The organism is Rhizobium sp. ERR 942 (assembly GCF_007828395.1).
Taxonomy (GTDB): Bacteria; Pseudomonadota; Alphaproteobacteria; order Rhizobiales; family Rhizobiaceae; genus Rhizobium; species Rhizobium dioscoreae.
The window spans coordinates 1-57671 of record NZ_VIUA01000011.1; the positions used below are offsets into that span (position 1 = coordinate 1).

Consider the following 57671-nt stretch of genomic DNA (forward strand, 5'->3'; position numbering starts at 1 on the left):
TGGAATCGACGATGTTGCAGCCCTGCCCGGCCAGATAGTTCGAGATCGCCGCAACGATCCCACGCGTCGATTGGCACGTCACTGTCAATACATAGGTTTTCATTCGAGATAGCCCAATTCGATGTGTAAATGCTTCACCCGAAGCCTAAGGTGCGATTAAAGAGTTTGCTCGGCGATCATATGCAGGAACGCCTCGAGCTCTTGCCTGTCGACTGCGACCTGATGTCCCTTCTCCGGATAGGCGCCGGAACGAACGTCATCGGCAAATTCGGCAAAGGCGGCAATACGCTCATTCTGCAGCCGATCGAACTCCGCCGCGAAATCGCGGTAGACCTTCGCATGGCGGGGGCGATGGCCGCGATTGCTGCCAAGGACATCATCGGCAAACAGATATTGCGCGTCACATCCTGTTCCCGCACCCATTGAAATCATCAGCATCGATGTCCTTTGGCTGATGGCGGCCGCAACGTCACCAGGCACAACCTCGATTTCGACGGCAAAGGCGCCAGCCTCTTCCAGCGCCTTGGTCTGGCGCCAAATTTCAAAAGCGCTGATCGACGTTTTTCCGACGGCGCGAAAACCGCCCGTCCATGTCGCCTTCGAAGGAATGAGGCCAACGTGGCTGCAGACGGGAATTCCCTCATCCCGCATTCGTCGAATGATCGCGAGGCTTGCAGCGCAATAAACGGCATCGCCTCCGGCTTTCAGTGCCTTGAATGCCTCCCGCATATATTCTTCTGCCGAGACATAGTCGCCATATTCCAGGCCCGGTACTGCAAAGGGGCTTGGCGCGGCTTCACGGAAAGAGGGGCCCAAAAGCGCTGGTGGGACAGAAAGCATATCGATGCCGGCTCTCTCGGCGGCTTCCGCTTCCTCAAGTGACGTGACGCGCAGCATTGTCAATTGTCGCTTTCCTTTGAGCGACAGGAGATCGGCAACCGTCGGACGATTGTGCTTTTGCATTGGATGTTCCTCGATATGGATAGTTACGCCGCAAGCAGCGACTTCAGCTTGACCGTGCTCGCCGCCAAAGCAGCTTGATCCGGATGCGCCCGGGCGGCGATCAGCATCTCAGCAAGGCGGATATCGCGCGCTATGGCATTGCCGCGTCCGATACCGCTGGCGGCGAGCAGTCTTCCGTCCGCGCCGAGATGGAAGAGGATGAACGCCCCGTCATCGAGGTCGCGCCGTACATGGGCGACCGCTTCATCCGCAAGGCCGGCAATCTGCAATGTCAGGTCATACTGATCGGACCAGAACCACGGCACCGCGGATATCTCCGCACCTTCTCCCAGCATGTTGGCGGCTGCGAGATTGGCCTGCTCCTGCGCATTGCGCCAGGATTCGAGGCGAACACGCCTTCCGCCATAGAGCGCCAGCGGAAAGGAGCAGCAATCGCCCGCCGCATGAATATCGGCCATCGAGGTCTCCAATCGCTCGTTGACGGCAATGCCGTTGTCGATCGCAAGGCCCGCGTCGGCGGCAAGCGCGACATTCGGGAGGGCACCGATACCGACAAGCAGCAGATCGGCAGAGATCACGTCCCCGGTCGCCATGCGAACGACCACCTTGTCGGCGTTCTCCTGCACTGCTTCGATGATCTGATCGCAGCGTATATCGACACCTTCCTGACGATGCCGTTCGGTAATTGCCTCGGCGATCTCCTCCGGCACGCCGCGTTTCAACACCCGCGGAAGCCCCTCGATTACAGTGACGTCGGCGCCGCGCTTGCGTGCCGTCGCTGCCAGTTCCAGACCGATAAAGCCGCCGCCAATGATGGCAATGTGCCGTCCGGGATTGAGCACGGCATGCAAAGCCACCGCATCCGCATGGGTCCGCAGCATGCGGATGCGATGAGAGGTGCCATCGGTGCCGGGAAGCTTGCGTGCCGAAGCACCAGTTGCGAGCAGCAGTTTGTCGTAACTTAGCGTTTCCCCACCCGCGAGCCTGATGGTCTTTGTGGAGGGAGCGATCGTTGTCACCGTCGTATCGAGCCTCAGGTCGATCGATTGCTCCTGGTAACGCTCCAATGCTGCGACGAATTTTGGCTCGAGCGCCTCATCCGATCCGCCCTTCGAAAGCGGCGGGCGTTCGTATGGGGCCAGCGGCTCGGCGCCGATGAGGGTGATGTCGCCCTCAAATCCCTTTTCACGAAGTGCGAAGGCAGCGCGTGCGCCGCATTCCCCGGCTCCGACAATGACGAAATGCGCCACGATAGCCCCCTCAGAGCCCGATGAAGACGGTGCCATTCTCGACCTTGACCGGATAGGTCTGCAGATTGACGCAGACCGGAGCGCCCTTGGCTTCGCCGGTGCGGTAGTCGAAGCGGCCATTGTGCTTGGGACATTCGATGATGGTGTCCATGACAAGACCATCGGCGAGATGAATCTTTTCATGCGTGCACAGGCCGTCGGTCGCGAAATAATCATCCTCGGGGCTGCGATAGATAGCGAAAGTCCGCCCGTCATGATCGAAACGGATGACATCCTCCTCGTCGATTGCATCAGCGGCGCAGACTTCGATCCAGTTGGTCATGTTTTCCTCCCTCGCAATGTCGATGTTATTGTGCGGCGGCAGCCGGCAGGTCGCCGTGGAACTCTTCACGATAGGGCCGCGCCGTTGGCGGCAGCTCGCGCTTCAGGAAATAGTCCTCGTTACGCAATTGCCGCAGGAATGCCGGGATCATCTCGCGATAGCCGGACCAGATGGATGGATTGGCGGCCGGCAGATCATGCTTGATCATCGCATGCAGCTTTGGCAGCGCATGATAGGGCACCATCGGAAACATGTGATGTTCGACATGGTAGTTCATGTTCCAGTAGATGAAGCGGCTGACCGGGTTCATCATGACGGTGCGGCTGTTCAGGCGATGATCGATGACATTGTCGGCGAGGCCGCCATGTTGCAGCAGGCCGGTCAAAACGTGATGCCACGCGCCATAGAGCCGGGGAAGGCCGATCAGCATCAATGGCAGGATCGAGCCCATGGCGATCGCTGATGCGATGGTGACGATATAGATCGCAAGCCAGATACGGGCGATGCGGATCGCTTTCGGCTGCTCCATCTCGGGAATGAAGGTCTTTTCCGCGGCGCTGACAAAGCCGGCAGCATTGCGCAGCATGTCGACCATGGCGTACCAGGCATCGAGGATGCCGAAGAAATTCAGGGCGAGGCGCAGGAGATCCGGCGGCCGCATGACGGCAATTTCCGGGTCCCGGCCGACGATGACGGTATCGGTGTGATGGCGCGCGTGGCTCCAGCGCCAGGTCACCGGATTGCGCATGATCATGAAGCAGGCGATCTGATAGACCGCGTCATTCATCCATCGCGTCTTGAACGCCGTACCATGGCCGCATTCATGCCAGCGGCTATCCGAGGCAGAGCCGTAGAGCACACCATAGGCCAGGAAGAAGGGGACACAGATCCATGATCCCCAGAAGTAGACGGCCAGTACAGCGAAAACCGCCATGCTGCCGAGCCAGATGATGGTGTCGCGGATCGCAGGCGCATCCGAGCGCTGCATCAACGCCTTCATATCCTTGCGCGCAACATCCGTGTGATACCATTCGGCGGCAGCCAGCCCCGTTTCCACCGCCAGCTTGCCGCTTGCGCCGAGCAGATCATAGTCACGCTTGATTATCGTCGTCATCCCTGCCTCCCGCGATGCGCGATAGCGCCTCGCTCTCAATGCTGGAAACGATAGATCGACTTTTTGCTTGCCTCAATGGAGGAATGATGGAATCTATCAAAACCTATCATTAAGATAACGCAGGAATGATAAATTCCATCAGGAGCCGCCATGCGTCGCCCCACCATATCGGATCTCGCCAAGGCGTCCGGCGTCAGTGTCGCCACCATCGACCGCGTGCTGAACGGACGCCTTCCGGTTCGCGAACAGACGGCACGGCGCGTCTATGAAGCGGCGCAGGAGATCGGCTATCACGCTGTCGGCCTCCTGCGTCAGCGCGTCTTCGAAGACGTGCCGCGCTATCAACTCGCATTCCTATTGCAGAAGCCCACGCAGTCATTTTATCAAGCCTTTGCCAAAGAGATCGAAGCGGCTGCGGCGGCGATGACGGCAGCGAAGCTGCAGGTTCAAATCGACTATCCGGCTGTCTCGACACCGAGCGTGATCGCGGAGAAAATGCGAGCGCTGGCAGCGCGTAATCAGGCCGTGGCCGTCGTCGCCCCTGATTATCCGGCTGTCGAAGCGATCGTCGACGAACTCAAGGAAAAGGGGATTCCGGTCTTTTCCGTACTTTCCGACTTTGCCGCGGGCGTTCGGGAAGGATATCTCGGCCTCGACAACAGAAAGGTCGGTAGATCTGCTGCCTGGACGATCGCGCGCACGGCTCGCAAGCCGGGCAAAGTGGCGTGTTTTGTAGGCAGCCACCGCTTTCACGGCCACGAGTTGCGAGAGGTGGGTTTTCGCTCCTATTTCCGCGAGAATGCGCCGGAATTCGAAGTGCTGGAAACGCTCATCAATTTCGACGCCGTCGACGTCACGCATGAGGCGACGCTCGATCTTCTGCAGAAGCATCCAGACCTTATCGGTCTTTATGTCGCCGGCGGCGGAATGGAGGGGGCGATCGCCGCACTTCGGGAAGAAAACCGCGCAGGCGATGTTACCCTCATCGTCAACGAGCTTGTCCCCGAGAGTAAGGGCGCACTGATGGATGGAACAGTTGCCATGGCCATTTGCACTCCACTGCCTCTTCTGTGCCGAGAGCTCATCGCGCAAATGGTGAGTTCAGTCGAAGGAAGCGCGCAAATGACCGCGCGCCAGACCTTTTTTCCGTTCGAGATCTATATCTCCGAGAATATTTGAATGAAGGAAGCCGGCGATGGCAGGGTCGCGTTGGCAGCGCCGCTGCTCACGCGAAAGGGCCAAAACAAGGACCTCGATCTTATCGACACGAGATCGGACCGAGCCGGCCGCAGCCAAGCTCGGCAGGCTCCTTCGCATCGCCTGTTCGGCGATCATCCGGCCTTTAGGGCCGATTCGATGAAATCAAACGAGGCTTGGATCGCTTCTCGTGGGTTGGCGAGGTCGTGCACCAGGGGAGAGAAGCATTCGTAGGAAATCGGTCCGACATATCCGGCAGCCTGAAGAGCCTTGATCTGACCGACATTGTCCAGTCGGTCCAATCCGTCGACAAGAACCCGGTGTTCGTCTTCCATCTGGTTCAGCTGCAACGTCGGATCGACGACAGCCGATATGTGGACGATCCCGGTGTGGCTGGCAAAAATCGGTCCGCCATCCGCCAGGGCGTGATGGAATGTGTCATGGACGAGTTTATAGCGGTGTGCTGCCCCAAGCGCGTTGATCGTGTCCACGAGCTCTGCCTTGTAACGCAGTGAGGAACGTTGAAACCCCAATGGCTCGACCAGTGCGACCAGGTCCGCCTCTTCAAGAAGAGGTAAGATGGCGGCAAGGGACGTTTCGAGATTGGCTTTGCGCTCCTGCGCCGCGGTACCGATCCCCTCGTTTCGAGGGATCAGGCTGATGGTTTCAGCGCCGGCTTCCCTGGCGATTGCAATCAGATCCCGAACCTTCCGCTCGATATCATCCGACCAGAAATTGAACGGATAGACCTGGGACAGGCCAACGAGCCGCAAACCTCGCTCCCGAACCATTTGACCTGCCTCGGCCGGCGAAAGGCCGTCAAATAGCTGGCGCTTGAGGTCGTTGCGAACCTCTACGCCCTGGCAGCCGAGAGCAACCGACAGGTCGAGGAAATCGGTGTAGCTAAGATTTGGTGCCGTAATCTGATTGAGTGCCCAGAACATGTTTCCTCCCAATATCCCGATATTGCTGCTCCGGCGGAGCGTCACGCGGCTCTAGGCAATGCCAAAAGGATCCGTCGCGCGCAATCAGGTGGAATTTGGATTAGCGCATCGGTGAGGTTTCTTGCGCCTTCCGCTTGAGGTGTTTCACCTCATTCTCAAATGGAAGGAGGTAAAAAAAGTTGCGGTTCTAGAAAATGCGCATCCGGCATTTGAACGCGACCCTGGAGCACGTTTTGTGCCATCAGTTCGACGGTGTCCCGGCAAAGCTGTGCCAAGGGCGTGCCGATGACCATTGTCGCATAGCCGTCGGAAAGGGCTGCGCGACTGACAGAGGTGAGCTCGTTGACGATGAGGGCGACCTCCCCGGGCGCGCGCATTTCCCGCAGCGCCGCTATTGCACCTTCCATGCCACCGCCTGCGACATAGATGCCTCTCAAGTCCGGATGACGCTCAAGCAAGGCGACGGAGGTTTCATGGGTGAGCTTTCTTGTCTCAAGATTGATGACCGGTTCCAGGATATCGAGATCCGTCCGCAACTGGCTTAGGTATGAACGGAATCCGGCTTCCTTCAATTCGTGTCCCTGCCAGCGATTACTGCCAAGAAAAATCGCGACTTTTCCGGGCTGGCGACTTGCCATGGCGATCATCCATGCCGCCAGGCGTCCGGCCTTGTGATTGTCGAGACCGATATAGGTTTGACGCGCGCCGTGGCCGAAATCATTCAGCAGGGCGAAGACGGGAACTCCGTTCTGCCGCAGGCTCCGGGCGGCTTCATTGACGATGCTATGGTTGACCACAGTGCAAGCTATCGCATCAGTATGCGTGGCAAGTTCCCGCATGATTGCCGCAAAGTCTGCCGGCGACTGAGACGGTGAATATCGAATGGTCACTTCACCGCGAAAATCCTGACGGTCTGCCACCGCCCGGGTCAGCTCTTTGCTGAAAGACTGATAAAACTCCTGTCTTTCTTTTATGAGCAGAAAGCCAAATCTCACTCTTGCAAGCGGTGCGGTCAGTTGCCGATCGATCAGACCACTCGCATAATAGGCCAGTTTATGCGCTGCTTCTGCAACCTTGCGGACCGTTTCCTCGCGGACGAAGCCTCTCTTGTGAATGACACGATCTACAGTCGCTTTGCTTACCTTCGCCTCTTTGGCGATATCCTCAATTCTTGTCCGCTTCATATAAATCCTGATCAGGTCCCCGGGGGGTGACCTCGCCTTATTCGCCAGATCCAACAGGCTTCGCCATTGGCCGGCAATCTAAGTCAAAGTGAAAGGTGCTCCAAGAGGGGGCGGTTGTGCCTCGATCTATCAAAATGTCGATAGTTTGCTTCAGCCGCTGTCGCCTGGCATGGCCGCAATGGTCGAGGTTGCCGCCTTGCGCGGGTTGATTTCGTTTCCCCACCGCCGTCCAATCCGTCATGGGGAAGGGATGTTTTCGAAGCCCTGAAGATCGTTTCGCTTATGCATGCTCAGTATGCGAGAGGCAAATCTGCATCTCGGAATTTATTTACATGGACATCAAATAAGGATATTCTTTATCCTTGATAGATACATGCCAGCCGCGGGCTTTGGAACGATTTTATGATTTTGAAAAGCCAAGTCGAATGGGCTCTCCATTGTTGTGCCATTCTTGCGGGTTTGCCTGAGGGCCGCTATCTCTCCACCAAAGCGCTCGCCGAATTCCATGGGCTTCCCAAGGAATATCTTTCCAAGGCTCTCCAGAGCCTGTCTCAGGCTGGACTTGTCGACACGACACTCGGCCCCTCCGGCGGTTATCGATTGGCGAGACCGCCCGCGGATCTCACTTTTCTGGAGATCGTTGAGGCCGTCGAGGGGCGGCAGCGAACCTTCGTATGCACCAATATTCGCGCCAACAACCCCTGCCGCCCGAAGGACTATTGCGAGAGCAGCCCTTGTGCGGTGGCGCGCATCATGTGGGAGGCCGACGAGGCGTGGCGCGAGAAACTGCGCGGCGTCAAATTGTCAGACCTCGTCGGGATCCTGTCGAAGGAGATCCCGCCGGAACTCTGGAAAAGCTCTTTCGAATGGGTGCTAGAGCGCGCCGGATGATATCGCCCTGAGATTGGCCTGTTCCTTCTGTTCGCCTATCGGGGGGCAGACGAGGCTTTGGGCCGGCATCGCCAATGATATTCCGTTCGCCCTGCAATGTTCGTAGATGAGATCGATGATCTCGTTCTGTGCCGACATGCGGCCTGCCGCGCTCGCGACGCGGAAGAACAGCTCGACCTCGATGGCGATTGCGTCGATCGTCTTGAGCGCGACGACCGGCGGCGGGTTCATGACGATCCTTTCGCAGCCCTGCAGGACGGCAAGCATGACCTCTTCGACGAGCCGCGGCTTGTGTATGGCGGATATTCGTATCGTCAGCGAGATCTGGTGCGACTCATCAGGGCGGCTGCGATTGGTGACGCCCTGTTTCGCCAGAACGCTGTTCGGCAGGACGACGACGTTATATCCGCCCGAAAGCAGGTTGGTGGAGCGCCAGTTGGTTTCAACGACGCGCCCTTCGGTGCCGTCGGCGAGCTGGATCCAGTCGCCGATGACGTAGGCGCGACCGAGAGCCAGCGCGATTCCGGAAAAGACATCGGCAAGCGTGTTCTGCAGCGCAAGGCCGATGATGACGACGACGATGCCTGAGGTGGCGATTAGCGGTCCAACGGGCGCACCGAAGACGAAGCCGATGACGGACAGAGCGACGCCGAGATAGACGATGCCGACGATCAGATCCTGAAGAAGATGCGCCTCCTGCGGCCGGCGGTTGAGGGTGAGATAGATATGAAGGAAGCCGATCATCGTCCAGGCGAGATGCAGCCACCAGAGGATCCTTGCGGATTTGGCAAGCAGGATGCCGCCATCCTGAAGCTCATCGTAGTCAAAGTGATAAGGCGAAATTCCGGCAAGCCAGAGCACAAGGCTCATGCAGCAAAAGAACAGGATCTGCACGACGAGGCGCGCAGTCGGACGACGGCGCCCCTGGATGTGCCAGATGAGAATGCCGGCCAGCCCGAGCAGATTGATCAGGACGAGCGGCAGAAAATGATGTTCGCCAAACATGATAGGGCTCACCGACGATGATTTCCTGAAACCGGGAAGGGACAGGCGCCTCAGGCACCCGTCCAGCCTCCGGTTATTTCTTGATCGGGAAGGTCAGTTCCTTCTGGCTGCTGTCGACAACGAAGACAGCCAACAGCTTCGCCGGCTTGGTCTTGCTGGCATTCTCGCTGACGCCATGGCGATCGCCCGGCATCTCGGAGAAGTTTTCGCCGGCCTTGAAGACTTTGACCGGACCGTCATTGACCTGGCTTCGGATCGCCCCTTCCAGGACCGTTGCATAAATGAACGCCGAGTTCGGATGGGTGTGGGCCGAGGAAAAGCCGCCCGGACCATATTCCACGAGGACGCCCTTGATGCTCTTGCCAGGAACGTTCGGCAGTTCGTGTTGGTAGACAAGTGTGACCTTGGCATCCTTCTCGCCTTCAGCGTGTGCGACGGCGGTGGTGGACAGCAGGGCGGTGAGGGCGAGGCCGAGAATTGACTTGATCATCTCGAATTCCTTTCTGAAGAGTTGGACGGTCATTTGCGGGCGGAGGTTGCGAACCATTGCTCGAAGGTGATGCGGCCGAGGCGCGGATTGCCATCGGACACGAGCGAGCCGTCTTCCAGCCTTGCGCCGAAATAGCGGGCTTCCGGATCCGCCACGACCTTGCGGGCATCGCCCATGGCCTTCAGATAGCGGGCCACGAGCTCATTCAGCCGGACACGTTCCGGACCGGAGATCTCGACGATGCCGTTGATTGCAGCGGAGTTCGCCACGACGGTCATGTTGTCGGCGACGTCGTCGGAAGCGATCGGCTGCACATAGGCCGGCGACAGGCGCACCGTATCGCCGACCGTGCCGGACTGGGCGATGCCGCTTAGGAATTCCATGAACTGCGTCGAATGGACGATGGTATAGGGAATGCCGGATTCGCGGATGATCTTTTCCTGGGCGACCTTGGCGCGCATGTAGCCGCTTTCGGGCAGGCGATCGACGCCGATGATGGAAAGGGCGATATGATGCTTCACGCCGGCCGTCTTTTCCGCCGCCGCCAGATTGCGGCCTGACGTCTCGAAGAATTCGAGCACGGCTTTGTCCTCGAAGGAGGGCGAGTTTGCGAGGTCCATGACGATGGAGGCGCCCGCCAATGCTTCGGCGAGCCCTTCGCCGGTAATCGTATTGACGCCGGTGTTCGGTGCGGCGGCAACGACTTCATGGCCCTGCCTACGAAGGCGGTCGGCCGTCTTCGAACCGATCAGGCCGGTTCCGCCGATGATGACGATTTTCATGAGCTTCTCCATTTGCGGTCGCTTCGCGCACCGCATTGTTCGTTCATTCTGTGTGATTGTGTTGCAAGGACGGGCCGGCTCAGATCATGCCTTGCATCCGCTCAGCCGAGCCAGGTGCTCCCTAACAGCTGCACGCCGGCCCGGCGCTTGCTCACCAGGGAGTTAGTAGTCCCAGAACACCGGTACCCAACGGAAGACATCGCCGTCGGTTGCCACATGGCCGACCGAAGGGAACGGCATATGGGTGGCAACCAGAAGCCCTCCGGTCTCGGCCAGCTCCCGCAAAAGACGGACGCGCACGCGCGCAGCTTCTTCCGGATCGTGTTCGAAGCCGTTGTGCCAATCGGGATGTTCGAACCCGACGGCGAACACGGCATCGCCGGCAAACATCAGCCGGTCCTTGCCGGAGGCGACGCGGACCACGCTATGCCCGGGTGTGTGGCCGCCGGTTCGAGAGACGACCACGCCCGGTGCCACCTGGAATTCATCATCGAACAGTTGCAGCTGGTTTTCATACTCTTTTTTGAACTGTTTCGCGGCCGCCCGAAGCGCATCCGGGAAGCCGGGCGGCATTGACACATGGGAGAAGTCGGGCGCTTCCCAGAATTTGACCTCTGCCGCTGCCACATGGATACTGAGGTCCGGACGCAGCCGCTCCTTCACTCCATCGACGAGCAGCCCGCCAACATGATCCATATGCATGTGGGTCAGCACCACGTCAGTCACGGAACCAAGGTCGATGCCGGCAGCTTCCAGCCGCTTGATCAATTGTCCGGCGCGCGGCAGGTTCAATTCCGGGTCCAGCCCCAGGCCGGCGTCGATGAGGATGGTCTGCTTGCCGCTGCGAACGACGACCGCGTTCAGCGCCCAGTCGAAAGCGTCCTGCGGCAGGAACATATCATTCAGCCAGGCCGCGCGATCGGCAGCGTCGGCATTGTATCCCAGCATCTTGGTCGGCAGCGGCAACACGCCGTCGCTGATCACCAGTACCTCGATATCGCCGATCTGTACCGCATAGCGCGACGGAACCAGCTCGTCGGGGTTTGATTTAACGGGATGAGAAGTGTCCAGGTCCATGTTTGTCTCCTGTTGATCGAGATCTTGGAACCGATCTGGCCGGCTCCACGGTTGAAATGATTGTCATGAGCGTTTTGGTCGCGGCCGCCGGAACGGCCACCCATCGTTTGCCGAAGCCTTTTCTGAGAGGCTCAGTTGAGGCCGGCCCTGTCGAGGCCGTAGGCCTTGTCGGCCGAGCCCGGCACGGTCTTGAAGGCGATGCTGGCGCGGTTCCAGGCATTGATGACCATGATTACGAAGGTGAGATCGGAGATTTCCTTCTCGGAAAGCTGGCCGCGCACGCGCTCGTAGAGCTCGTCGGGAATGCCGCCTTCATGCAGTTTCGTCACCGCTTCCGTCCAGGCGAGCGCGGCGCGCTCCCGGGGAATGAAGAGATTGGATTCCCGCCAGACGGCTATGTGGTGGAGCCGGAGTTCGCTCTCGCCATGGATCTTGGCTTCCTTGACATGCATGTCGAGGCAGAAAGCGCAGCCGTTAATCTGCGATGCGCGGATGTGAACGAGATCCTGGATCTTCTGTTCGATGGCGCTGTCCTTCAGAGCCATGCTGAGTTCCGAAAGTTTCCTGAAGAGTTCCGGTGATTGCTGGGCATAATTCAAACGCTGGGTCATGGTCGCCTCCGTTATTAAGGATATTAAGTATCCTTGTGGATAAAAGATATCCTTAATAGCTGGACAGTAAAGTCCTTCCGGGCTAAGGTTCGAACATAAAGCCTATGCCGAAAAGTATGGGGTGGGGATGGATATCGTATGCGCATTGCAAACATTCATGCGGGTGGTGGAGACTGGCTCCTTTTCCGCCGCAGCGATTGATCTCAGGCTGACGCAGCCTGCTGTTTCACGCCAGGTTTCGGCGCTGGAAGCGCATCTCAACACACGTCTGCTGCATCGCACGACCACCGCGCTGGCGCTGACGGCGGAGGGGGAGCAGATCATCCCGATGGCACTCAAGGTCATCGAAGCGGTCGAGGCGCTTAGTGAAACCACATGTCGTGATGGCGGGCGCATAGCCGGCAAGGTGCGGCTGGCTTTGCCGACACCGCTCGGGCTTTACGTCAGCGACCGGCTCGGGATGCTGCTCGAACGCCATCGGGGACTTTCCGTCGACTTGCTCTTTCGCGAGGAACCGTCCGACCTGGTCGAAGAGGGGATCGATCTTGAGGTACGGCTGGGAACGGTCGCAGACTGCAGTCTGATGTGCCGCAGAATTGGGTGGACGACGGCCTTTCTCGTTGCCGCGCCTTCCTATCTACAAGAGCGGGCAGCACCCAAAACGCCCGACGATGTCAGCGCTCATGATTGCATCTGTTACAATCGCGCCGGAAACGGCCGGGCATGGTCGTTCTCAAATGGCGCCGAGGACGTTACCGTGAGGATCGCGCCGCGCCTCGTCGCCAGCAACGCGGTTGCCGTCCACCGCGCGGTGTTGGCTGGCAATGGGATTGCCGTACTTTCCCACATTCTTGTCGGTTCCGACATCGAGGAAGGCAGGCTGGTGAACGTCATGCCAGACTTTCCGCCGAGCCGAGTCGCTATCAGCGTCGTCTACCCATCGCGTCGGAACCTGCCGTTGCGCATCAGGACGGTCCTCGACTTCCTGATTGAGATAGTCGGCAAGGATCCGCTGATGGCGCCTGCGTCTTCTCATGGATGGCTTGGATGGCGCTCGGGTTGTCGAACGTCACCCGCATAAAAAGTGGGATTCACGCTCGCTTGAGATATCGCCACGCCGCCACGCTGCCGAAGAGCTGAAGACCGCCGCCGCAAAACATAGCCACAATGAACCCGAAAGTGGGCTCCCGGAAGAACGCGTAGACCGATCCGAGTGCGGCCACGCCGATGGTTGCGCCAACCATGCGTGCGACGTTGATCAGTGCGCTCGCAGTTCCAGCGCGCTCACGGACGACGCTCGAAACCGCGACTGCCGTAAGAGGCCCGGTCGCCATGCCCATCCCGATACCGGTCAACAGCAGGCCGAATTCCTCGGCGGTGAACAGGTTACCGTCAAAAGCAATGCCGAGCAGAAGGTTCCCCAGTCCTATCGTCGCCAACCCGATGCCGATGGTGTGCCGTTTTCCCAGATGTTCAGAAAAGAAACCGGAGAAGGGTGAGATTGCCACAAAGCTCAGCGCCATGGGCAATAGTGCCAGCCCGACAGCGATCGGAGGCAGTCGATCGAGGCTGAGGGAGGCGAGGGGAAACAGAAAGAGCGTCCCGTACATGCCGAACGTCATTGCGGCCGTTCCTGCCATTGCCCCGCTGAACCGCTCAGTGGAAAACATCGAAAGCGGCACGAGAGCCCGCTGATCGAGGCGCCGTTCCACCAGGATGAAAAGCGTCAGCAGACCGAAGCCGCAAAGTGCCAGCAGGATCGTCCAGACTATCGGAAAATGCGAGGACTCGATTGCCGCCAGGGTGATGGCGGCGAGCGACAATATGCCCAATAGCTGACCCAGCATGTCGAACGATCGTCCCTTTTTATCCGCACTTTCCAAGATCCAAGGCAATGCTCCGGCAGCCGCCGCCACGCCGATGGGAACCACGACGAGGAAAACAGCCCGCCAACCGAAATTATGGATCAGATAGCCACCAAGGCTTGGCCCAATGGCAAGCGACATGCCGTTGCAGCCGGCCCAGATACCGAGCGCCCGACCGCGAATCTGCTCGTCTGGGTAGATCACTCGAATGAGCGAAAGAGAGGCCGGTATCAGAAGGGCCGATCCGAGGCCGGTTATCGCTCTGGCGCCGATTAGGATCGTGATCGTCGGAGCCAAGGCGCATCCAAGGCTTGCGATTGAGAAGATGACGCAGCCGACGATGAAAATCAGACGACGTCCGTAAAGATCCGCAAGCAGACCGCCACTGATCAGAAGCGCAGCGTAGACGAGATTGTAGGCATCGACGACCCACTGCAACTGGGTTACGGAAGCCTGGAGGCTCTTGCCGATTGGTTGGACAGCCAGATTGACAACCGACGTGTCGACCTGCGCAACGATCACGCCCAGGCAGAGAATGGTCAGAGAAGCAGGATGTAGTTTCGAAGGCCGGTCGTCGCGCTGCTCGATTGAATGCATGACATTTCCTCATGGAAACAAACGTAGAGCAACTTGTTTGGTTTCACTTTGAAGGCATCGAAGTATCGAAAGACAAGGATGGTCATGCGAACCGAAAGGCACCCGTGCCTGGAACAAGCCTGTTCCGCGCAAGTTCGGGAGTTTTCCACGGGAGAACGGACCAATGTCTTCCTACAAAGACCGCCCTGTCATCAGCGATTTTCAACATCCCGGCCAGGCGCCGACTGGTGATCCCTTCATGGGAACGATCAACAACGAACTCGCCGACAAGGGTTTTCTCGTCACGAGCACGGACGAGTTTGTCAGTTGGGCGCGCACCGGATCGCTGATGTGGATGACGTTCGGGCTTGCCTGTTGCGCCATCGAGATGATGCAGATGTCGATGCCGCGCTATGACGTGGAACGCATTGGTGCCGCGCCGAGGGGTAGCCCCCGGCAGTCGGATCTGATGATTGTTGCCGGCACCGTATGCAACAAGATGGCGCCGGCGCTGCGCAAGGTTTATGACCAGATGCCCGAGCCGCGCTACGTGATCTCCATGGGATCATGCGCCAATGGCGGTGGCTATTATCACTATTCCTATTCGGTGGTGCGCGGATGCGATCGGATCATTCCGATCGATATTTATGTGCCTGGTTGCCCGCCGACCGCGGAGGCCTTGCTTTACGGAATTCTGCTTCTCCAGCGCAAGATTCGCCGCAATGGGACGATCGAACGATAACCGACACCCGTCGGCCTCGCTCTCCGTGGCGGCGTCGCGGCGCTTTGACGTTTATTTAGATTCTCATGGAACAAGCTCAAGATGCAGCCGTTCCCCTAGCAGATGCAAGGAACATCGAAGCCTTAAGATCGCAACGAAGCTCCCGAACGCATCGCAAACAGCAAGTCTGCTCAAATCAAGGTCAATGAAGGCATTATCCGAGGTCCACAGGGCACCGGTGCCGGTCTAGCGTATGGACGGCAGCTGAAACCACGCATTGCGCGGCAATGCTGGAACGGTCGTTATGCGCGTTCTTCAAGGAGAAAAATTGTGACCGATAGCCCCAGCACCCCCGATCTGCAAAACGAAATTGTAGAGCTTATTCCGGCCCTTCGTGCATTTGCACGCTCGTTTCATAGAAACGCCAGCGACGCCGACGATCTCGTGCAGGAAACCCTCGCGAAAGCGCTGGCCAATCTCAACCAATTCGATCGAGGAACCCGGCTGAAGTCGTGGCTGTTCACGATCATGCGCAATACGTTTTGCACGAAGTTCCGCATTGCCCGGCGCGAGGCTCCCGGAATCAAGAAATGCGTCTCCGGCACCGGGGTAGCCCCGCCATCGCAAGAATGGGCGATACGGGCCAAGGAAATGGAAGAGGCCTGCAATCTGCTGCCGGAACCTTACCGTGTCGTACTCGAATATGTTGTCATAGAGGGACGCTCCTATGATGCCGCTGCCGAGAAATTCGGATGTGCGATCGGTACCGTGAAAAGCCGGCTCAGTCGCGCCCGGCAGCAACTGGCAGCGCACCTTGACGAAGATAGGCATTAATGATGCCTGCACTTCTCAATGCATGGAGTGGTAATGCGTGGGGTTATGTATCTTTGCCGAACAGTGCCTTGGCAATATGATCGAGGGCGGCAGGCCTCTCGGATCGCACAAAACCCGCAAAGTTCATGTCTGCATCGATTAAGTCTCCGCCAAGAGCAAAGAGATAGGGAATCTTTTGCCTGTCGAGCCGTTCGACCAGGGGAAATACCTGTTCCGCCTCGAGATTCAGGGCGAGTATCGCCGCGTCCAGGTCATTCACCTCTGCTTTCGGTGAGCGTCACATGATTTGAGAGGAAATTCTTACCCTCAATCACGAACAACTGCCGCCGGAAAGGTTTCCGGATTTGATGCGATAGATCAGAGAAAACAGTCGAACAGGCTCGGCCTCGGGAACAAACGGCCACGTATATGGTTCGAGCACAGGGAGGGGCATCCACGACATGGGAGAGTTGGATGCACAATGTGATTGATGTGGAATTCAAGATGCTTTGGACCGCACCAGTCTACCTCGCGACCAGCAGTCGAGACGGCTGTCTGATTCAGGGGCCGGAAGATGCGATCCATTTCTTGTCGCGAAGATGGCCTTGCGAACGAAGCAGTTCCTACGCGCGTGCGACGGAAAAATGCGTTGCGGCGGTTTCGCACAAGATTCCCGTCGAGGCGTCGCGAGCAGCTTTCGTAATTGCCTGCCTTGACGCGCACTTGATGTCGGGAAGCAGGTCGCCATGAAGACTGGCGACGATGATGCGATTTCAGAAAATAACGCCTACGAGTTCGGCCGGAAAGCCTTTGCAAAGGGAGTGAGCAGCGACAACACGCTTTTCCGCAAGTGAGCAACACTGCGACCGAGGCCTATGGATTCATGGATGCGCCAAAGATCCGTAGCGGACAGCATAAGCCGGACTATCGGCTAAACTGATCATCCGTAATTGCCCCCATGCCGGACATAAGCAGATTACCCTTGTCTCGCGAGGCGTCCATCTCCCTCCCACATCAGCAGAAACTTCCGCGTTATCTGCGGCAGATGATCGTCAAGCCATTTGGCCATCGCCTGCTCTTCGGCCAAGCTCTCCCGCAGAGCATGTTTTGCCTCGTCGAAGTTTCCGGCGTCGGCGATCGTCAGTAGTGATTTATATGCCGCGATTTCATAGTTTTCGAATGCGAAATCGGTGAGGGCGTCTTTCAGTACTTCGTCGCTTACGCTTGCATGGCTCATGACAGTCGTCGGGCTGGTGAACGAAAGGATCATATCGTTGAGGTTGAGATAATCCTCGTCTAAATCCTCAAGGATACGTTCGAGCCGCCTGATTTGATCCTCCGTTTCGCCGATGTGCTGTTCAAGTTTTGCCGCCACTTCCGGATAATTTTCCAAGCGTGACGGTTGCGGTCTTGTCATCCCCAAAGCCTGGTTTTCCATCGCAAAGGCGTTTCGAAGGCCGATGACGAACATGTCGTGGATTTCTGTCTCTGCCATGATTGCATCCTCCATTAGCCGCTCGTTCTCAAACTAGGGCCAATTGGCGTTGTTCCCGCCGCTTCTGTTGTCCTGACGAATACCGGCGGATCGGCAGCATGCATTGCGTGCGGAATTTGATGGCATGGATGGTCGGGAACCATGCCCGCCAAAGACCGTTCCCCTTCCTGGTGGAGGAAAACCCATGGCGCCAAGATCATTCTGGAAAGGCTATCTCAAACTGTCGCTCGTGACATGTCCGGTCGCCATGGCTCCGGCGACCACCGTTAACGAGAAAGTTCGCTTCCACACGCTGAACAGAAAGACGGGCAACCGCATCGTCAGCCAATATGTCGATTCCGTCACGGGCAAGGCGGTCGACGAAGACGATGAGGTCAAGGGATATGAGCGCGGCGAGGATGACTATGTCATGCTCGAGGACGAAGAGCTCGATGCCGTGGCGTTGGAAAGTACCAGAACGATCGATATCGAGATGTTCGTACCGCGCGACAGCATCGAATGGATCTGGTTCGATACGCCGCATTATCTGACGCCGAACGATGCTGTCGGTGAGGAGGCTTACTGCGTCATTCGGGATGCGATGGCCGCGAGCCGCATGGTCGGCATATCCCGGCTCGTCATGTATCGCCGTGAGCGTGCCGTCATGCTGGAAGCGCGAGACAAAGGGATCGTCCTGTGGACGTTGCGATTTGGCGATGAGGTCCGGGATGAAGGGGATTACTTCGAAGACATCCCTGCAAAATCGGTCGACACCAAACTGCTGAAGCTCGTGGGAGAGCTGATAGATGAGCGAACGAAATCATGGGACCCAGGTATGGTCTCGGACCCCGTCCAGGACAAGCTTCTCGATATCATCGCTGCCAAGAAGAAGGGTCGCAAGCGCCCCGCAAGGGCAAAGCCCGAAGAGGCACCTGCCACGGGCAATGTCATCAGCATCATGGATGCACTTCGAAAGAGCCTCTCACAGGAAAAGGGTGCAAAGAAAAGATAATCCGCATCAAGGGGTTTCCGCCGGGAAGACGGAGCCTGTCATGAGCCGCGCTTGCGCTTCGCGTCGGGCAGATGCAATGGTTCTGCGGCTTTCCTGAACTCGGCCCAGGGATCCGAGCGAAGCGCGGCAAGCCGTGTCGGCACGTTGAGCACGGTGAAATAGTCGGGGCCGATGGCGGGGCTCAGTTCCTCCCAGGACAAGGGCATCGAGACGGCAGCTCCAGGACGAGCGCGGGTCGAATAGGGCGCAACAGCAGTCGAGCCGCGTTGGTTTCGCAAATAGTCGACCAGGATCTTGCCCCGGCGTTTCGATTTGGTGATGGTCGAAACATAGCGGCCGGGGCTATCAGCGGCCATCGCGTCGGCGATGTCCTTGGTAAAGGCTTTCACGGCAGGCCACTCGGCTTTGGCGACCAGCGGACAGACGATGTGCAGCCCTTTGCCGCCGGATGTCTTGACGAAGGGAACGAGACCCGCCCGTTTCAGCCGTTCGCCGGTCTCTTCCGCGGCGGCGATGACCTCTGTCCATGCGACATTCGGACCAGGATCGAGATCCATGATGATCATGTCAGGCTTTTCCCAATTGCCGACCATCGATCCCCAGGGATGGATCTCCAGGACAGCGGCCTGTACGAGGCCGATCAGGCCGCTCAGGTCGTTTATGCTCACATATGGCTCCTCGCCTTGCGGGTCCTTCGCCAATGCGATGTTCCGGTTCATGCCCTTCCAGGCGTGCTTCTGGAAGAAATGCTGGCCGCCGATCCCGTTCGGGCAGCGCACCAGCGCAAGCGGCCGGCCGACGACAAAGGGTCCCATGTAGCGCCAGACCTCGGTGTAGTAATCTGCAAGTCCGGCTTTTGTGACGCCCTCGTCCGGCCAATAGAGACGATCGCCGTGGGTCAGGGAGATGCTGGCTCGCGACGGCCTTTCAGTCGAGGTCTTGGCGGCTGATTTCGGTGCTTCGCGAACAATGTCGAGTGGGTTCTTGTCTTCTCTTAAGCCACGGAAGGACGCATGACGCAGATGGCCGTCGGCGGTCCACGCACGGAATTCGACTTCCGCGACCAGTTCGGGCCGTATAAAGCGGACACCGCGATGTTCTTCTGCCGTCAGCCTGGAAGCGAAAGGACTTTCCTCTGCCTTCAGGCGGGCAAGCCTTTTGAAGAGCTGCTCGGCGACTGTGTGTGTGTACCCGGTTCCGACGCGGCCGACATGCTGCAGCTTGCCATGCTCGTAGACGCCGAGAACCAGCGAGCCGATCGCGTTTCTCGATGTCGTCGACGGCACCCAGCCGCCGATGACGAATTCCTGTCGTGACGAACATTTCGATTTGACCCAGCTCTTGCCGCGGCCGGAGCGATAGGGATCGCTGGCGATCTTGGAGACGATCCCTTCCAGGCTCAACCGGCAGGCATGGTTCAACAGCAGATCGCCATTCTCGTCGAAATGGCTGCTGAAGCGGAGGATCCCGGTTTCGGACGAAATGATCTTCTGCAGCAAGTCCTTGCGGCTGACCAAGGGGCAGGCAGTTAGATCATAGCCATCGAGGTAGATGAGATCGAATGCGTAGAAGACGAAACGGTCGCTGCGCCCTTCGCTGAGGTCGGCCTGCAGGGCGGAGAAGTCTGAGGCGCCGGCAGCTGGCTCGACGACCAGTTCGCCATCGATGATGGCTGTGCCGACGGGGAGATCCTTGAAGGCGCTGATGATCTCCTTGCCGAATTTCTGAGTCCAGTCGAGGCCGCTGCGCGTCAGCAGCTTGACGCGGCCTGCCTCGATGCGAACCTCGAGCCGATAGCCGTCGAATTTGATCTCGTGAAGCCAGCGCTTGCCCGTGGGAGGCTTGGATACCAGTGTCGCCAGGGCGGGCTCGACAAACGCCGGCAGGGCAGCCTTCCTGGCGTCCTTTAAGGCGGATGGCTCAATGGGCTTCGCATCGGCTTCCCGCTCGGGCGCAGCTTGGCTCGGCTTCTTTTTATTCTTGCCCTTGTCGTTGAAGCTCTCATCCTTGGCTCGGGCTATCCTGCGATCAATCTTGCCCGTTTTGGACGACCAGCCCGGCTTTTCGCCTGCAACCTCATCGATGACCCGTCCCGTCTTTGCCGATTCCGGCTGCTCTTCGAGGATATCGGGCGCACCCTCCGGGCGGGCCGCATCGTCCTCGCCTTTGATCAACAGCCAGTTTTCCCGCTTCTCACGCGGCTTTCCGGCCATGCGGATCAGATGCCACCGGCCACCGAGTTTTTTTCCGTGAAGCTCGAATTCGAGATGTCCTTTTGCCAGTCCCTTGTGGGGGTCGCCAAGCGGCGTCCACGTACCTTTGTCCCAGACGATGACGGTGCCGCCGCCATATTCGCCCTTCGGAATCGTGCCTTCGAAACCGCCATATTCCAGGGGATGATCTTCGGTCTGTACCGCGAGCCGCTTCTCGCCGGCCACCAGACTTGGCCCCCTGGTCACCGCCCAGCTCTTCAGCACGCCGTCCAATTCGAGGCGAAAATCATAGTGGAGCCGGCGCGCATCGTGCTTCTGGATGACGAAGCTGCTGCCGGCTGATGCAGCCTTGTTCCTGCTCGCGCGGCCCTTTGGTTCCGATGTTCTGGTGAAATCGCGTTTGCGGTTATAGATCTCCAACGCCATGATCAGCTCGCCTTGCGTTGTGTCCGCGAGGAGGCGGCGGCACGCGATTTTGCTGCCTTGCCGGATGCCGCACGCGATTTCTTGGCGGGATGTTGGGCGCCTGTCTTGCCTTGGCCAGCCATGCCGGCGCTCTGGCGCAGAGCCTCCATAAGATCGGTAACCTTGGCGACTTTCGCCGGCTTGCGTTGCGGGATCTTTTTGCCTTCGATCTTGGCTTTTACCAATTCAGCGAGCGCGGCCTCATAGCGGTCGTCGAATTCACTGGCATCGAAACTGCCTTTCTTGGTGGCGATGATATGTCTGGCGAGATCGAGCATTTCGCCCTTGATCTTCATATCGGGTACGTCCTCGAAAGCTTCCTGTGCCGAGCGAACCTCATAATCGAAATTCAATGTCGTAGCGATCAGCCCCGCGCCATGGGCGCGGATCATCATTGTCCGAAGGCGGCGAAACAGAACGGTGCGGGCAATGGCGGCAACCTGCTTCTTGCGCATCCCTTCGCGGATCAGCGCGAACGCTTCTGCGCTCGCCGGAGCGGAAGGGGCCAGATAATAGGGCCGGTCGAAATAGACATCATCGATTTCATCGCATGCCAGAAAGGCTTGTACATGCAGGACCTTATCGCTTTCCGGCACCGCCGCGGCGACTTCCTCGGGCTCAAGGATGACGTAATCGTCCTTGTTGAGTTCGTAACCCTTGACCTGATCCTCGCGCGGCACCGGCTTTCCGCTCGCACTATCGATGAATTCGCGCCTGACCCGGTTGCCGGTCGCCCGGTTCAGCGTGTGAAAGGAAATCCGTTCCGAGGTGGAAACTGCCGTATAGAGCGCGACCGGGCAGCTGACCTCCCCGAATTTGAGATATCCTTTCCATTGCGCACGCGGGCTCATGGGGATGCTCCATTTTCACAATGATATTCAACGATGCCGAAACGGCATTGTTCCGCGATTTCGGATTTCGCCGCTGCGCTGACCGGCGTGCTTTTCCGATATTGGATTGACGTCATGCGCGACGTTGCGAGCCTGGCGCCTCGGGACCTATTTTCCCAATTGCTTGGCCATCTGCAGATGATGTTCGAGCGTAGGTGTCGTATTCGCGACCCATGCTTTCAAAGCAGCACCGTCTCCCTTTTCGCCATATCGTTTGAAAAGATCGACGGCTTTGGCGTGAGCTGAACGTTGGTCGGAATCGTAGCGCTGAATGAATTCTCTTCCTTGCAGCTTTTGGAGCCTGGTCAGCATCTTTTTCTGATTGGAGGTCATATCGCTGGGAAGCGCCGCCTTCGCCTTGCCGCTCCTTATCAGATCTTTCAACTGCATCCTCGTCTTCTGATGATCATCGACCATTTGCTGCGCAAAAGCCTTCGTCTGAACATCGCCCCGCTGCAGAGCAAGCTTACTGGCTTCGATTTCGAACATGTCGCAGCTCGCCGCTTCATTGACGAAATCCTGCGCCGCCGGTGCGGCGCATACGAGCGAATTGACTCCTGTCTTTTCGGCAGCCGACTGGGCGAAGGCGCTGGTGGCGTTCCCCTTCCTTCGCTCTTCGAACTTGGAAAGAGGCGAAACGTTCCTGGGCCATTTATCCTCATGGATACAGAGGACCAAAAATACGCGGCGAAGGCAAGCTTCCTGTCAGAGCATAAGACCGGCTTCCTGGCCTCAACGATCGTATCCTCCTTCGCCTTCCTCCTCAGCGTCTCATCACATTCATGATCAGCGACACCACGAAGAAGATGAGGAAGATAAAGAACAGGACCTGTGCGATGGACGCAGATGCGCCTGCTATGCCACCGAAGCCGAGCGCACCTGCAATCAAAGCTACGACGAGAAATATCAGTGCATAATAAAGCATTTCGCTCTCCATTGGTTGCTGCAAAGAGAACGAAATTGTGAGTGGTTTGTTCCTGAGGAGGTTGGAAGCATCACACTGCAGCGGTTGCCTGCCTCGACCAAGCCTGCTCGCCGCCGTTGCCGGGAGGCGGCGGCTCGGCGGCGTCCAGATACATCTTTGCCGGTGCTGTCAACACAAACCAAAGGCTGGCGCCGAGCAGGAATGAGCTTGCGGCCTCATCACCGGCGGAGACGCAGAAGGGGAAGATGACGGCGGTGAACAAAACGGTCAGGCGTACCGCCCATTCCGTTTCACGCTTGCGGGTGGCCGTCGCCGCGAGCGCCCGATAGGACCGCATATCGTAAATCCGTCCCACCCGTCCCAGGGCCAACAACCGCAGTGACGGAAGCGAAAGCATGAAGAGCGTGCCGAGCCCGAAAACATAGATAGGGCCGTTTAAAAACAGGCCGCATGCCGACAGAAGGGCAAGTATGACGATGAGGTTCCACAAAGGGAAGAGCTTCTGCGGAGAATGGCCTGTCTGTGTGTGCCATAGTTGCATGACCGCCGATCCGCCACGCAGCAGCGGTCGATCAATGTAATAATTGAGGAATTCCATGATGCGCCCTTCTAAACCTGGCGCAGACACATCAGAAAAATCCGGCGTCAGCATGGCAGAATCGCAAATCCGATAGGCCAATCGAGCTAACTCGATGTTTTTCTATTGCGGAGGGAGGAACTATCCGCGGTCAACGGGGTTCTCTGGCTGATTTGTCTTTCAGACGAGGCGGCGCCGATTATGTCGTCAATCGCGCGCCATCCAAACGCCTGCAAACATACGATTTCGCGATATATCCGCCAGCAAGCGATATCAACGACCCGGAAAGCTTTTACCGTGAAACATCTTGACCAAGCCATCCATATCGCGCTCGAGGCGCACGAAGGGCAGACGGACAAGACTGGACGGCCTTTCTTTGAGCATTGCCAACGCGTCGCACTGCTGGTTTCCGGTGACGAGGCCCGCACGGTCGCCTATCTTCATGATGTCGTCGAAAAGGGAAGAGGATGGACGCTCGATCGTCTGCAGGAAGAGGGCTTCCCGACAAGGATTCTATCTGCCGTCGATGCCTTGACGCGGCGGCCGGGCGAGCCGGACGAGCAATTCATCCATCGTGCGGCAGCGAATGTGCTGGCTTTGCCCGTCAAGCGGGCCGACCTTGAGGACAATCTTTGGCAAAGCGAGCAGATAGGCAAGGACGCCGCAAAATATCAGCGCGGCTTAGACACCCTGCTCGAAATGGCGAGCCGAAAGTAGGGGATGCCTCCTTCGATGCTTGAGGGGCGTGATCCAATCGAGGGGAGCGATCATGGTTCTGATGACTTTAGCTCTGAACCCAGCTCCTCAGGGATCGCGGCCAAAATCCTTGCGGAGTTCGGTTTTTGCCTTCTCCAGCGTTGCGCGCCGGGATTTCGAAAGCTGATCGCCCGCCCGATTGATATAGAAGTTCAACATCGACATGGCGGATCGAAACGGACTGGATTTGCGGCGGTCGCTGTTTTCGGCGGATTCTTTGAGTGAATCGGCAATTTTCTTGGCGCTGCGCTCGTTGAATACGCCTTTCTTCAGGTCCATGGCATCACTGGTCTCATTGACGCGCTGTGACCATTTCTTCGATTTACCTTTGGGCATTGCTGCATTCCTCGTTGAAATTCGCGGTGCCGCCAGCAGCCCTGAAAGGCTGAGCTTGCCGGCGCTGGAATCCGAACAAGCGAGCTGCCGTCATGTTCCCCGTCATGGGGGCGAACATCGGCATCAGGCTTGTAGATTTCCCCTGGGCAATCTTGAAGAGACAACAGGCAGTATTAGTTTTGTGGCCAGAACCTGTCGCGCCTGACCGAAACAATGGTTGCCGAGGGAGCTGCCGATTGAGCGAAACCGAACGCGAGCTTCGCTATGCGTCCTGGCATAAGGATGCTGTCATCTACCAACTCCATGTGAAGTCGTTCTTCGACGCCAATGGAGATGGATTTGGCGATTTCGCCGGATTGACGCGCAAACTGGATTACCTGGCATCGCTAGGTGTCAACACGATCTGGCTTTTGCCGTTTTATCCATCTCCCCGCCGTGACGACGGCTATGACGTGCTCGATTATGAAAGCATCAGCGCGGAATTCGGGACGCTCGACGATTTCAGAAGGTTCGTGGAGGCGGCCCATGCCCACAACATGCATGTCATTACGGAGCTGGTTCTCAACCATACTTCCGATCAGCATCCCTGGTTTCAGCGTGCCCGAAACGCGCCGGCCGGGTCTCCGGAACGGGATTTCTACGTCTGGTCGGAAACGGACGACAAGTTTGCGGAAACACGCATCATTTTCGTCGATAGCGAGAGATCCAATTGGACCTGGGACCCGCTTGCCAACGCCTATTTCTGGCATCGCTTCTACTCCCATCAGCCGGATCTGAACTATCACAATCCTGCCGTCATCGAAGCGGTTTTGGATATCATGCGCTTCTGGCTCGATCTCGGCGTGGACGGCTTTCGCCTCGATGCTGTTCCGTATCTTGTTGAGCGAGAAAACACCAATAACGAGAATCTTCCTGAAACGCACAGGCTGCTCAAGCACATCAGAAAGACGCTCGAGGCAAGCTATCCCGGCGTCATACTCCTTGCAGAAGCAAATCAATGGCCGGATCAGGCACGGGACTATTTCGGAACAGGGGACGAATGCCACATGGCCTTCCATTTCCCGCTGATGCCGCGAATATTCACCGCGGTTGCAATGGGAAATTCCCAGCCGATCATCACCATGGTGCAGCAGACCGATGGCATCCCTGAGGAATGCCAGTGGGCCATTTTCCTCAGAAACCATGACGAGCTGACTTTGGAAATGGTCACCGAGGCCGAGCGCAATTTTCTTTGGGACACCTATGCTTCCGACGAACGCGCCCGATTGAATCTCGGCATCCGGCGTCGCTTGTCGCCGCTCATGGATCAGGATCGGCGTCGCGTCGAGCTTCTCCACATGTTGTTGTTCTCTTTACCCGGTAGCCCTGTACTTTACTATGGCGATGAGATCGGCATGGGCGACAATGTCGATTTGGGAGATAGAGATGGTGTTCGCACACCGATGCAATGGTCCAGCGGCAAAAATGCCGGATTTTCGGGCGGCGATCCAAAGACCCTCGCACTGCCGCTCATCGATAATCCCCGTTTCGGCTTCCAGGTAATCAATGTCGCCGCACAGGAGAAGGACCCGCATTCGCTTCTGAACTGGGTTCGTCGCATCCTGGCAATCCGATCGGCGCATCAAGCCTTCGCAAGGGGCGCGATTTGCTTTGTGAGCACGGAAAACCCGGCCGTCATCGCATATGTCAGAGAATATAAAGGCGAATGCGTTCTCTGCGTCGCGAATCTGTCAAACATCGCTCAGGCCGCCATGCTCGATTTACATCAATATTCGGGCAGTCGTCCCAGGGAGCTGTTTGGGAAGACGGCATTTCCGGCTGTGGGCAAGCATCGTTATCCGATCATGTTTCAGCCCTACGGTTATTTCTGGTTCCGGCTGAAGCCCTGAGGTGAGCCTTCCAGCCATCAAAACACGGTCGGCTCGCCCTTGTTTTCCTATTTGAGAAGGGCAGCTCTGGTTGCACGACGATCTTCGTGCCATTCGGCGGCAACAGGCTCAAAGCCTTACCGCAAGTTGTTGTGACCATTGGCCGGGTACGGATCAGGCGCGCCTGGCCGAGTTCAACGCGCCGTCTGTAACTACATAGGGCGGGAGCTCCAGATTCGAACGGAAATCGTCTCCGATATAATCGGTGTCGATGATCGACCGCCGCCGCAACTCGGGCAGCAGCCCGTTCACCAGCAGATCCTCCTGGTCCGGATTGCCGAAGCCGTGGAGCGAGAGAACATCGAGAATTCCGGCCCGAAAGCGTTCCTCGATCGCATCGGCAAGCTGCTCCGGCGTGCCGGCGACCGACCAGTGACCGGTTTCCTGCGCCTGAATGATGAGCTGCCGCAAGGTCAGTCCTTCACGCGCATAGCGGCGGAAGATTTCCACGCGGCCGCGCCGTCGGTTGATGCTGGTGACCTCAGGCAGCAGCGCCTCCGGCAAAGGCTTGTCGAGCGGCAGTTCGGAAAGATCGAGATCGCCGCCGAGCATGTCCGCCAGTTTCAGGCGACCTTGTTCGTAGTCGATCCGCTCATGCTTCTCCTTCAGGCGTCTTGCGACATCCGCATCGGAATCGCCGATCACCGAATGGAATGAGTTCATGATGAGGGGGAAGCCGGCTGCGCGCCCGAAGCTTGTCGCGCGACGCCGCAGTTCCGTGGCGAAAGCGATGGCATCCTCGAGCTTGGGCTGCGAGGTATAGACCACCTCGGCATATCGTGCGCCGACGGTGACACCGGCTTCCGACTGGCCCGCCTGGAACTGGACGGGGCGACCCTGCGGCAAAGGCGGCACGTTCAAGGGGCCGTCGACCTGGAAGTGCTTGCCGCGATAGTTGATCGGATGGAATTTTGCCGGATTGATACCGATCGCCCCGGACGCCTTGCGTTCGGCGGCATTGCGTTCATTGGCATCATAAAGCGCATTGACGATTTCGATGAATTCAGCAGCCCGCTCATAGCGCTCCTCCGGGCTTGGCAATGTCTCGCCGAAATTCTCCTCGCCGACAGAGGATGTCACGGCATTCCAGCCGGCGCGCCCGCCGCTTGCATGGTCGAGCGTGCCGATCTGGCGGGCCAGATTGTAGGGATAGTGAAAGGTGGTAGAGACGGTGGCGATCAGGCCAATGTGTGACGTCACCTGGCTCAAGGCGGCAAGCGCGATGATCGGCTCCTGGATGCCGGCGGTTCCGGCAAGTCCCGCCGGGTCGATATGGAGCAGGTCGGCCGTGAACAGCCCGGTGATCTTTTCCGCTTCCGCCTTGCGGGCGAGCTCGATGGCACGCTTGATGCCGGTGACGGGGCTTGTGTCGTTTCCGGCGGAAATGACGCTGCTTGCTCCGGTCAATGTCTTGAGGCGTCGGGGACGATTGTGGGTCATCGCGAATTTCCTTGATATCGTCGGCAATGTCAATTGTTATAATCTATATTTTTAATAGACTATTAGATCGAGCAATGATGTTTTAATCGTCGGCTGCACAATGAAAGATCGTGCCGTGCGACACCCTCCTGAAATTATACGTCCTGAGCCACCGAAGCATTGGGTGATCGAGAGATGGCAGGGTCGATCGGTGGGTTCCCGATGATCGGCAGTCTCTGGATAGGCTTCAGCTATCGGCAGGAGGCATTCCCTTGGCTGATATGTCGGCCATGGGAATTTTCGTCCTTCGGCAAGGACTGGGCATTGGATCTGGGGCTACGGAGGCGAGTGAGATGGATTTGCCTAAACATCTTGGCGATTATCGGAACCAAAAGCGCACGCCCGCGTAGATTTAGACGACGAGCCTTCGTTCGGTTCTGGCGAGGAGCGGAATGTCATGAACCGCTTCAATACCCACGAAGGGTAATTTGCTTTCCCTCCACGGCGACACGCAGCGTAACTTCGAAAGGAGGACCTGATGTCGAATTATACACCTCTGGTCCTGTTTTTCATCTCTGCAGGGCTGCTGATATGCATGATCGGTATCGGCTTGGCGTCTCTTATTCAGTAAAAACATCCCGATGACAGCTCTCGATGAGCAAAAGCCGATGGTCGCGACCGAAGAGGTTCGGGAGCAACTGAACGATTAAAGCCGGAATCCAGGATATGCCGGGCGCCACTTTTCAGGCCCGATCGGCGACATCGGATTTTCGTGGAAGTGTCGAAAGCATGTTATGGATATTTACGTCACTGGTTCTAAGCAGGGTGAGGAAGGCAATCGAATTTTTCCGTCAGATATCGGAGCCGCTTTGGAATCGTTGCTCTTCTATAGTTAGCGAGATGCTCTCCATAGAAGTTACAGACTCGGACGCGAAATATAGGACGACATGGGCATATCACGGCTAGGGAACGGCGGTTCGCGCAAAACCAGTCTCTATGAGGAGCTCTTCGGGCGGCTGAAGGCCGAGATTCTCGATGGGACGGTGCCCGAGGGCGCAGTGTTGACCGAGGCCGCTCTTGCGGGCTTGATAGACAGCAGCCGAGCGCCGGTACGTCGGGCACTCCAGCTCCTCTTCGAGGATGGATTGATCACACGGTTTGATGGCCGCGGTTTTATTGTCGGCAAGACAGGGACTCTTCCGAGGCGGATCAAACTTGCGGACTATCTCGGCAAAATGTTCGACGGGGATGACGACAGGCCGATATTCGCCTGGCAGGCGCTCTATGAAGATGTCGAGAGCATCGTCGTCTATCGCTCCTTTTTCGGCCGCTATCGCATCAATGAAAACGAGCTCGCACGGCATTTCGGCGTTGGGCGTGGGGTAGCACGCGACGTACTGCTGAAGCTCGAAACGCTCGGCATCACCGAAAAGGACGATAATTTCCGCTGGTCGATCGTACCGCTCGACAGCCAGCGCATTCGCGACCTCTACGAGGTGCGCGAGCAAATCGAGCCGGCGACCCTTGCAAGTGCCCTGGGCGGGCTTTCGAACGAACATGTCGACACAATGCTTTCAAGGCTGGCGCTGGCGCTTGCAGATTATCCCGATGTATCGGCCTCGACCATGTATGAGCTTGAGCTGGACCTTCATCTGCGCAGCCTGCAGGCTTGCCCGAACAAGGAGTTCCTGAGCATCCTGAAGCGGACTCACTGCATCCTGACCCTCAGCAAGCACATCGTCGGCAGCCGCATCAAGAGGCCGGAATACGAGCCCTTCCTCTCCGAGCATATCGGTGTCTTCAAGATGGTGCAAAAGCGCGATGAGGAAGGGCTGAAGAAAGCGATGCGTGATCACATCAGCAATTCTCAGCCCAACGTACAGGCGCGTGCCGCTTATATCCGCGAGCACTATCAACCGGACGAATACAGTTTCATCCTCTAATACGGAACGGCATCAGGTGATGGCGCCGACCTGCCAGGGAACGAATTCATTATCGCCATAGTCGAAGATCTCGCTCAGCGTCTTCTTTCCGGAGGCGACAGCGATGATTTCTTCGAAGATCCGTTCGCCGGCCGCCTCGATCGTATCGTCGCCGCTGACGATGTCGCCACAATTGATGTCCATATCCTCGCGCATATGGTTGTACATCTCGGTATTGGTGGCGATCTTGACGCAGGGCGCCGGCTTGAAGCCGGAGACGGAGCCTCGGCCCGTCGTGAAGCAGATTACATTGCAGCCGCCGGCAACCTGGCCGGTGACGGCGACGGGATCATAGCCGGGCGTGTCCATGAAGACGAAACCGGGTTCATCGACGATCTCCGAATATTCGTAGACGGCCTTCAGCGGCATCGAGCCGCCCTTGGCGACGGCTCCGAGCGACTTCTCGAGGATGGTCGTCAACCCGCCGAGCTTGTTTCCATAGGAAGGGTTGTTGTTGAGTTCCGCACCGTTGCGGCGGGTATATTCGCGCCACCAGTCGATCCGGGAGAGTAGCTTTTCTGCGACCGCAGGCGTAACCGCTCTGCGTGTCAGCAGATGTTCCGCACCGTAGATCTCCGGCGTTTCCGCCAGAACCGAGGTGCCGCCATTGCGCACGAGAAGATCGGAGGCATAGCCGAGCGCCGGGTTGGCCGATATTCCGGAATAGCCATCGGAGCCGCCACATTCCAGGGCCAATTTGATCCCCGAAAGCGGCTGGACGGTGCGCTTGGCTGAGTTCACCTCGGGCAACATGTCTTTGATCATTTCGGAAGCGGCCGCGATTGTCTTGCGGGTACCGCCGAGATCCTGGATCGTCATGGTGCGCAGGCGGTTTCCTTCCTCAAGCTTGTAATGCTCCAGGATGGGTGCGATCTGATTGGTTTCGCAGCCAAGGCCGATCATCAGGATGCCGCCGAAATTCGGGTGCCGCGCATAGCCCTGGAGGGTGCGGGCCAGGTAGCGGTAGCCCTCCGATTGGGTGTTGATGGCGCAGCCGCCGCCGTGGGTCAGCGCCACGACACCATCGACATTGTCGAAGCCCTCAAGCCCGCCGGTGCGATTGAAATGTTCGGCGATATATTTCGAGACGGTTGCCGAGCAATTGACCGTCGTGATGATGCCGATGAAATTGCGCGTGCCGACGCCGCCGGCGCCGCGGTCGAAGCCCATGAAGGTCCGACAGTCCTCTTGCGGCAACATGCCCATCTCTTCGATATCGACGCTGAACTGGTAGGGATGGTCGGATTCGATCACGGCCAGGTTCTGTAAATGGACGTGGCCGCCGGCCGGAATGAACTGTGTCGCGACGCCGATCGGCTGACCGAATTTGCGGATCTCCTGGCCGACCTGGATATCGCGGACTGCCACCTTGTGACCGCGCGGGATCTGGTCTGCCGCGATCAAGCCGTCGATGCCGGTCGGGCTGCCGGCGCGGATCATCGCGCGAGCGACCGCGACATCGTCGATGGGGTTGAGCAGGATGACAGGCGAAACGGCGGACATAGGAAGTTCCATATGGTTGGATTAATGTCTATTGCTAGCAATAGACAATTATTCGAGGGAAGACGTCAAGCACGATCGACGTTAGCGCAGGGCTTGCTTTCAGTTGCGTGGTTGGCGCGCCAGCCAGGCGGAAAGATCGACTTCTGCACGTTCGAGCGCGCTGTGGTTGAGAAGTTTTCTTAAGAAGGCGACGGCAACCGCGCGCGCTCTCAGATTGAAACGACCATCATCATCCTGACCGCCAAGCGGCTGATAGACGCCGAGTTTCACATAGAGCTGCTGCAATCGGTTCTGAACGCTGCGGACCGAAAGATTGCGCCGCTGGGCGATCGCGCGATCGGTCAATCCAAGGGCGATATCGATCAGGATCTCGTATTCGGCCTCGGTGAACCCGTTAACATTGCCGAGGCTCTTTTGCTGCATGCCGCGCACCTCACGGTCGATAACGCACTGGCTTTCGATGAAGATGCTGCGAAGCGCCAGCTTCAGGCGGTCGTCCGAGGCGGATTTCAGAACATATCCGTAGACGGCGCCGGCAGGCACGATGCGCGAAACGCCGCGAACATAGGCCTCGTCTGAATAGTTTGACCAGAAAAGGATGCGTGTCTCCGGTCGCTCCTTCCAGATCGTGCGGGCCGCTTCGATGCCGTTGCGCTGGCTCATCTGCAGATCCATGACGATATGAGACGACCTCAAATCCCGCGCCAGCCGTTCGCCCGTATTGCCATTTTCTGCCTCCAGCACGCCATCGCATTCGGGAAGTGCGGCGCGGATCGCTTCATTGAGATAGGAGCGATGGAGCGGATCGTCTTCGATGATCAGAACCTTCATGCGGCGGCTCCTCCGGCCGTCTGCGCCTTGGCAGGCAGGTTGACACTGACGATCGTTCCACCGGAGGCTGCTGCGGCCTTGATCGTGAAGCGTGCCGAAATCAGGCGCGCACGCGTCCGCATATTTTCGATACCGCCGCCCGATAGTCTGCGGGTATTTCCAAGTCCGACACCGTCATCCACGACATCAATGGTGACCGCACCCTCGGGTGCTTTCAGATGAACCGCAATGTTGCCGGCCTGGGCATGGCGAATGGCGTTGTTGATGGCCTCTTGCGCAATGCGGAATAGGGCAATGGACACCGACTGTTCAAGGCAGTCGATCGCGCCGCCGGTCTCGTCGTTCAGTGTCCAGATCAAAGTCGCGCCGCTCTCCTGGATCGACCGTTCGAGATGGTTCTCGATCGCCTGCGCGAAACCGAACAGTTGAAGGACGGAGGGCTTGGCCTCCTCGATGATCTGGCGAAGATCGTGCATGCTGTGTTGCAGCCCGCGAAAGAGCGGCTCAAGCGCTTCGCCGGTGACATCGGGCTGTCGCGCGAGCCGCTCCAGCCGTCTTGAGAGACGGGTCAGGTCGGCCAGAATCTGGTCGTGGAGGTCCATGCCGATGCGCTGCCGCTCGGCTTCCAGGGCCTCAGTCAATTTCAGGGCACCGAGGCGCAGACCCTCTTCGCGGGCACGAGCTTCGGCTTCCACGATTGCCGAGCGTTTCGCTTGGTCGGCGGCGCGGATTGCAAAGAAATGGGGTGCCAGCAGATCGGCAATGACGCGGGCACTTTCGATATCTCGCATGGTGTAGAAGCCGGTCTGGTGGCTCGAGCAGGAAAGCGCACCGATGACATGCCCCTGGACTTTCAGAGGCACGTGCAGACGGCTATGCAGCGATTGATGAAAGATCGGATGTGAAAACGCGCCCTGGAAATGGAATTGGGGATCATTCCAGGCGTCGTCGGTCAAGAGGTAGTCCGTCTCGCCCCATAGAAGCGTGCGGATGGGGCTATTGCTCACGGGGGCGGGAAAACGGCGACCCCAATCCGTTTCCAGTCCGCTTTCATAGGCGGTGTGAAATTGCTCGTCCATCAGGATGATACAGACATCCAGATGGTCATGCGGGATGACGTGGCTGATTTCGGCGGCGACCGCCTGGATGACTGAGTGAAAGTCGAGCTGACCGGCGAGAAGCCTCGATATATTGAGATAATGGTCGAAGACCGATTGCGGCGCCAGATCGCGCAAGATACGCCCTCCCAGGCAATGCGCCGACCTATGCTCCTCCGGTCGCTCGCAGCATGCAAATTTCCGGCACTATTAAGCGCCGATCCGAGAGATCCGTCTTGCGGATTTGCGCATCTTTTCTGCGGGATCCCGCAAGGTCCCGCCCTTTAAGCGCCTGTACAAGCGTCACAATCTCGGACATCCTGTTTCTACTGACAGGGCAACCTTCAGTGCAAATATTATTTTCGATCGTTCGTTGAGGAGCACGCTCGAAAATCTTGGCCTGGAAGATGAAGTACAGGCGCTTTGGGAGGAAAAAATGAATATTGCCAAGATGCTTATGGCGTCCGCCGTCATCGCTTGCGTTGCCGCGCCGGGGGCTGCCTTTGCCGATACGTCATCCAAGAAAATTGCATTATCGAACAATTATGCCGGCAATTCCTGGCGCCAGGCCATGTTGACGAGCTGGCAGAAGGTTACGGGTGAAGCGGTCAAGGCCGGTGTCGTCGCCGCGGCTGATCCGTTCACGACGGCTGAAAACCAGGCAACTGAGCAGGCCGCCCAGATCCAGAACATGATCCTGCAGGGTTATGATGCGATCGTCATCGATGCTGCCTCGCCGACGGCGCTGAACGGCGCGATCAAGGAAGCCTGCGATGCCAAGATCGTCGTCGTTTCCTTCGATGGCATCGTCACCGAACCCTGCGCCTGGCGCATCGCCGTCGACTTCAAGGGCATGGGTGCCAGCCAGATCGAATATCTCGCCAAGAAGATGCCGAAGGGCGGCAATGTGCTCGAAATCCGCGGGCTTGCAGGCGTTTCCGTCGATGATGAGATCTCGGCCGGCATCCATGAAGCTGCCGCCAAATACCCGCAGTTCAAGATCGTCGGTTCGGTTCACGGCGATTGGGCTCAGGATGTCGCCCAGCGTGCTGTTGCCGGCATTCTGCCCAGCCTTCCCGATATCGCCGCGGTCGTGACCCAGGGCGGCGACGGCTACGGTGCCGCTCAGGCCTTTGCCGCCGCCAAGCGTCCGATGCCAACCATCGTCATGGGCAACCGCCAGGACGAGCTTGCCTGGTGGAAGAAGGAGAAGGATGCCAGTGGCTACGAGACCATGTCGGTCTCGATCGCGCCAGGCGTCTCCACGCTGGCCTTCTGGGTTGCCCAGCAGATTCTCGACGGTCAAGAGGTGAAGAAGGATTTGGTCGTACCATTCCTGCGCATCGATCAGGACAATCTCGAAACCAACCTTGCCAACACGCAGGCGGGCGGTGTCGCGAACGTCGAGTATACGCTCGACGACGCCAAGAAAGTCATCGCGGCGGCGAAGTAACCGATATCTGCGAACCGTAGAGACGGGCGCCGCCGATAAAAGGTGGCGCCTGCTGATGCAACGCCCGATCCGGACGATCCATGATTGCAGCGAAAGACAGTGTTTTGAAGAGACAGGATGCCGGCCCGCAGGCCGTCGTCTCTGCCCATGGCATCAAGGTGCATTTCGGTGCTGTGAAGGCGCTCGATGGCGCCGACCTGACGGTTCATGCCGGCGAGTGCATCGGGCTCGTTGGTCATAATGGCGCTGGCAAGTCGACGATCGTCAACGTCATCAACGGCGGTCTCAGCCCACACGAGGGCAGTGTCACCTATGAGGGAGACGACAGCGTACACGGCATCAACGCAGCGCGCGCTCACGGAATACGTTGCGTTTTTCAGGAATTGTCACTTGCGCCCAATCTCACCGTCGTCGAGAACATGCGGGTGGTCCATCGCGGCCTTGCCGGCTGGAACTGGCGGCGGCAGGCGGCGGCAATCGTTCGCGCCAAGCTCGCCGAAATTTTCCCCGGCCACAGGATCGACGTCATGCGGACCGTCGGCGAACTCTCGATCGCCGAGCGGCAGATGGTGGAGATCGCGATCACCTTTTGCGCCGTCGGCGAGAAGCCGAAGCTGGTCATCCTCGATGAGCCGACGTCTTCACTTGATGCCGGACTTGCCGCTCAGCTGATGGCCTATGTGCGCAGTTTTGTGCAGGCCGGCGGAGCCGTCATGCTGATCTCGCATATTCTCGGTGAGATCCTTTCGACCGCAAGCCGAATTCTGGTCATGAAGGACGGTCGCGTCGTTGCCGATCGCATTGCTCAGGATTTCACCGTCCACAGCCTGGTCCAGGCGATGGGCAGTGTCGTCAAGGAACAGGATCGCAGGGGCAGGAGCGGAGGGAACATCGCATCGTCTCCTCTGCTTGCGCTGCCGGCGCGAGGGGGAAGGGGCCTTGGCTTCAACGCCCGCCGGGGCGAAGTGATAGGGCTTGCCGGGCTCGCCGGCCATGGCCAGACCGACATGTTGCTCGATCTCCATCGCTCGCTTTCTCACAACTGGCTGCCGGGCAGGCAAGACAATATCGCTTTTGTTGCCGGCGACCGCAGCTTGAACGGCACGTTTCCGCTTTGGAGCATACTGAAAAACCTCAGCATTGCCTCGCTCAGCGATTTTTCGCGTCTGTCGGTCGTTGATAGCGGCCGCGAGGATCGTCTCGGTGCTGACTGGAAGGGTCGCATCGAAATCCGGACGCCGACGATGGCAAACGGCATTTTGTCCTTGTCGGGCGGCAATCAGCAGAAGGTTCTGTTTGCCCGCGCTCTGGCCACGACCGCGCCGATCGTGCTGATGGACGATCCCATGCGCGGTGTCGATATTGGTACCAAGCAGGAGGTCTACAGGATCTTGAGCGACGAGGCTTCGTCCGGTCGGACGTTTATCTGGTATTCCACCGAGATGGACGAGATTCGCCTCTGCGACCGGGCCTACGTCTTTCGCGACGGCGCCATCGTGTCGGAGCTGATTGGAGAGGACATCACGGAGGAAAATGTGTTGGCGGCTTCCTTTGCCGGGGAGGGCGCATGAGCCGTCCGTCATCCGCTACCCTGCGCCTGCTCATTCCGGCGCTGTCGCTTGCCGTCCTGCTCGCTGCGGTCTTTTATCTGCAGCCACGCGCCATGAGCTATATCGGCCTCAATCTGCTCTTCAATCTCGCCGTGCCGATTGCGCTGGCCACGATCGCGCAGATGATGATCATGGCGGTCAACGATCTCGATTTGTCGATGGGCACCTTCGTCAGCTTCACGGCCTGCGTGGCGGCGACCTATCTGCAATCTGCCCCGCTCATCGGTATCCTCATTCTGGCGGCCGCAATTGCCGTCTATGCCGCGATCGGCGTCGTCATCTATATCAGGGATCTGCCATCGATCGTCGTGACGCTCGGCATGAGCTTCGTCTGGGGTGGCTTAGCGGTTCTGCTGTTGCCGGCACCGGGCGGCACCGCGCCCGATTGGGCGCGCTGGCTGATGACTTCGAAGCCGCCGTTAATCCCCATCGCGATCATAGCCAGCATCGTCATCGCGCTGTTTGCCCATCTGATCGTCATGCGCTCTTCCTTTGGAGTATTGATCCGCGGTGTGGGCGGTAATCAGCGGTCGCTGCAGCGGGCCGGCTGGTCCGTTGTCGGTCTGCGTGCTGCCGCCTATGCGCTGGCGGGCTTCTTCGCCGTATTGGCCGGCATTGCCCTTGTCGGCCTCACCACCTCGGCTGATGCGAATATCGCGTTGCGCTATACCTTGCTGTCGATCGCAGGCGTCATCCTCGGCGGCGGGGAGTTTACCGGCGGCCGCGTCTCGCCTATGGGCGCCGTCATCGGCGCCCTGACATTGACCCTGGCGGGCTCCTTCCTGTCGTTTCTGCGGATCTCGCCCGACTGGCAGATCGGTGCGCAGGGCGCGATCCTGATCATCGTGCTTGCCCTCAGGCTCTTGCTCAATCGCGTCGAAAAGCGGGAGAAACAATCATGATCGCGCTTGCCACGCTCGGCCGTAAACCCTGGATTTGGTCCTTCATCGCCGCAATCGCGGTGTGGATCATCACCGTTCTCTTCACCGGCGGCGCGAGTTCCATCGGCCTGTCGCAGGCGGCACTCACCTTTGCGGCATTCTCTGTCATCGTCGGCATCGGCCAGATGTTCGTCATCACGCTCGGGCCAGGAAACATCGATCTCTCCGTGCCGGCGACCATGACGCTTGCTGGCACCATCGCGCTGAAACTCATGAATGTCGAGGACAGTATGATCGTGCCGGGTTTGCTGGTGTCGGTCGTCATCGGCCTCGGCATCGGTCTCGGCAATTACGCCCTGATCAAGCTCTTGCGCATTCCGCCGATCATCGCGACGCTCTCCATGAGCTTCATCATTCAGTCGACCGCCATCTGGAGCAATCGCGGCCTTCGCATCAAGCCGCCCGAATATCTGGCCGAGTTCACGACGTCGGGGGTGTTCGGCATACCAAATGTCGCCATCGTCGCTTTGTTGCTCTCGGCGCTTGCCTGGATTCTTCTGGAAAAGACGATCTACGGCCGCTGGATCTCGGCGATCGGTCAAAGCATGTTTGCGGCGCGCATGGCAGGCATCCCTGTCGACGGAACGCGGCTTGCGACCTATGTGCTCTGCGCCATCCTCGCCTCGATCTGCGGCTATCTGCTCGCGAGCTTCTCCGGCGGCGCGGCCCTCAACATGGGCGCGGAATATCTGTTGATGTCGATCGCCGTCGTCATCATCGGCGGGACGGCGGTTGCCGGCGGCGATTCCAACGTGCCGGGCATCTGGGGCGCCTCGCTGTTCATGTTTCTGGTCGTCTCGATGCTGAACACCTACGGTTTCGGTGCAGGCCCAAGGCTCGTCCTCACCGGCCTGATCATTATTGCCGTCATTCTCGTGGCCGGCGGCCGTCCGATTGGCGGGCGCTGAACTCTCTCCCAAAAGACCCCAGGAAAACTGTGATGTCCAACGACGCTCCTTCCATTTACGAAATCTACGACACGCGCTTCCGCCATCTGATTGTCCCGAGCGCCGGCCTGGAGGAGCTTTATTCCGATTGCCGCTGGGCGGAGGGTCCGGTCTGGTTTGCCGATGCCGGATGCCTGATCTGGAGCGATATTCCCAACGAACGCATGCTGCGCTGGGTGCCGGGCGGCAATGTCTCGATCTTTCGCTCACCCTCGAATTTCGCCAATGGCAATACGCGCGATCGCCAAGGGCGGTTGATATCCTGCGAACATGGCGGCCGCCGTGTGACGCGCACGGAGATCGACGGCTCGATTACCGTGCTTGCCGACAGCTATAAGGGCAAGCGCCTGAACTCACCCAACGACGTGATCGTCCGCTCGGATGGAACGGTCTGGTTTACCGACCCGACCTACGGCATTCTCTCGAATTACGAGGGTTATAAGGCGGAGCCGGAGCAGCCGACCCGCAATGTCTACCGCCTCGATCCGTCGACAGGGGAGTTGGATGTCGTGGCGGATGATTTCCGCCAGCCGAATGGCTTGGCTTTTTCACCGGACGAGACGAAACTGTATGTTGCCGACTCCGCCGCAAGCCACGACATCAGCGCCCCCCGCCACATTCGTGTCTTCGATGTCGTGGACGGTAAGAGACTCGCAAACGGTCAAGTCTTCTGCAACATCGACACAGGTATTCCGGACGGATTCCGTGCCGACATCGACGGCAACATCTGGACCAGCGCTGGCGACGGCGTTCATTGTTTTGCAGCTGATGGGACTTTGATTGGCAAGATTAAGATACCACAGACAGTCGCTAATCTTACATTTGGTGGTCCGAAGCGGAACCAGCTTTTTGTTGCGGCAACGCGGTCGCTTTATCGGGTCTTTACTACTGCAACTGGGGCGCAGATGCCTTGAAACTCTAACTCCTGGTGCCTTGTGTTACGTCGAGGCCTTGCGCAGGGCGGAGGACTATTGTCATTGTTTGACGCTGCACAATGGATTGAGGGCAGGCAAAGATGTCCAAGGAACCGGCTCTCTCAGTGCACAATCAACGGTTCTTGACCATGTAGTGGGGGCGGCTTTAGATGCCTGGCTTGGCAGAAAGCGGTTGCTACTATTGGATACCAGGGGCGCGTCTTGCCGAAATAACTAAACTTCGGAACAGATCGCGCAGCTTAAGGTTCCGCTCACCTGTTTGCCTGTGCATATTCTGAAGCTTGAACGGTTCTATTAAAATAATTAATGATGGGCTGATTTCCGGCCAAGCAGATGGATAAAAGTATGTGGGCTTCTAAAACGGACTATGCCAAACTTTACTCGCCTGAGTACTTTGGAAAGTCCTCCGGGAGTGCCAGCTACAATGGCAGCGATTTTGAACGCGTTTTTTTCAATCTCTGCAAGGCCAATAATATTGATTCATTGGTCGATGTTGGCTCTGGAAGTGGAAAGCTTAAGCAGTCGGCCGTATCAGCGGGGATGACGGTCTTCTCATGTGATTTTGATCCCGTAGATAAAGATGCTTTTCATTTTGATCTCTCGCTTGAAGATGCAGAAGCCGCAGCCACACTATATGATCAAATAGGCGATCGGGTTGGTTCAGCAGAGTATATTACTACATGTCTCGACGTTTTAGAGCATATTGACATCGAGGATGTCAGTAACGCTCTCTGGAACCTGCACACGATAATAGGAAACCTGGCTGTCGTATCCGTGTCCACACGACCAAGCAGCCGCGGAAATAAGTATCACTCGACAGTTTTGCCTCTATCAACGTGGAAGTATTTGTTCGAGCTTTCAGGGTTTGAGATTGCCGATCCGCATTTTTGTTCCGAAGGTCGCAGAATTCTGCCGCCCACTAGCAATGATCCGCTGCTGGGACTTGTCTCTCATTGGGCCCAGGCTGATATTTTCAAGGATCGGCTTGATGGAGAGCCGACCTATCTTCTATTGCGGAAAGCAAAGCGACCAACCGACAAAGAAAGCCGCCTGATAAAAATAGACGCAGTGCTCGATATTGCCTATAGAAAGGAAAAACGACTTGCTTTTCATGAGCGACGTTTACAAGCTATTGCTTTAAATATCGGTCATTTTCAGGATTTTCTGACTCTTCGTCCTCTGTTAGACATTATTCCAAGGGGGCAGTGCTCCGCGCTAATTTGGCACGACGGGCTTCAATCCGACGAAATGTCAATGATCGTGGGCCACTTCGAGCGCAATGGGATTCCGATAATAATCTATCGGACAGTTGCCGAGATCGATTGGCGAGGACTGTCCGTCCGCACCCTTGTTTCCGGCTCCGAATCAACGGTGGCAGTCAGTCATGCATTAAACGCGCAGGTTATCGAAGCTGCAAAGTTGTGGGGCGTCAAAACGGTGTTGCTGCAGCATGGGATATGGATTGAACCCATGCAACATCGCGAAATCAATTTTGCCTCCGACACTATTTTAGCATGGGGCGCGGAACATGAGCGGTTTAGCAGCGGTAAGCATTCTGCAGCCGGGATTTCCAGATCTTATAGCGCGTTGAACAATGGTCGCTTTAAAGCGGCAGGCTCGCCGAAATTTCATGACTCGTTGCTGCAAACGAACTCGGATGTCCTCCGATGGCGGTTGGGTATCAATATATCGAACTACAGCGAACACGTTCTTCTAGGAATTAATTTGAAATGGCCTCAACATCAGGATGAGAGGTCGCATATTTTAGCGGGCATACGCCGGATGATTCAAAGCAATCCGGAAAAGTTATTCATCGTAAAACCTCATCCGTCTGAACGGCATTCTGAATATGCAGAATTGAGAGCAGATAATACACTTGTACTGGACGACATCCTACTGGGCTGTCTCGATTTATCGGTGTCGAGGCTGTTGGGCGGAATCGCAACAGTTGTGTCTTCTCTTTCGACCTTGTTGCTTGACGGTGCTGTGTTGGGCCGCCGTTGCATCCAGTACAATACCGGAAACAGGCTTCACTATGAATTATGCAAGCCGATTTCCGTTAACGATCTGCATCTTGCGATAAAGAATCCTCTCGCAGCTTCGTTGAGCAGCAAAGATTTTGCATCATACTATAACGATGCGGGCAACGATCATTTTTACGAAGTATTTGCTGAAGCTGCTGGCGACCAATCCTCCAGTAGCCACAGTTGAGGCGACGGCGGGCGCAAGCAGTGCTTGGGCGGGATAAATAATGTCTCTGCTTCCGATAGAGAGTTTACGGAAATACTATCGCATTTCCCTTGGCAAATTTAACACTGGTGCGAGCATCCTTGCTGCAAGATGTGTGGCGGCTTTGCTCGCTGCTGGTACCTCAATACTCTCCCCGCGGCGGATGTAGCGTAAGCTGGAGGTCGCGCAAGCCACGGCTGCCGTCGCGGCTGCCGGTTGCGGCGACTGCGGTGAAGATGCGTTCGGCGTCGTCGTACATTTTCAGATTGAGGTAGCAGTATCCGCGCAGCACCATCAGATCGACGCGCTCCTGCTGCAACTGCGCGCGTTGGTCGAGATAGAGCAATGTCTCGTGATAGCGCTTGCCCTCGAAGGCCGAGAGTGCGCGGTCGGCCAGTATGGCGACCTGCAATTCGGCGGCGCGCTGGTGGTTCATCGGCGCCTTGGTCGCAGCGACGGCGGCATTATTGGCGAGGCCGGCCCGCAGATAGGCAAGGCTCTGTCCGTAGGCTGCTTCTTCGCGCGATTTCGGATCCGTGTTGCTCAAGGCAACATCAAAGGCTTCTACCGCTTCCATTGGCCGATTGAGGTTCATCAGGCACCAGCCGCGAGAAAGAGCACTGGCAGGCGTCAGCAGCCGCGCATTGACGGTGGTATTGCATCCCGCCGCGTGCCGTGTCGAGCGGGTCGCCACCCGGGCACGCGTCTCCGGTTCGGCATAATTCGGGGACGGCGCACGGCGCAGAGGGGCTACTCGTTGCACCGGGGGCTCAGCGTTGACGTAGGGCTGCGTTACAGGAGGCTGGGGCGCGACCTGAGAGGCCATCGGTTGCAGGTTCTGCGGTTCGCCTTGCTGCATCGTTGTCTGGGGCAAGGTTTGTGGGGCAGGCTGCAGTGTCTGATTGGGAGACGGCAGCGGTTCTGACGTCGGCGTGCGCGGCGCCGGCTCGCCGAGTACGGCGATACGTTGGGAGCGACCGGCCCACAGTCTCTGGACTTCGGCGACGCCCACGCGGTCGTTCAACTGGTTGCGCGTAATCGCAAGGCCGTAGGCGGAAGGCTCATCGTCGGGTTTCCAGCGCAAAGCCGTCTCGAACCAGCGAGCAGCAGCCTGCGGCTGGTTCATCGAGCGAGCAAACCACCCGAACTGCTGAGCCGTCGGGACATATTTCTGCTTCACGACCTCCGCGGCGATACGGCCGAGAGCATCTTCGCTAAGGCTGGCCGGCGGTTGGAGCGCCATCAGATTGGCGGTTGCCGCAAGGTAGGTCGCCATCGCGTCCTTGGATTCATTGCGCCATTTATACATGGCGTCTTCGGCTTCCTGCGGTTTGCGGTCGGCAATCAGCACCAGAGCCAGCCCCTGCGAGATTGTGGCCGAATCTTCCTTCTCATGCGCGGCTTTGAACCATTGCTCGGCGTCGGGATAATTGCCGCGGCGCAAATAGTACCAGCCGAGAAGCGCATCATCGGATGCAAGGCCCTGACTGTGCGCGACACGCTCCACTTGAGACAGATAGTCTTGCGATACAGTCAGTTTGGGATCGTCATTGCCCTGGGCAACGAAGCGGCGAGCCAGATCGGTCCTTATGCTGTCGAATTCGCGCCCGCCATTGCCGTCTGGTTTTTCCAGAGACAGGAGATCCTGCATCGGCTGATAGGGCAGCAGGGCCGCCGCCTTCTGGATGGTCGCAAGTCTCTCCTGCGGATTGGTGCAGGTCTTCAGAATATATTTGTAGGCGTCCTGGCCGCGGGCTGCACGATCGGTGCGGATGAAAGCTTCGGCGACGCGCCAGAGAACGTCGATATCGCTGCAGGTCAGCAGGCTCGGCGTTCTGGCGCCGATGTCGATCACGGTCTGATATTGCTTCAGATCGGAGGCGTTGACGAGCCGGGTGCGGGCCTCCGCGATATCCAGACGCTCCAGCAGATCGGCGGGCGGTTGCCATCCAGCTTCGGCAGCCTGGCGATCGGCGACAGCCTTGCGCACCTCGGCATAACGGCCCTCTGAATAGAGCTGCCACATGGCTTCGAGCTGCTTGTCGCTGTTTTGCGGGATAGCCAGCGGATCGGCAGGAGGCTTCCAATTCGGATAGAGCGTCTGCAATCGGGATATTTCTGCCTGGAGCCGCGCCTTGTCGCCACGGCTTGCAAAATAGCGCAACGCGCTTTCGTCGACCTTCGGCTGATTATCCGCAGCTTGTGCAGGGTTGGTTTGCTGAGGCGATTGCTTTGATTGCGGCTGCGCCTGCTGTGGGGCGGCCTGGGCGATCGAATCGGCAGCGGTCGTATTTGCCGACGAGGCATTGTCGGGGAGAACAGCCGACGGCGCAGCCGCCTGTATATGGTCGGCAAGTACCTGCAAGTCGGCGGGTTGTCCGGAGCTGCCGGCCGAGCTGTTGTCGGCAGTAAGCATCGTCTGCGGCTCAAGGCGTGCCGACTTTGCCAGCTTGATCTTGTCTTCCGGCGAATCGTGATCCTTCGTCGCGAGCGTAAATCCCGCCACGGCGACGGCCAGGAAAGCCATGATCAAGGTGGACTTTATAAACACTCCGGATGTCTCTCCGTGACGAAAGCCAGGCTCAACAGCTGCAAGGTGGCTGGATAGTAAAGCGATGGGGTGAACTGCCGAACCGAAGCAGGCAGTTTCGCTCCGCTCACCACACACGCCACAACATCGTTAACAATTCTATAACCCGGATCTGGAAGCAGGTCCTTCGGCTTGCCGGTCGTCAGATCGATCGTTGCAGGTTCGTCCTCCTCGACGGTCATGCCCTGCTGCAGACGCGAAAGCAGCGCCTTGTCGCCGATGCCTGCGCGCGCCAGGTAAAGCGGGATCCTGACGCTATTATAACCGAATTCCGCCTCGAAGCCGTCTGCCGGTTCCGGCTTCGCCTTCAGGCTAACCCAATCGGCGGGAAGCTTGCGCGGACCAAATTGCAGGGCGCGCAGCAGGGCAAGGCCATCATCGCTGAGCTTCTGCCAGCGATCGGAAGGCACCAGAAGTGCCATGACGGGAATTGCCTCGAAGACCCAATAGGATGGGTTGATGACAGGTCCATCCTTGCGCCCGGGTGGCCGATAGCCCTCTACGCCGGGAATGAGCAGTGTCCGCCCTGCGGAACTGATGACGACATGGGACAGGATCGACTTGGCCATGCTCGCAGCCGCCTGCAGATAATCCCTATTATTCCATGCCGATCCTGCCAGTGCCAGAGCGTAGGCAATCAGCAGATCGCCATCGGATGCATTGTTCGTGTCCGTCACATGCGGGGTGACGGCCGGATCCCATTTCCAGACGGCAAGGCCATCGTCACGCAACAACAGTTCCGTGCGGGTAAAATACCAGATCTGTTCGAAATCGGCCGGATTATTGGCGAGGTAGGCAAGCAGCATACCATAGCCTTGCCCCTCGCTGTGGCTGATGCCGCCATTGCCGTTATCGATGATGCGTCCGTTCACATCGAGAAATTTCGCTTTGTAGGCAGTCCAGGTCTGCGGATCGATCGTCGCGCGTTGAGCAGCAGCCGCCTGCGCTGCCGCAAGGATGGCAGCACTGCAGATGGCAAGAACAAGGCGCCGGAGTTTCATTCGCGCCTGCCGATCTTGGAAAGAACGCTTGCCGTGCTCACCCCGAGCAGAAAGGAACCCACCACGAACAGGAAGGCGTAGGACAATATGTTGCTGGAAAGCCAATTTGCAGCGATCAGCCGATAATTCGTCAGCGACCAGGGCTGGGAGACGACAAAGGTGAACCGGCTGACGGGCACGGTATCGATCTTTCCCGTTTTGCCGGAATAGACGGTGATGCGGCCGCTGATCTGCGACCAGGTATGCTGCGCACTCATCGCCTCGGCGCCCGCTCGCAGGTCTCCGGCGCTGGGCGCGGTGACAACGGTCCAGGTCGCGTCATTGCTTGGATTGGCCTCTTGGGCGATCAGGAAGCTGTTGGCATTCGAGGGCGTGAATACCTGTTCGGAACTGGGAATGAAGCGCAGCGAGCTCAATGTGATGTCGAAATTGCGATGCATCCATTGCTGGAAGTTCTGCATCTGCCCCTGCAATATCCCGCCGTTGATGCGCGAGCGCCAATCGGCAATCGTCACGGAGGCTTCCGGGATATTACCCTGGCCAGGGGCGGGTGGACGCCAGGCCACCTGGCTGGCAGCTGAGATATTCATTTGCGAAAGGATTGTCGATGGCAGCTGCGAAACGGAACCTATGAACAGCGCACTACGAGTGCCGACGGCATTCGGCGAGGCGGTCGGTTCGAAAGGGATGGGGTGACCGGCGGTGAGAGCCATCTGGCCTAGGAGCGTTGCGGTCGCGGACAATGTGTCAACATCCGGGCGGTCGATGAAGAGTGCGGCGGGCTCGGTCTCGCGGCTGTAGGGGTAGCCTGTGCCGGCGAGAGCCGCGAGGTTCGGGCGCTGTGCGATCCTAGCGAAATCCGGTACGGTGAACTGGCTCGTGTCGAATAGTGCAAATCGCGGTGTCGTGCTCGATGTCGCGGCGGGCGCGCAGGCGGTATCCTCATCGGCGAGCAATATGGCTTCAAGCGTGATCGTGTTCAGGCCCGGCTTGAAATGGCGCATGGTGATACGGATAGGCAATTGCCGGAAAATGCCACCCCCGGTTGCCGTGATCGGCTTGGTCGTGGCGATGCTGCCATTGACATAAACATCGATATGGCTGCCAGGTCGCACATCCTTCGCATAGGCTGCATCCAGCAGGATGGTGGCCTCGCCATAGGCATTCGCATAGAAATCGGACGGGATCGCCACGTTGAAGCTGGTATGGAAACGCCGGCCGGAGAATTCTGTCGTCCTGACGCCCAACTGCTCGAAGGAAAGACTGGTGCCGGAATAGATCAGCGGCGCATCAGGTGCGGACCATCGTTGCGTTAACAGCAGATCGCGGCGGGTATTGGGGTCGCGGTCAGTCGGCGAAACAACCATGTCGATCGCGGATGCGATCGACTGCCAGGACGGGCCGCTGATAAGGAGAAGCTGCTGACCGCTGCGTGGGTCCGTCGCAAAGGTCGCCAAGGCCCCATTTTGGGCCGCGGCTGGAACGGCAAAGACGGGCTGCAGCTCCGCCGGCGTGCCGACGACGACGGCCATCTTGCCGGGGCCTGCTGGAGGTAGGGCATCCGTGCCGAACGAAAAGGCTTCGTTCGGCATTCCGCTCAAAAGCGCCAGTCCCTGTGCCAGACGCAGGATCGGCTTGGTCGTTCCCGGTTGAGCCAATGCCGGCACGACCAGATTGAACTGTGTCTTGCCGGTACCGTCGACACCGATCGCGCGGATGGCGTCGGTGGTGGTGAGTTTCTCCGCTTCGCGACTGGCGAAGCTGAGATAAGTTCTTGCGGGATCGATATCGGACCAGAGCTCGTACGTCGACGGAATGTCGCAGTCGACGCGGTGGCGCTGCGTCGCCTCGAAGGTCAACAGATTGGCGCCGGGCTGCAGCAGCCCGCGCGGGATATCGAAGCTGATATCCGACTCGTTGTCCGAGGAGCCGATCTGCTGCTGATGGACGGCGCGGTCATTCACGAGGACCGTAAGCTGCGATGCCTCCGGGGCGACGACCACCGCGTTCTGGTAGGCAAAGGTAAGTTTCGCGGGCGCCGCCGCCTGCTCCGGCGTCAGATAGATCGACCAGGATTTGCGGTCGGCTTCACCCTCCAATCGCAGCTTTGCGTAGGGAACGACATAGCGGCGGAATGCCGACGGGTCGGTGCTGGCGGTTGCCTGTTTCGCCTTTGGCGCCACTTGCGGTGTCGTCTGGGCGGGAGTGACAGGGGTTGTGACCTGCGGCGTTGCCGTCTGTGGAGTAACAGCCGGCGGCGTCATGACTAGGGGCGGAACAGCTTGAGGAGCTGCGGTCTGCGGTGCTACGGTCTGAGGAACCGTGACCGGAGGCACCGCTGCCTTCGGTGGCTCTGTCTGCGGCACGGCAGTTTGCGGAGTTATGATCTGAGGCACCGCCGGCGCTTCGCCTTTCGGCCGCTCGCCGGACATGTCGAAAGGCATCGTCTGGGCCTGCGCCGTAACGGCGCCAAGGATAAGCAAGAGGGCGGGGAGGGCGCGGTTCATCAGCTTCTGGCCTTCGCATCCTGCCGCTGCTGCTTGCGATCCGAGCCAACACCCCTGAACAGGTAGATCAGACCCCGGCTGGTCTGATAGAGCGACATGCTCAGAAACCAGAAGGTTCCGCGGATGATGCCCGGATTGCGCCGCCGCGCCTGCTGGAACTTCGTCCATTGATCGGAATTGGCAAAGACGAGGTCGGCAATCAGGCGATGGTCGGCAGCACCCCTCGGAACATATTGGCAGCCGATGGCGGTAATGTCGCCCATCTGCTCGATATTACGAACCACGACCGACAGGGTCACCATGTCGGCGCCACTATAGGGCTGGAAGCGGATGATGGCTTCCGAGCCGACCGCGACGGGTTCCAGATCCTTGTTGAAGACGTTCAACCTGGCGCCATGGACGGAGACGTCCTCGATAGAAGCGGAATTCCAGCGGCCGTCGATCCCGAACTCGCTGCGGCGGTCGACTCTGACGCGCCGCGAAGATGCACGCTCGCCGCGTTCGGAGACGACGCCGAGCGCGCAGCCGGAAAGGATGAGATTGATGATGTTCCAGCCCCCGACGACAAGCGTAACGTCGGCCTTATAGGGCTCCGCATAGACGCGGTAGATTGTGACCGCCAGTGCGATGATCTGAACGGCGAAAATAACGAAGAACGGGCGGCTGATTTCCGAAAGCCGGCTGACGGCGATCGATTCGTCCTTGGCCGTAACCTTGAAAGTCGGTTTGCGGGGATTGAGCATGACCGAGACGACGGCCGGCAACAGGTGCACCGTTTGTACATATTCATAGAGTTCGGAAATCCACGGCCAGCGGAACGACCCGTAGAGATAGTTCTGCATCATCAGGTTCACGAGCATATAGGCAAGGGTATAGGCGAGGAACTCGCTGCCCGATGCCGTGAAGATCTCGAGATCGAAGAAGAGGTAGAAGAGCGGCGCAAACAGGAAGATGACGCGCGGAAACGGAAACAGCCAGAACAGCGTCGACGACATGTAGCAGAGCCGTTGCGGCAGCGTCAGGCCGCGCTTCAGGAGCGGGAAGCGGAAACGCAGGATTTGCATCATGCCTTGCGCCCAGCGGCTACGCTGACCGATGAAGCTTGCGAAGGTCGCCGGCTGCAGGCCGGCAATCAGCGGTTTGTCGACATAGATGCTATTCCAGCCGGCGCCATGAAGCGCAAGCGCGGTTTCGCAGTCTTCCGTGATGCTGATGCCGCTAAAGCCATTTTGCGATTGCAGCGCCTTGCGGCTGAGCACGGCGGCCGAACCGCAGAAGAACGCGGCATTCCATTTATCGAGGCCGCGCTGGATGATGCCGTAGAACATCTCGTTCTCGCTCGGCATGCTGTCGAAGGTGCGCAGATTGCGCTCCAGCGGGTCCGGATTGATGAAGAAATGAGGGGTCTGAACGAGAAAAAGCTTCGGATCGTCCTCGAAGTAGCCGACGGTTTCGCGCAGGAAATCACGCGCAGGAGCATGGTCGGCATCGAAAACGGCGATCAGGTCGCCGTTCGAATGCTCCAGCCCGTTGTTGAGGTTGCCGGCTTTGGCATGTTCGTTGCGGTCGCGCGTCAGATATTCGACATCCAGATCGGCGCACAGCCGCTTGAGCTCGTCATGGCGCGCGATTGCGGCCTGCGATTCCAGGATTTTGGTCGAATTGCGCTTCTGCAATGTGCCGCCATCGTCGAGCAGCCACACTTTGAGCTTGTCGGCTGGATAATCCATCGCCTTGGCGGAGGCGAGCGTGTTGGCCAGAAGATTGGTATCTTCATTATAGGACGGAACGAAAACATCGACGCTCGGGAAATTCTTGGTTTCGGAAGCGCGCTTGGTTCGTGGCGGCAGCGGAGTAGCAACGATGAAGAGGCTGAGCATCAGCATCGCCACGTTGTACATTTCGGCGAGATAGAGCAGCAGCCCGGGAATGAAGTTTTCCAGCTGGTTTACGGGCGGTATCGTATAGGACGTGCGCCAATAGACATAGCGCAGAACGATGGCCGTGCCGAAAGCGAGCGCCACGAGCCGCCATGTTCCCTGACGCTTGAGGATCTTGATGATCGCCATCAGGGTGACAACCACGGTGCTGGCAATCAGCTGCGTTTGAAGGTTGACCGGCAACGTGATCAGCACGATTCCGCATAGTGCTATCACGGCCCATATCAAGATGCTGCGTGCAGTCTGCATCGGTGTCCCTTCAAAGGTATTGCCAGACGCCATCCTGGCGCCCCCAAGCAGCGCCGCCTGCTAGCGGCACCCCTGAGATATGCCAGTTGCCCCGTTACAGTCCGGTAAAGGCACGACGATATTGCTTGCAGTATTTGCAGGTGGCGGCGCCGCCATCGAACTTGCACCATTCGCGCCATTCGTCTGCGGTTGATCGTTCTGCCCATCCGGCAGCGGTACGCGCGGGCCGATCATCGGCGGCAGAGCCGGCGCCGCCTGCGGCTGGGGCTTCATCATGATCGGTTGGCGCACGACCGTAGGACGCGGTGCGGCGGGGCGGTTCTGGTAGCCGATGCTGATGGGTGCCGTGCGATAAGGGGTGGCGTCGGGATAGACCGGTTCGCCGGGCTTGCCCAGAACGGCATCCGCGCCGCGGGGCGCGCCGAAAGGGTTGAGTGCGGCGCCGGCAAAATGGCCTGCGATCGTATAACCATAGACCGTGCTCAACAGCTGGCCTTCGCTCGCATGGGCGTCGCAGAGCCGGATGCGCACCTGTACCATGCCGAAATTGCGTTGCTCCTGGGGCGGCGCAAAGCCGGCCTTCACCTGCTGCCAGGCATAAAGACAGGTATCGCCGGCGCGGCTCTGGCCGGAGGCGTAACCGAAGGGGCCATAGTTGTTTTGAACGAAGGTTGCTGAGCGGGCGAGCCGAACGCCGGGCACGGCAGCCGCCATCTCACGTGCAATCGCGCCGTCGCTGATCGTATTGTAAGGCCGGCTTCCGAGTCCCGGATTGGAGCCTGTCAGCCCAAGAAACTGAACCTTCAGGAAATTCTGGCCTGAGACGGAAGATGAGGTGGAAAGCGCGATCGTCTGCTCGACATCCTTGCCATGCCTGCGCTCGACCACGTTTATGATCGCCGGTCCGCCTGGCGGCGGAAATGCCAGTGCCCTGTCACTCGAGACCGTTTCCACGCCGATCGACTGACGAACCTGGCCGGTTGTGGTGCAACCAGCGCCGATGCAGGCCAGTATCATCAACGCTATCGTCTTTGAAAAATGCATCTCTTAGATCGCGGCAATCCTGTGTGATCACATTCATCGGCAAATTGCGCGACGGTCTTTGGAATCAAGTGCTTGTATTCACTATAGCAAATAAAGGTGATTATGGTTAACCAAGGGTTAATTTTAGCCGATTGGTGTACCGCAAGAGGCCTGAAATGCACGCCGAATACGCCCTCTTGCGCCGAATGCACGAAGAGCGATGCAGAGTCGGAGATTAAGCTGCAACTTTAGGCCGCAAGCCTATGAATTTCAGATCGATTTCTTTCTTTGAAATGCGATCTGGACGGCTCGGTTCAGCGCGACCGGGAGGACCGACATATGGTTCTCTCCCGCATATTCCTCAAAGGTTATCGTTCCTGTGGATGACGCCAGTTTGGCCCATCTCTCAGCCATGTCGCGGGCGAGTTCTATCGTGCGTGTTTCTCTTGCCCGTTCTTGTCGTTTTTGCTCCTCGGCGGTGCCTTTATGGAAGGGCGCCAAGGTCTCGCCTTCATATTGACCGGCGGAAAGATGCAGTTCCATATCGAGCGGCTCTTTGTGCCTGTCGAGGAATTCTCTCTCCATCGAAAGAATAGCGGCATCTTCCCAGTAGATCGCCGGGCTTGCGGAAATCCAGCGACTGAAGGCATCGGGTTTACAAAACAGCGCGTAGAGCGTGAACAGGCCGCCGAACGAATGGCCGAAAAGTGTCTGGCGTGAACGGTCGACCGGGACCTGCTGCTCTATCCAAGGCTTAAGCTCATCCTCGATGAGCGCCAGAAAACGTTCGCCGCCGCCGGTCTTCACATCCGGCGTATCGGGGAAGAATGGCGGATAGACGCGTCCGGGCGGTGGGCTCAAATCCCAGGAGCGGCGGAGCGGGTCATATGGCTCGTCCGTGGGATAGCCGATGGCAACAATGACGCCTTCCGCGACATTGGTTCCGTTCGGATAGCTCGCCTGTACTTTGAGTGCGTCGACAGCGGTCGCAAAACAGGCGTTCCCGTCGGTCAGGTATAGGATCGGCCAACCCTCCCACGGTGCCGGCTTGTCCGGGCGATAAAAAAAGATCCTGTGCGGATGATCGGCATTGTCGAACTTCAGGTCAATGAATGTGCAGCCGGGAAGGGTGACCGGCGTCAGAATGGCAGCGGCAGTATGTGACGAGGTATGGGACATGGCCTCTCCGGCTGACCGATCATGTAAGGCGCAGGAGCAACAGGCGCCGATGTTTGAAAGATGATGAAATTTCTCATATTATGAGTGGTGCGATCTGGCAAGCGGGCCAAATGCTTCGCTAAGCGTAATTTTCAGGTGTCTTCCGCAATCCGGTATTCGGCCGCCGGAGCCATTCTGCAACATGAGGGTGGAAACCAATAAAAAATATGACTCTTGCACTCATGTATTCTTGACGCCGGCGGTGCCTGCGAACTAATTTGCGCCATCTTTTTCAAAACGGGCAGGCGCAAAGGGCTTATGAGGCAGAAATCCCATAATTATATCAGTAATTTGGCACGTAAGAAATTCCAGCTTGCAAGCGGCGCCACCGCACTTGCAACAGTGGTTGCTTTAAGTGGAAATGCCTTTGCGCAGGAAGCTGCGGCCAATGCGAATGATGGAGGTGCCACCCAACTCGCGCCGATCGTCGTCAGCGGACAGTCGGGCGACGCAAGCGATAATACGACCGTAGCGGCAAAGAAGAGTAGGGGCGCCACTAAGATCAATACGCCCCTGGTCGAAACCCCTCGCTCCGTCTCGGTTATCACCAAGAAGGAAATGGAAGAGCGCGGCGCGCAGGACATCGTCGAGGCTGTGCGTTATTCTGCCGGCGTCCAGACCGGCTCCTATGGCTTCGATCCGCGCTTCGACCAGATCTATGTTCGCGGTAATGATATCACCACCGACGGCGACTATCGCGATGGGTTGCGTCAGCCCTATATGAACTACGCCATGTTCCGGACTGATCCCTATGCACTCGATCGCGTCGAGATCATCAAGGGGCCTGTTTCCGTTCTTTACGGTGCCGGTTCTCCGGGCGGCATCGTCAACAAGATATCGAAGCTGCCGACAGACGAGACGATCAGGGAGGTCGGTGTTCTCTACGGGACATCGGACCGTGCCCAGACGATGTTCGATTTCGGCGGCCGGGTCAATCAAGACGATGACAGCATGCTGTATCGCATCGTTGGCCTGGCGCGAAAGGGCGACACCAATTTCGATATCGCCGACGATCGTTATCTGATCCAGCCGTCCTTCACCTGGAAGCCGGACGACGCGACGAAAATCACCATCTATGGCTCGGCGCAATCCACTGAGACGGACGCAAATCCCGGCGCAATGATCGGCCCTGATGGCAATGTTCTCGATTATCGCGACAGCGACCCGGATTACGATTATCAGAGGACCAAGCAGCAGCAGGTCGGCTATCAGTTCGAACACGAGTTCGACGGCGGCTTCACCTTCCGACAGAACCTTCGCTTCTCGCATCTTGATCTGAAAGCACGCTATCTCAGCACCCTCGACTGGGTCGGAGACGTCGCGCAACGCTATGCGACCGCGATCGGCGACAGGATGAATGTCTTCCAGGTCGACAACCAGCTAGAATCCAAATTCGATACCGGCCCGGCAGCCCACACCATGCTGTTCGGTCTCGACTATACCCGTATGAGCGATTCATTCGCCTATGGGATGGATGCAACGACCAGCCCCGCCTATGACTTCGATATCGACAACCCGACCTACGGAGTATCGGGTCCGACGCCCGCCTATAATTTCAGTCGGGTTGATGGCCGCCTGCAGCAGTTCGGCGCCTATGCTATGGATCAGATCGAACTCGACAAGTGGCGCTTCACGCTTGGCGGCCGTCAGACCTGGGTGAAGCAGTCGACCGACACCACCATTGTTTCCACCGATACGACCACGAACGACAGCCTCAACAAGAATGCGTTTTCCTACCAGCTCGGTGCAGTCTATCTCTTCGACAATGGCATTGCGCCTTTCACCAGCTATTCGACCTCCTTCAATCCGGTCACTCAGCGGTCTGCTTCCGGCAGCATCCTCGATCCGACGAAGGGCGAGCAGTATGAGCTTGGCGTGAAATATCAGCCGCCGGGCACCGACATCCTGCTCTCAGCCGTTGCCTATCACCTCGTCGAGAAGAACAAGCCGGTCCTGGTCGACCCGCTGACGCTCGTCTATGAGTCGCTGGGTGAGGTCACCAACAAGGGGATTGAGCTGGAAGCCAGGGCTAATATCACCGATGGCTGGGACGTGATTGCCGCCTACTCTTACAACCATTCCGAAATTACGCGGGGCAACGATCAAGGCAACGCGCCTGCGGTGACGCCAAAGAACATCGTCAGCCTATGGTCGAACTATACCTTCCAGGAGGATTCGGCTGCCAAGGGTCTGACCGTCGGCGCCGGCATTCGCTATACTGGCGAGACCTACACCAGCACGGCCAATACCGCCAAGAACGACGCGAGCTTCTATCTCGACGCTGCGCTTTCTTACGACTTCGGCGCGATCGACCAGAAATACAAGGGCCTCATCGCTTCTGTTGACGTCCGCAACATTGCCAACCGCCGCCTGACGGTCTGCAACGAGGGCTATTGCTACCTCGGACAGGGCCGCAACGTCACGGCTTCATTGAAGTATCGCTGGTAAATTTATCGGGGCGCCGTATTCTGTGCGGCGCCCGCTCCGCCCTGATAGCCTCCTCGTCGGCCGAACTCGACCTTATTGTAAGTAAGGCTGCCTTGCCGCCTGAGCCTATCGCGTAAGATATCCGCATTCTTGCCGATGCGGCGATGAGGCTGTAGCCTGGCAGAAGATGTGCCCGACCATTCCAGGGGGGAGGTTCCGTATGGCCGAGGTCCTGTTGTTCCACCACGCACAGGGATTGACCCCGGGTGTGCGCGCGTTCGCTGATGTGTTGCGGGGCGCCGGTCACATCGTGCACACGCCTGACCTATTCGACGGGCGCACTTTCCAGAGCATCGAAGACGGGCTCGCTTATATCGAGGGAATTGGATTCGACCATATGCGGGAGCGCGGCGCCCGCGTCGCCGACGAGCTGCCTGCTGCACTTGTCTACGCCGGGTTCTCGTTCGGTGTGCTACCTGCCCAGAAGCTGGCCCAGACACGGCCCGGAGCCCGAGGAGCTCTCTTCTTCCATTCCTGCCTGCCGATCAGTGGCGAATGGGCCTTCGGACCTTGGCCGCATGGCGTCCCGGTCCAGATTCATGGGATGGAAAACGACCCAATCTTCGTAGGCGAAGGTGACATCGATGCCGCCCGAGAGATCGTGGCAAAGGTCGAGGACGCGAAGCTTTTCCTTTATCCCGGCAATCAACACTATTTCGCCGACAGTTCTCTCCCGTCGTATGATGAGGGTGCAACCGCACTGCTGACGAGCCGAGTGCTTGAGTTCCTCGATCGCGTCTGATCGAAGCCAGAGCAACACAAGCACACTGCCCGCCTTCAGCTAGCACAAGCATCCCGTTTGCATATATGCCGCGTTCGGTGAGCGTCTGCTACGTCAGACTATGCTGCTCTGCGCCGCTTCATCAGTAATATCAGCAGCAGCGGGGCGCCGACGAGGGCGGAAACCAGGCCGGCGGGCATCTGGTAGGGAAAGGCGATCATTCGGCCGAACCAGTCCGCGAGCACCATGAGGCCGCCGCCGGCGAGTGCCGCGCCGGTAAGCTGGGGTGCGGCGCGGCGCAGGCCGAGCTCGCGTGCCAGATGCGGCCCCATGAGGCCGATGAAGCTCAAAGGCCCGACGACGAGGGTGGCGGCTGCGGTCATGGCTGCGGCAAGAGCAAAGAGGCAGGCCCGGGCAAAGTTGACGCGAACGCCGATTGCCTGGGCCGCCTGGGTCCCAAGCGGCAGCAGATCGAGCCAGCGACGGGTCAGAAAGGCAAGCGCAACGCCTGTCGCTGCTGCTGTCGTCGCAGAGATTGCCTTCGTTGTATCAACGAGATAGGTTGATCCGCTCATCCATTGCATCACGATCATTGCACGCGGATCGCCGCTCGCGGCCAGCACGCTGATGAAGGCATCCAGCATAGCTCCGAGCGCGATGCCGGTCAGAAGTACCCGTTCCGGCGCGAAGCCGGACCGGATGCCGAACAGGAAGATGGCGATGAGGACGGCGAAGGCACCAATACCACCGAAGCCCAGTTGAGCGGCCATGCCGGGAGCGGGTAGAAGGAAAAGTGCGGCGGTGACGCCAAGGGTAGCGCCCGCCGAAATGCCTAGAACCTCCGGACTTGCCATCTCGTTGCCGGTGAGCCGTTGCAGGATGGCGCCGACGACGCCAAGCATCGTGCCCGCAGCAAAGGCACCGGCGACGCGTGGAAGGCGATAGGGCAGCACGTCGAGCCAATGGGGATAGGCAAGCAGCGTCCATGTTCCATCCGGTGCGCGCCCGAAGAAGACCGCGCCGGCCAGCAGAAGGACGAGCGCCGGAACTGATGCAAGCAAGAGTACGCGCGGTGCGTGTAAGGCGCGGTTGGCATTCTGAGAGGGAGACGGCGTGCTGCGTTGCACGGCCTTCAGGCGCGGCAGCATCAGGAGCAGCAATGGCGCGCCCAGCAAAGCGGTGATGGCACCCGTCGGCAGGAAGGTCGAAGAGGCCCCAGAAAGCAGCATCACGGCCTCATCGGTCAGCAGCAGCAATCCTGCGCCGATGAGGGGCGACCAGACGAGCTGGCTTTTCATCTGTCGGGCGCCGGCAAGCTGAGCGATGCGTGGCGCGATGAGACCGATGAAGCCGATGACGCCGACCGAGCTGGTGACGATCGCGGCAAGCGCAATCGCGATGCAAACGGCAGCAATGCGCGTGCGCTTGACCGACAGACCAAGCCCGCTCGCGCCGTTATCGCCTAACTCCATGAGTCCCAAAGGCCGCGCCATGAGCAAGGCCGCGGAAGACAGGATGAGGATTTTCGGAAGAAGGGAAAGCGGAATGGTCCAGCTTTGCTGCGCCAGCGATCCAGCCCCCCAGATGAAGAGGCCGGAGAGATAGCGATCGTTCATTAGGACGAGAATGGCGGCAAGCGCTCCGCTCCAGACGCCGACGATCAGGCCGGCAAGCACGAGTGCCAAGGGCGAGAAGCCCCGCCTTGCACCGATCAGGAAAACGACTGCCGCAGCGGCGGCGCTGCCGAACAGGGCAACGGCGTCGCGGCTGAGGCCCTGAAGGGCCGGAAAGGCGAGCATGACGGCAACGAGCGCAAGATTGGCGCCTGCGGAAATGCCAAGTGTGGAGGGCGAGGCGAGTGGATTGCGCAGCACCTGCTGCAGCAGGCTTCCAGAGAGCGAAAGTGCGGCGCCGGCCAGCAATGCGGTAACGATCCTCGGTAGGGTTGAATAGACGAGCAGCAAACGCTGCGGATCGTAACCTGCTTCCTGCTCGAACAAGCGTGAAAGGTCAGGCGCCAGTTGATGCCAGGCAAGCAGGCTGGCGAGCACGAACAGCGTCAGCGCCACGGTTGGAGCACCGAGGACGTTATTTGCTTCGGTGCGGATCATGCGACTGTTTCCAAATGGTCAAGCAATATGCGCGCGAAGCGCTCCGCTTCCTGCACCATGCCGAACATCAATGTGCCCGGCAGCACGGAGACGCGTCCGTCTCTAACGAAAGGGAGGCTGGTCCACAGCGGACTATCCTGCAGATTGTCGAGAACGTTCGGCGGTAGCAGTGGTTCGAATGCGATGAGGCGCAGGCTTTGATCGAGCGTCGCCAATTGCTCCAGCCCGATCGTCTCGAAGCCCCAGTAATCGCCCGGCCTGATCCAGGCGTTTTTGAGCCCGATCCTGGTCATGACGTTCTGGTAGAGGCCAGCGCCGCAATAGATGCGGGCATGGCGCGGGTCGACAAAATTGATGAGCGCCAATGGCGGAGGGTTGAGCTTTTTGACGCGGTTTGCGCAGTCGTCGAAGAATTGTTCCGACCGGGCAAGGAATTCTTCCGCCTGTTGCCGCCTGCCGATGGCGTCGGCCAACTGACGCGTCGCCTCGATGGAGC

At 58.4% G+C, this 57671-nt stretch carries 48 protein-coding genes and 3 pseudogenes (1 of these 51 running past the window's edge); 18 read left to right on the forward strand and 33 right to left on the reverse strand.

The annotated features are described in order from the left end of the window. From purU to FBZ97_RS31160, 5 genes and pseudogenes are all read right to left on the reverse strand, one after another. Window positions 1-103, reverse strand: a pseudogene (gene purU / locus FBZ97_RS31140) (formyltetrahydrofolate deformylase); the annotation flags it as partial. 53 nt (window positions 104-156) lie between these two features. After that, complete coding sequence (locus FBZ97_RS31145; RefSeq protein ID WP_145323914.1) at window positions 157-963, reverse strand: 3-methyl-2-oxobutanoate hydroxymethyltransferase; 807 nt, start codon at window positions 961-963, stop codon at window positions 157-159. A 23-nt stretch (window positions 964-986) separates the two neighbouring features. Next, complete coding sequence (locus tag FBZ97_RS31150; protein ID WP_145323912.1) at window positions 987-2213, reverse strand: FAD-dependent oxidoreductase; 1227 nt, start codon at window positions 2211-2213, stop codon at window positions 987-989. A gap of 10 nt (window positions 2214-2223) precedes the next feature. Beyond that, a complete protein-coding gene (locus FBZ97_RS31155) occupies window positions 2224-2535 on the reverse strand; it encodes a MocE family 2Fe-2S type ferredoxin (RefSeq protein ID WP_145323910.1) in 312 nt (103 codons plus the stop codon). A gap of 25 nt (window positions 2536-2560) precedes the next feature. Continuing rightward, the gene (locus tag FBZ97_RS31160; protein WP_145323908.1) at window positions 2561-3649 is read right to left on the reverse strand and encodes a fatty acid desaturase family protein; all 1089 of its coding nucleotides are present in this window, start codon (window positions 3647-3649) and stop codon (window positions 2561-2563) included. A 150-nt stretch (window positions 3650-3799) separates the two neighbouring features. On the opposite strand from FBZ97_RS31160, the gene FBZ97_RS31165 reads away from it, so the two are divergent. Continuing rightward, a complete protein-coding gene (locus FBZ97_RS31165) occupies window positions 3800-4828 on the forward strand; it encodes a LacI family DNA-binding transcriptional regulator (RefSeq protein WP_145323906.1) in 1029 nt (342 codons plus the stop codon). 152 nt (window positions 4829-4980) lie between these two features. On the opposite strand, the gene FBZ97_RS31170 is transcribed toward FBZ97_RS31165, so the two are convergent. Beyond that, window positions 4981-5790: a TIM barrel protein gene (locus tag FBZ97_RS31170; RefSeq protein ID WP_145323904.1), complete on the reverse strand. Its 810-nt coding sequence runs from the start codon at window positions 5788-5790 to the stop codon at window positions 4981-4983. 155 nt (window positions 5791-5945) lie between these two features. Next, window positions 5946-6974 carry a LacI family DNA-binding transcriptional regulator gene (locus tag FBZ97_RS31175; RefSeq protein ID WP_145323902.1) on the reverse strand — a complete coding sequence of 343 codons (1029 nt, stop codon included), beginning with the start codon at window positions 6972-6974 and terminating at the stop codon, window positions 5946-5948. A gap of 402 nt (window positions 6975-7376) precedes the next feature. Between FBZ97_RS31175 and FBZ97_RS31180 the strand changes: the two genes are divergently transcribed. Further along, entirely contained in the window at window positions 7377-7865 is a 489-nt protein-coding gene (locus tag FBZ97_RS31180) for an Rrf2 family transcriptional regulator (protein ID WP_113352497.1), read from the forward strand. Here the strand turns inward: FBZ97_RS31180 and FBZ97_RS31185 are convergent. The 5 genes from FBZ97_RS31185 to FBZ97_RS31205 all read right to left on the reverse strand — a co-directional run bounded on the left by FBZ97_RS31185 (window position 7848) and on the right by FBZ97_RS31205 (window position 11830). Next, window positions 7848-8870: a mechanosensitive ion channel family protein gene (locus FBZ97_RS31185; protein WP_145323933.1), complete on the reverse strand. Its 1023-nt coding sequence runs from the start codon at window positions 8868-8870 to the stop codon at window positions 7848-7850. The genes FBZ97_RS31180 and FBZ97_RS31185 overlap by 18 nt on opposite strands. Before the next feature lie 73 nt (window positions 8871-8943). Beyond that, complete coding sequence (locus tag FBZ97_RS31190) at window positions 8944-9360, reverse strand: cupin domain-containing protein (RefSeq protein ID WP_145323900.1); 417 nt, start codon at window positions 9358-9360, stop codon at window positions 8944-8946. Between the two features lie 29 nt (window positions 9361-9389). Next, window positions 9390-10142, reverse strand: a complete 753-nt coding sequence (locus FBZ97_RS31195) for an SDR family oxidoreductase (protein ID WP_145323898.1) — start codon at window positions 10140-10142, stop codon at window positions 9390-9392. Between the two features lie 162 nt (window positions 10143-10304). Further along, a complete protein-coding gene (locus FBZ97_RS31200) occupies window positions 10305-11219 on the reverse strand; it encodes an MBL fold metallo-hydrolase (protein WP_145323896.1) in 915 nt (304 codons plus the stop codon). A 131-nt stretch (window positions 11220-11350) separates the two neighbouring features. Further along, the gene (locus FBZ97_RS31205) at window positions 11351-11830 is read right to left on the reverse strand and encodes a carboxymuconolactone decarboxylase family protein (protein ID WP_112420551.1); all 480 of its coding nucleotides are present in this window, start codon (window positions 11828-11830) and stop codon (window positions 11351-11353) included. A gap of 127 nt (window positions 11831-11957) precedes the next feature. Between FBZ97_RS31205 and FBZ97_RS31210 the strand changes: the two genes are divergently transcribed. Then, entirely contained in the window at window positions 11958-12911 is a 954-nt protein-coding gene (locus FBZ97_RS31210; RefSeq protein ID WP_145323894.1) for a LysR family transcriptional regulator, read from the forward strand. A 10-nt stretch (window positions 12912-12921) separates the two neighbouring features. On the opposite strand, the gene FBZ97_RS31215 is transcribed toward FBZ97_RS31210, so the two are convergent. Beyond that, complete coding sequence (locus tag FBZ97_RS31215; RefSeq protein WP_145323892.1) at window positions 12922-14292, reverse strand: MFS transporter; 1371 nt, start codon at window positions 14290-14292, stop codon at window positions 12922-12924. Window positions 14293-14455: 163 nt separating this feature from the next. Between FBZ97_RS31215 and FBZ97_RS31220 the strand changes: the two genes are divergently transcribed. Both FBZ97_RS31220 and FBZ97_RS31225 read left to right on the forward strand, forming a co-directional pair. Continuing rightward, the gene (locus tag FBZ97_RS31220; RefSeq protein WP_069615666.1) at window positions 14456-15013 is read left to right on the forward strand and encodes an NADH-quinone oxidoreductase subunit B; all 558 of its coding nucleotides are present in this window, start codon (window positions 14456-14458) and stop codon (window positions 15011-15013) included. Window positions 15014-15322: 309 nt separating this feature from the next. Next, window positions 15323-15826: a sigma-70 family RNA polymerase sigma factor gene (locus FBZ97_RS31225; protein WP_145323890.1), complete on the forward strand. Its 504-nt coding sequence runs from the start codon at window positions 15323-15325 to the stop codon at window positions 15824-15826. Between the two features lie 43 nt (window positions 15827-15869). On the opposite strand, the gene FBZ97_RS31230 is transcribed toward FBZ97_RS31225, so the two are convergent. Further along, window positions 15870-16085 (reverse strand): hypothetical protein, encoded by a 216-nt coding sequence (locus FBZ97_RS31230; RefSeq protein ID WP_145323888.1) that lies wholly within the window; start codon window positions 16083-16085, stop codon window positions 15870-15872. 224 nt (window positions 16086-16309) lie between these two features. Here FBZ97_RS31230 and FBZ97_RS31235 point away from each other — a divergent pair, with 224 nt between their 5' ends. Further along, window positions 16310-16555: a DUF982 domain-containing protein gene (locus tag FBZ97_RS31235; RefSeq protein ID WP_246661920.1), complete on the forward strand. Its 246-nt coding sequence runs from the start codon at window positions 16310-16312 to the stop codon at window positions 16553-16555. A 226-nt stretch (window positions 16556-16781) separates the two neighbouring features. Here the strand turns inward: FBZ97_RS31235 and FBZ97_RS31240 are convergent, their stop codons facing one another. Continuing rightward, window positions 16782-17300, reverse strand: a complete 519-nt coding sequence (locus FBZ97_RS31240) for a ferritin-like domain-containing protein (protein WP_145323884.1) — start codon at window positions 17298-17300, stop codon at window positions 16782-16784. 184 nt (window positions 17301-17484) lie between these two features. Here FBZ97_RS31240 and FBZ97_RS31245 point away from each other — a divergent pair, with 184 nt between their 5' ends. Next, window positions 17485-18291, forward strand: a complete 807-nt coding sequence (locus tag FBZ97_RS31245; RefSeq protein WP_145323882.1) for a Ku protein — start codon at window positions 17485-17487, stop codon at window positions 18289-18291. A 38-nt stretch (window positions 18292-18329) separates the two neighbouring features. Here FBZ97_RS31245 and ligD read toward each other — a convergent pair whose 3' ends face one another. The 5 genes and pseudogenes from ligD to FBZ97_RS31270 form a co-directional block, all read right to left on the reverse strand. Next, a complete protein-coding gene (gene ligD / locus FBZ97_RS31250; protein ID WP_145323880.1) occupies window positions 18330-20930 on the reverse strand; it encodes a DNA ligase D in 2601 nt (866 codons plus the stop codon). 2 nt (window positions 20931-20932) lie between these two features. Then, window positions 20933-21826: a Ku protein gene (locus FBZ97_RS31255; RefSeq protein WP_173002483.1), complete on the reverse strand. Its 894-nt coding sequence runs from the start codon at window positions 21824-21826 to the stop codon at window positions 20933-20935. Window positions 21827-21967: 141 nt separating this feature from the next. After that, a pseudogene (locus FBZ97_RS31260) lies at window positions 21968-22444 on the reverse strand (DUF4142 domain-containing protein); the annotation flags it as partial. A 178-nt stretch (window positions 22445-22622) separates the two neighbouring features. Next, window positions 22623-22784 carry a DUF1328 domain-containing protein gene (locus FBZ97_RS31265; protein WP_095437579.1) on the reverse strand — a complete coding sequence of 54 codons (162 nt, stop codon included), beginning with the start codon at window positions 22782-22784 and terminating at the stop codon, window positions 22623-22625. A 70-nt stretch (window positions 22785-22854) separates the two neighbouring features. Then, entirely contained in the window at window positions 22855-23436 is a 582-nt protein-coding gene (locus tag FBZ97_RS31270; protein ID WP_246661912.1) for a hypothetical protein, read from the reverse strand. Window positions 23437-23658: 222 nt separating this feature from the next. On the opposite strand from FBZ97_RS31270, the gene FBZ97_RS31275 reads away from it, so the two are divergent. Then, the gene (locus tag FBZ97_RS31275; RefSeq protein WP_145323876.1) at window positions 23659-24078 is read left to right on the forward strand and encodes an HD domain-containing protein; all 420 of its coding nucleotides are present in this window, start codon (window positions 23659-23661) and stop codon (window positions 24076-24078) included. Between the two features lie 87 nt (window positions 24079-24165). Here FBZ97_RS31275 and FBZ97_RS31280 read toward each other — a convergent pair whose 3' ends face one another. Then, on the reverse strand, window positions 24166-24453 hold the full coding sequence (locus tag FBZ97_RS31280) for a DUF3175 domain-containing protein (protein WP_113333602.1): 288 nt from the start codon (window positions 24451-24453) through the stop codon (window positions 24166-24168). 236 nt (window positions 24454-24689) lie between these two features. On the opposite strand from FBZ97_RS31280, the pseudogene treS reads away from it, so the two are divergent. Beyond that, window positions 24690-26336, forward strand: a pseudogene (treS, locus tag FBZ97_RS31285) (maltose alpha-D-glucosyltransferase); the annotation flags it as partial. Between the two features lie 159 nt (window positions 26337-26495). Here treS and FBZ97_RS31290 read toward each other — a convergent pair. Next, window positions 26496-27821, reverse strand: coding sequence for an NtaA/DmoA family FMN-dependent monooxygenase (locus FBZ97_RS31290; protein ID WP_145323872.1), 1326 nt, complete (start codon window positions 27819-27821; stop codon window positions 26496-26498). 926 nt (window positions 27822-28747) lie between these two features. On the opposite strand from FBZ97_RS31290, the gene FBZ97_RS31295 reads away from it, so the two are divergent. Beyond that, window positions 28748-29743 carry a GntR family transcriptional regulator gene (locus FBZ97_RS31295; RefSeq protein ID WP_145323870.1) on the forward strand — a complete coding sequence of 332 codons (996 nt, stop codon included), beginning with the start codon at window positions 28748-28750 and terminating at the stop codon, window positions 29741-29743. A 12-nt stretch (window positions 29744-29755) separates the two neighbouring features. Here the strand turns inward: FBZ97_RS31295 and FBZ97_RS31300 are convergent, their stop codons facing one another. The 3 genes from FBZ97_RS31300 to FBZ97_RS31310 form a co-directional block, all read right to left on the reverse strand. Further along, window positions 29756-31285: an altronate dehydratase family protein gene (locus tag FBZ97_RS31300; RefSeq protein ID WP_145323868.1), complete on the reverse strand. Its 1530-nt coding sequence runs from the start codon at window positions 31283-31285 to the stop codon at window positions 29756-29758. A 99-nt stretch (window positions 31286-31384) separates the two neighbouring features. Beyond that, complete coding sequence (locus tag FBZ97_RS31305; RefSeq protein WP_145323866.1) at window positions 31385-32116, reverse strand: response regulator transcription factor; 732 nt, start codon at window positions 32114-32116, stop codon at window positions 31385-31387. Beyond that, on the reverse strand, window positions 32113-33351 hold the full coding sequence (locus tag FBZ97_RS31310; protein ID WP_145323864.1) for a sensor histidine kinase: 1239 nt from the start codon (window positions 33349-33351) through the stop codon (window positions 32113-32115). Before FBZ97_RS31310 ends, FBZ97_RS31305 begins: the two co-directional genes overlap by 4 nt. 298 nt (window positions 33352-33649) lie before the next feature. Here FBZ97_RS31310 and FBZ97_RS31315 point away from each other — a divergent pair, with 298 nt between their 5' ends. The 6 genes from FBZ97_RS31315 to FBZ97_RS31340 all read left to right on the forward strand — a co-directional run bounded on the left by FBZ97_RS31315 (window position 33650) and on the right by FBZ97_RS31340 (window position 41310). Next, window positions 33650-34666 carry an ABC transporter substrate-binding protein gene (locus tag FBZ97_RS31315; RefSeq protein WP_113333623.1) on the forward strand — a complete coding sequence of 339 codons (1017 nt, stop codon included), beginning with the start codon at window positions 33650-33652 and terminating at the stop codon, window positions 34664-34666. A gap of 80 nt (window positions 34667-34746) precedes the next feature. Then, on the forward strand, window positions 34747-36237 hold the full coding sequence (locus FBZ97_RS31320) for a sugar ABC transporter ATP-binding protein (protein WP_145323862.1): 1491 nt from the start codon (window positions 34747-34749) through the stop codon (window positions 36235-36237). Beyond that, window positions 36234-37178, forward strand: coding sequence for an ABC transporter permease (locus FBZ97_RS31325; protein ID WP_145323860.1), 945 nt, complete (start codon window positions 36234-36236; stop codon window positions 37176-37178). Before FBZ97_RS31320 ends, FBZ97_RS31325 begins: the two co-directional genes overlap by 4 nt. Then, complete coding sequence (locus FBZ97_RS31330) at window positions 37175-38125, forward strand: ABC transporter permease (protein ID WP_069615646.1); 951 nt, start codon at window positions 37175-37177, stop codon at window positions 38123-38125. Before FBZ97_RS31325 ends, FBZ97_RS31330 begins: the two co-directional genes overlap by 4 nt. 32 nt (window positions 38126-38157) lie before the next feature. Then, window positions 38158-39078, forward strand: a complete 921-nt coding sequence (locus FBZ97_RS31335) for an SMP-30/gluconolactonase/LRE family protein (RefSeq protein WP_113333612.1) — start codon at window positions 38158-38160, stop codon at window positions 39076-39078. 354 nt (window positions 39079-39432) lie between these two features. Continuing rightward, on the forward strand, window positions 39433-41310 hold the full coding sequence (locus FBZ97_RS31340) for a hypothetical protein (RefSeq protein WP_145323858.1): 1878 nt from the start codon (window positions 39433-39435) through the stop codon (window positions 41308-41310). Window positions 41311-41470: 160 nt separating this feature from the next. Here the strand turns inward: FBZ97_RS31340 and FBZ97_RS31345 are convergent, their stop codons facing one another. The 6 genes from FBZ97_RS31345 to FBZ97_RS31370 form a co-directional block, all read right to left on the reverse strand. Further along, window positions 41471-43879, reverse strand: coding sequence for a cellulose synthase (locus FBZ97_RS31345; protein ID WP_246661913.1), 2409 nt, complete (start codon window positions 43877-43879; stop codon window positions 41471-41473). Then, complete coding sequence (locus FBZ97_RS31350) at window positions 43870-44919, reverse strand: glycosyl hydrolase family 8 (protein WP_145323856.1); 1050 nt, start codon at window positions 44917-44919, stop codon at window positions 43870-43872. The genes FBZ97_RS31345 and FBZ97_RS31350 overlap by 10 nt, the downstream gene beginning before the upstream one ends. Beyond that, window positions 44916-47426, reverse strand: coding sequence for a cellulose biosynthesis cyclic di-GMP-binding regulatory protein BcsB (locus tag FBZ97_RS31355; RefSeq protein ID WP_145323854.1), 2511 nt, complete (start codon window positions 47424-47426; stop codon window positions 44916-44918). Before FBZ97_RS31355 ends, FBZ97_RS31350 begins: the two co-directional genes overlap by 4 nt. Further along, window positions 47426-49615: a UDP-forming cellulose synthase catalytic subunit gene (gene bcsA / locus FBZ97_RS31360; protein WP_145323852.1), complete on the reverse strand. Its 2190-nt coding sequence runs from the start codon at window positions 49613-49615 to the stop codon at window positions 47426-47428. Before bcsA ends, FBZ97_RS31355 begins: the two co-directional genes overlap by 1 nt. A 60-nt stretch (window positions 49616-49675) precedes the next feature. Next, window positions 49676-50632 (reverse strand): cellulose biosynthesis protein BcsN, encoded by a 957-nt coding sequence (bcsN, locus tag FBZ97_RS31365; RefSeq protein WP_246661914.1) that lies wholly within the window; start codon window positions 50630-50632, stop codon window positions 49676-49678. Between the two features lie 276 nt (window positions 50633-50908). Next, on the reverse strand, window positions 50909-51817 hold the full coding sequence (locus FBZ97_RS31370) for an alpha/beta hydrolase-fold protein (RefSeq protein ID WP_145323848.1): 909 nt from the start codon (window positions 51815-51817) through the stop codon (window positions 50909-50911). A 297-nt stretch (window positions 51818-52114) separates the two neighbouring features. Here FBZ97_RS31370 and FBZ97_RS31375 point away from each other — a divergent pair, with 297 nt between their 5' ends. Both FBZ97_RS31375 and FBZ97_RS31380 read left to right on the forward strand, forming a co-directional pair. Continuing rightward, complete coding sequence (locus FBZ97_RS31375; protein ID WP_145323846.1) at window positions 52115-54304, forward strand: TonB-dependent siderophore receptor; 2190 nt, start codon at window positions 52115-52117, stop codon at window positions 54302-54304. A gap of 199 nt (window positions 54305-54503) precedes the next feature. After that, a complete protein-coding gene (locus FBZ97_RS31380) occupies window positions 54504-55085 on the forward strand; it encodes a dienelactone hydrolase family protein (protein ID WP_145323844.1) in 582 nt (193 codons plus the stop codon). A gap of 98 nt (window positions 55086-55183) precedes the next feature. Here the strand turns inward: FBZ97_RS31380 and fhuB are convergent, their stop codons facing one another. Further along, complete coding sequence (fhuB, locus tag FBZ97_RS31385) at window positions 55184-57175, reverse strand: Fe(3+)-hydroxamate ABC transporter permease FhuB (protein ID WP_186449574.1); 1992 nt, start codon at window positions 57173-57175, stop codon at window positions 55184-55186. Continuing rightward, a protein-coding gene (locus tag FBZ97_RS31390) for an iron-siderophore ABC transporter substrate-binding protein (RefSeq protein ID WP_145323924.1) crosses the window boundary here: on the reverse strand, window positions 57172-57671 show its 3' portion. Its footprint extends 406 nt past the window's final position; the window shows 500 of its 906 coding nt (coding positions 407-906); the start codon falls outside the window, past its right edge; its stop codon occupies window positions 57172-57174. Before FBZ97_RS31390 ends, fhuB begins: the two co-directional genes overlap by 4 nt.

Coding starts and splice junctions, on each gene's coding strand:
- FBZ97_RS31145 (WP_145323914.1), bottom strand. CDS start 963: ATGCAAAAGCACAATCGTCCGACGGTTGCCGATCTCCTGTCGCTCAAA.
- FBZ97_RS31155 (WP_145323910.1), bottom strand. CDS start 2,535: ATGACCAACTGGATCGAAGTCTGCGCCGCTGATGCAATCGACGAGGAG.
- FBZ97_RS31160 (WP_145323908.1), bottom strand. CDS start 3,649: ATGACGACGATAATCAAGCGTGACTATGATCTGCTCGGCGCAAGCGGC.
- FBZ97_RS31165 (WP_145323906.1), top strand. CDS start 3,800: ATGCGTCGCCCCACCATATCGGATCTCGCCAAGGCGTCCGGCGTCAGT.
- FBZ97_RS31170 (WP_145323904.1), bottom strand. CDS start 5,790: ATGTTCTGGGCACTCAATCAGATTACGGCACCAAATCTTAGCTACACC.
- FBZ97_RS31175 (WP_145323902.1), bottom strand. CDS start 6,974: ATGAAGCGGACAAGAATTGAGGATATCGCCAAAGAGGCGAAGGTAAGC.
- FBZ97_RS31180 (WP_113352497.1), top strand. CDS start 7,377: ATGATTTTGAAAAGCCAAGTCGAATGGGCTCTCCATTGTTGTGCCATT.
- FBZ97_RS31185 (WP_145323933.1), bottom strand. CDS start 8,870: ATGTTTGGCGAACATCATTTTCTGCCGCTCGTCCTGATCAATCTGCTC.
- FBZ97_RS31190 (WP_145323900.1), bottom strand. CDS start 9,360: ATGATCAAGTCAATTCTCGGCCTCGCCCTCACCGCCCTGCTGTCCACC.
- FBZ97_RS31195 (WP_145323898.1), bottom strand. CDS start 10,142: ATGAAAATCGTCATCATCGGCGGAACCGGCCTGATCGGTTCGAAGACG.
- FBZ97_RS31200 (WP_145323896.1), bottom strand. CDS start 11,219: ATGGACCTGGACACTTCTCATCCCGTTAAATCAAACCCCGACGAGCTG.
- FBZ97_RS31205 (WP_112420551.1), bottom strand. CDS start 11,830: ATGACCCAGCGTTTGAATTATGCCCAGCAATCACCGGAACTCTTCAGG.
- FBZ97_RS31210 (WP_145323894.1), top strand. CDS start 11,958: ATGGATATCGTATGCGCATTGCAAACATTCATGCGGGTGGTGGAGACT.
- FBZ97_RS31215 (WP_145323892.1), bottom strand. CDS start 14,292: ATGCATTCAATCGAGCAGCGCGACGACCGGCCTTCGAAACTACATCCT.
- FBZ97_RS31220 (WP_069615666.1), top strand. CDS start 14,456: ATGTCTTCCTACAAAGACCGCCCTGTCATCAGCGATTTTCAACATCCC.
- FBZ97_RS31235 (WP_246661920.1), top strand. CDS start 16,310: ATGCTTTGGACCGCACCAGTCTACCTCGCGACCAGCAGTCGAGACGGC.
- FBZ97_RS31240 (WP_145323884.1), bottom strand. CDS start 17,300: ATGGCAGAGACAGAAATCCACGACATGTTCGTCATCGGCCTTCGAAAC.
- FBZ97_RS31245 (WP_145323882.1), top strand. CDS start 17,485: ATGGCGCCAAGATCATTCTGGAAAGGCTATCTCAAACTGTCGCTCGTG.
- ligD (WP_145323880.1), bottom strand. CDS start 20,930: ATGGCGTTGGAGATCTATAACCGCAAACGCGATTTCACCAGAACATCG.
- FBZ97_RS31265 (WP_095437579.1), bottom strand. CDS start 22,784: ATGCTTTATTATGCACTGATATTTCTCGTCGTAGCTTTGATTGCAGGT.
- FBZ97_RS31270 (WP_246661912.1), bottom strand. CDS start 23,436: ATGCTGACGCCGGATTTTTCTGATGTGTCTGCGCCAGGTTTAGAAGGG.
- FBZ97_RS31280 (WP_113333602.1), bottom strand. CDS start 24,453: ATGCCCAAAGGTAAATCGAAGAAATGGTCACAGCGCGTCAATGAGACC.
- FBZ97_RS31290 (WP_145323872.1), bottom strand. CDS start 27,821: ATGACCCACAATCGTCCCCGACGCCTCAAGACATTGACCGGAGCAAGC.
- FBZ97_RS31295 (WP_145323870.1), top strand. CDS start 28,748: ATGGGCATATCACGGCTAGGGAACGGCGGTTCGCGCAAAACCAGTCTC.
- FBZ97_RS31300 (WP_145323868.1), bottom strand. CDS start 31,285: ATGTCCGCCGTTTCGCCTGTCATCCTGCTCAACCCCATCGACGATGTC.
- FBZ97_RS31305 (WP_145323866.1), bottom strand. CDS start 32,116: ATGAAGGTTCTGATCATCGAAGACGATCCGCTCCATCGCTCCTATCTC.
- FBZ97_RS31315 (WP_113333623.1), top strand. CDS start 33,650: ATGAATATTGCCAAGATGCTTATGGCGTCCGCCGTCATCGCTTGCGTT.
- FBZ97_RS31320 (WP_145323862.1), top strand. CDS start 34,747: ATGATTGCAGCGAAAGACAGTGTTTTGAAGAGACAGGATGCCGGCCCG.
- FBZ97_RS31325 (WP_145323860.1), top strand. CDS start 36,234: ATGAGCCGTCCGTCATCCGCTACCCTGCGCCTGCTCATTCCGGCGCTG.
- FBZ97_RS31330 (WP_069615646.1), top strand. CDS start 37,175: ATGATCGCGCTTGCCACGCTCGGCCGTAAACCCTGGATTTGGTCCTTC.
- FBZ97_RS31335 (WP_113333612.1), top strand. CDS start 38,158: ATGTCCAACGACGCTCCTTCCATTTACGAAATCTACGACACGCGCTTC.
- FBZ97_RS31340 (WP_145323858.1), top strand. CDS start 39,433: ATGGATAAAAGTATGTGGGCTTCTAAAACGGACTATGCCAAACTTTAC.
- FBZ97_RS31350 (WP_145323856.1), bottom strand. CDS start 44,919: ATGAAACTCCGGCGCCTTGTTCTTGCCATCTGCAGTGCTGCCATCCTT.
- FBZ97_RS31355 (WP_145323854.1), bottom strand. CDS start 47,426: ATGAACCGCGCCCTCCCCGCCCTCTTGCTTATCCTTGGCGCCGTTACG.
- bcsA (WP_145323852.1), bottom strand. CDS start 49,615: ATGCAGACTGCACGCAGCATCTTGATATGGGCCGTGATAGCACTATGC.
- bcsN (WP_246661914.1), bottom strand. CDS start 50,632: ATGATACTGGCCTGCATCGGCGCTGGTTGCACCACAACCGGCCAGGTT.
- FBZ97_RS31370 (WP_145323848.1), bottom strand. CDS start 51,817: ATGTCCCATACCTCGTCACATACTGCCGCTGCCATTCTGACGCCGGTC.
- FBZ97_RS31375 (WP_145323846.1), top strand. CDS start 52,115: ATGAGGCAGAAATCCCATAATTATATCAGTAATTTGGCACGTAAGAAA.
- FBZ97_RS31380 (WP_145323844.1), top strand. CDS start 54,504: ATGGCCGAGGTCCTGTTGTTCCACCACGCACAGGGATTGACCCCGGGT.
- fhuB (WP_186449574.1), bottom strand. CDS start 57,175: ATGATCCGCACCGAAGCAAATAACGTCCTCGGTGCTCCAACCGTGGCG.